This is a genomic window from Shewanella sp. SG44-2 (assembly GCF_014164215.1).
Lineage (GTDB): Bacteria > Pseudomonadota > Gammaproteobacteria > Enterobacterales > Shewanellaceae > Shewanella > Shewanella frigidimarina.
Genome location: NZ_JACJEU010000002.1, coordinates 230,686 through 288,356, shown reverse-complemented (window position 1 = coordinate 288,356; position 57,671 = coordinate 230,686). Strand labels below are relative to the sequence as shown.

Sequence of the window (57,671 nt, the reverse complement as noted above, 5' to 3'; positions counted from 1 at the left end):
ATTTTAGAGTCGCTAGACCCAGTAACACTAAAAACAACGAGATAATCCAAAAGCGCACAATAACGCGCGGCTCTGGCCACCCTTTTAACTCATAGTGATGATGAATAGGCGCCATACGGAAAATTCGCTGACCACGTAACTTATACGAGCCCACCTGCAAGATCACCGATACCGTTTCCATAACAAACACGCCGCCCATGATCACCAATAAAATTTCTTGGCGAACCAAGATAGCAATCACACCTAAAGCGGCACCCAACGCTAATGAGCCTACATCGCCCATAAACACTTGTGCTGGATAGGTGTTAAACCATAAAAAACCTAAACCTGCACCGACCATAGCCGTACACACAATCACTAATTCACCGGCTAACGGTAAATGAGGCAGGTGCAAATAACTGGCAAATTGAGCATGACCAGATAAGTAAGCGATGAGTGCAAACGCAGCCGCAACCATTACGGTTGGCATAATCGCTAAGCCATCTAAGCCGTCGGTTAAGTTCACTGCATTACTGGCACCTACAATGGTGAAGTAAGCTAATAAAATAAACATAAAGCCCAGTTGCGGCATGATATCTTTAAAAAACGGCACAACTAACTGTGTTTCGCCAACCATGGTTGATGAGCTATACAAATACACCGCAACAACTAAAGCGGCAATTGACTGCAACGCATATTTCCAGCGTGCAATTAGGCCTTTAGAATCTTTCTTTACCACTTTACGATAATCATCAATAAAACCAATGACACCAAAACTGGCGAGTACAAATAAAGTGACAAGCACATAACGATTAGATAAGTCGCCCCAAAGCAGAACACTAATAAAAATGCCCGCAAGGATAAGAATACCGCCCATTGTCGGTGTTCCACGCTTACTGAAATGCGATTCTGGACCGTCATCACGAACGACTTGACCAATTTGCAGCGTTTGCAGGTGCTTAATTAAAATCGGCCCCCACCACAAACTAAACACCAATGCAGTTAACAAGCCTAAAATAGCCCGGAACGTTACATATGAAAAAACGTTAAACCCGCTATAAAATTGGGTTAAATACTCGGCTAGATAAACCAGCATCTACACTAACTCCCCACGCCCATAGGCATCTAATAAACTGTCCACAACTCGCTCCATAGCGGCGCTGCGGGAACCTTTAACTAAAACTGTAATATTACCTGTGGTACTTACTAACTGTTTTTGCAATGCCACTATTAATGGCTCTTGAGCACAAAAGTGTTCGCTGCCAAATGCTTCACTGGTATTTGCCGACAATTGGCCGCAACAAAATAGCGACTCTATGGCTGCATTTTTAACCTGCAATCCAATGCTGGCGTGCAAAGGGGCAGCATTGTCGCCTAATTCGCCTAAATCTCCCAGCACTAAACAACGATATCCATCACGTTGTTGCAACCAATTAATCGCCGCACTGACTGACGTTGGATTAGCGTTATAACTATCATCAATTAATAACACTCGGCCAAGATCATGGGGCTGCATACGACCCTTTACAGGTTTGAGCAATGCAAAGCCTTGTGCGATGTCGTAAAGCGATATGTCCAAGGCAATACACATAGATGCCGCAGCCAGAGCATTGCTCACTTGATGCAGACCCGCTAATGGCAATTGCACCACTTCTTGCTGTCCATCAAAAGTTAATGTAAACCGATAACAACCATTGGCATCTGCCACTATGTCTGTTGCGGTCACATCTGCATCGACATTCATTTCACGGCTAAAACGCAGATGTTTGCGCCCCTGCGACTGTTGCAGCATAAAGTCTGCAAACTTATCGTCAGCATTAATAATTGCGGTGCCATCTGGTGTCAGATGATTAAAAATTTCAGATTTAGCCTGAGCAACACCTTCCAGTGAACCAAATCCTTCAAGATGAGCATTGCCAACATTATTAACTAACGCGACTTGAGGCTGCACTAATGATGAGGTGTAATCGATCTCTCCACGATGGTTTGCGCCAAGTTCAAACACCCCATATTCATCACCTTCACTTAACCGTAGCAAAGTTAACGGCACACCAATTTCGTTGTTAAAATTGCCTGCGGTAAATAACACTTGATGATGTTGAGATAAAATAGTGGCCAGCATTTCTTTAACGCTGGTTTTGCCGTTTGACCCGGTTAACGCGACACAAATAGGCGCAACAGTTTGGCGCACAAACGCGCCCATCTTGCCCATGGTTTTTTGGGTATTGGCCACTACAATTTGCGCAATATCGGCGGCAAAAGGATGGTCGACTAATAGATGATCGACCAACAGTGCTACGGCACCATTTTTAATCGCAGTATCGACAAAATCATGGCCATCAAAACGCTCGCCTTTTAACGCAATAAATAAACATTGAGCCGGAATGTTACGACTGTCAGTACTAACACTAGCAATTACGCCATCTTGGCCATGTAAGGTGCCATTAAGATGCTGAGCTAATACCGACATAGTGACGCTAATCATGATGCCTCCTGAGACAACTTAAATGCCAAAGCGCGTTCATCATAATCAATACGTTCACCTGCCACTTCTTGATAGGTTTCATGACCTTTACCAGCAAGCAGTACAATATCGTTAACTTGTGCTAATGAAACAACATGGGTAATGGCTTCAATCCGGTCTACCTGGGTAAGCACCTTTTGAGGTTGACTAATACCCTGTAAAATATCGTTGATAATTGTTTGTGGATCTTCACTACGCGCATTGTCACTTGTGATCATCACTTTATCTGCATATCGCTCAGCGGCTTGTGCCATCAAAGGACGTTTACCTTTGTCACGATCGCCACCGCAGCCAAATACGCACCATAGCGTTCCTTTGCAGTGCAACCTTAATGCTTTTAATGCTTGCTCAATTGCATCTGGAGTATGGGCATAATCAACAACCAAAGTAGCGTTGTTAACAGATGAAAAACGCTCCATACGACCCGCAACAGGAATCAACAATGGCAGCACAGCCAAAATAGATGCCATTGGCTTGCCCTGTAAATACAAAACAGCTATTGCTGCCACTAGGTTAGACAAGTTAAATGCACCTAATAGCGGCGAGTTAAGCTGCACACTTACTGACTTTTCACTATCAATTTCAACAAAATGCAATGTCGCGGTGACACCTGCATCATGATATTCAATGGCATCACAGTAAAAGTCGGCAGCAGAATTCCCTTTAATGCTGAAAGATTTATTCTTGTCGTTCGCCAATTCGGTCAACCATTTCGCACCCACAGCATCATCAATGTTAATCACACCATGCTTTATGCTAGGAAATTTAAATAAGCGTTTTTTAGCTGCGGCGTAGGAATCCATATCACCATGATAATCTAGATGATCGCGGCTTAAATTTGTAAACACAGCAATCTCAAATGGTGCAGCTTCAACACGCCCTTGTACTAAACCATGGCTAGACACTTCCATAGCACACAGTTCAGCACCTTGTGCAGCAAACTCACTAAGTTGGCGCATGACCGTTATCGCATCAGCAGTCGTATTGCCGCTATCTACAAGTTGGCCCCACAAACCATTTCCTAATGTGCCCATTACAGCAGCTTGATGTCCGAGTAAATAGACAATTTGAGCAATAATTTGGCTTACAGATGTTTTGCCATTGGTACCGGTGATTCCAATTAAAGATAACGATTGGCTATTGGATAAGTAAAACTGTGCGGCTACGGCCGATAATTGGCGGCCTAGTTGGCAAAAAAACACTAATGGCACAGTATATTGAAGACGATCGACTATGGCATGTTCATCTGGATTATCAGTATGGATCAGTATCGCCGTTGCTCCAGCATCAATCGCTTGAGGAATAAATGCTCGACCATCGACTTTATGACCTGGTAATGCCACAAATAAACCGCCACGTTCAACGTCACGGCTGTCTAGCGTTAATCCATTAACGGATTCGCGACCAGAGTAATGGAACCACGGCGCTAATAAATCATTTAATAACATTATTTTGCGCTCCTCGCGCAGTGGCCAAATTAACAGCCTCCTGCTCTGAAATTGGTTCTACATTAAGCATTTGCAAGGCACCAGACATAATTTTGGCAAAAGCAGGGCCGGAAACATCACCACCGTAATATTTGTCGCCTTTGGGTTCGTTAATCACAACTGAAATAGCCAAGCGAGGATTATGAACGGGAGCTACCCCAGCAAATAAAGCAACGTAATCATCGCCATAACCACCGGCAATGGCTTTACGACTTGTACCTGACTTACCAGCAACGGGGTAGCCATCAATGTGTGCTTTGGTTCCTGTGCCTCCCGTTTCAGTTACCCCAACGAGCATTTCCATTACGTCATAGGCAACTTTATTTGAAATGACTTGCTCGCCTTTAGGTGGCTGTCTCAGTTTTAAAATTGACACAGGATAGAGTATTCCACCACTGCCTAACGTGGCGTACATACGTGCTATTTGTAACGGTGTCGCCGTAAGGCCATAACCAAAAGACAAGGTGGCACGTTCAAAGTCAGACCAACGATTACGGTCATGGATCAAACCCGCACTTTCACCGGTTAAATTAATTCCCGTATAATTGCCTAATCCCATGGATTGGTATGTACCGAGTAATTGTTCAACGGGCATAGACAAGGACAACTTACTAATTCCCACGTTACTCGATTTAACCAAAATTTTGGCTAACGTCATATCACCATAGTTACTCGAATCGCGAACTTGACGCCCACCAATCCGCATCCACCCTGGTGATGTCGATATTAATTCATTCACTTTCACTGTGCCGGCATCAAGGGCTGCAGCAACAACAAAAGGCTTAATCGTAGACCCTGGTTCGAATGTGTCAGTTAAGGCGCGGTTGCGCATACGATGTGGCTGTAAATTATCTCGGGCATTGGGATTGTATGAAGGAGTATTCACCATTGCTAATACTTCGCCCGTAGTCACATCGATAACCACCACAGACCCAGACGTCGCTTGGTATACTTCTGTCGCACGTTTCAATTCACGATATGCCAACTGCTGAATACGTTGATCAATACTAAGCACTAAATCGTTAGAACTTTCGCCTTCTTGCACGATATCCAAACGTTCAACCACACTGCCATCGCGAGCTTTACGTACTTTTTGCTTTGAGGGCGTTCCTGTTAACCAGGTATTATAAGTATTTTCAATGCCTTCAATGCCCACATCATCGATATTAGTGATACCAATTAACTGTGCAGCCGTTTCACCAGCTGGATAGTAACGACGGGATTCTGATTTAAGGTAAATACCACCAATTTTAAGCTGCTCAATATAGTCAGCAACAGCAGAGGTCACTTGACGTTTAAGATATACAAAGCGTTTTTTAGGATTGTTTTTGACTTTTCTGACCAATTCGTCGACAGGTTCTTGCAGAACATCTGCAAGGGCTTGCCAACGTCGCATGTCTTTAAATGCATCTTGATCATGGGCATGTTTAGGATCAGCCCACACAGCACGCACAGGTACACTAACCGCGAGCATATCGCCATTACGATCGGTGATTAAGCCTCGCTGAACTTGATTACTAGTTGTGCGCAGTGTGCGCATATCACTTTCGTGACGCAGTTTATCGGGCTCAATAATTTGAATATAGGCCGCACGCGCAACTAGACTGCAAAATAACAACAAAACGAACCCCACCACAACGTATAAACGCCATGGAATAAGTTCGTGACCTAATTTTTGCTTTGCTTGTCTAGCCATATTCCCTATGCTCACTGGACTCGAATGATAACTTCCTCCTTAGGAAGCGGCCGAGACATATTTAATTCTTTGGTTGCCATCCGAGTCACACGACTGTGCTCTGATTGCGATTGTTCTTCTAATAATAAGTTTCGCCACTCAATATCTAAGCGATCTTGCTCTTGCAGAAGTTGATCCCATTGAGTAATCAACTTACGTGTTACATGGCTGGTATAAACGACGGCGACACCATTCAAAACAACCAGTACACTCAGCAGCAATACCCACTTATGGTGCCAAATGTCATGTAACACAATCCGAGGCAAATTTAATGGTGATTGGCTCACATTACCCTCAGTGGTTAATAATCCAGACGCTCGGCAACTCGTAATACTGAGCTACGCGCACGTGGATTAAGCTCTAATTCAGCATCAGAAGGCTTTAATGCCTTACTAACCGCCTTTAATTTACGCGATTTATTAAGCTCTGCTTCCATGATAGGCAATCCATGTGGCACGCTTTCACCTTGACTATGGCGGCGAATAAAACGCTTAACCATACGATCTTCCAACGAATGAAAACTGATCACCGATAAACGCCCTTGTGGTGCTAACACTGCTAGTGCGCCTTCAAGTGCTTGATCGATTTGTTCTAATTCACTGTTAATATAAATACGAATAGCCTGAAAAACCCGTGTTGCAGGGTGCTTATTGCGCTCTTTGTTTTTAGTAATACGCGCGATTAAATCAGCTAAATCTTTAGTGCGTAAAAAAGGTGTTTTTTCACGGTCTGCAGCAATGCAACGGGCAATGTGGCGCGAATTTTTTTCTTCGCCGTAGGTTTTAAATACCCATGCCATATCTTCAATTTCTGCACGTGCTATCCACTGCGCCGCTGTTTGACCTTGGCTATTGTCCATGCGCATATCGAGCGGGCCATCACGTAAAAAACTAAAGCCACGTTCAGCATCGTCTAATTGTGGTGACGACACGCCAAGATCAAGTAATACGCCATTGATCTTGCCGGTTAACCCTAGTTCCTCGACATACTCAGCTAATTGACCAAAGCCACCGTGTACGATTTGAAAACGTGGATCATCTGCAAACTGTTTTGCCGCTTCAATAGCTTGTGGATCACGATCAATTGCAATTAAACGACCATTTTCGCCTAAATGACTTAATACATGACGCGAATGCCCACCTCGGCCAAAAGTGCCATCAACGTAGATGCCATCACTTTGGATATTGAGACCATCAACGGTCTCATTCAATAATACTGATAAATGGGCAAACTCTTGGCTCATTGGGTTCTTCTAACCTTTTTGGTCATTACAGTGAAAAGTGTGCCAAGCGTTCATTGCTGGCTAAATCTTGGCTTTGAATGAGCGCATTGCCATCATCCATTTGTTGCTGCCAAGCACTCTCTTCCCATAATTCAAATTTATTCAGTAAGCCCACCAGCATGGTTTTCTTTTCTAAACTGGCGAAACTTCGTAATGCCGGCGGAATAACAATACGTCCGTGGCTGTCTAGTTCACAATCTTGTGCGTGACCTAGTAATTTTCGTTTAAAGGAACGCTCAAGTGGATCGGTATCAGAAAGCAATCTTAGCTTTGCTTCAATCTGCTCCCATTCATGTAACGGATAAATCAACAAACAAGCAGCGTCAATATCAACGGTCATAATCACAGTACCGGCATGTTCCACACGTAACGCATCACGGTATCTCGCTGGAATAGCGATCCGCCCTTTAGCATCCATGTTGATTGCACTGGCACCACGAAACACGTTATTTAGTCCTTAATGTTGTCATTTGATCCACAATGATCCACTTCTTCCCACAAATGCTAAGTTTAGGGACTCTATGCAAGTGTTGTCAAGCAATGGACAGATATATTAAATCCAGACCCCAAGCGGGTTAGCAGCAAATTAATATCAAGCGGGATGAATGACGGAGCTGTTGGAGGAAAACAGCTAAAAATCAGGGTAAATGAGTTAAACCAGAGACATAACGGTCACTTTATCGGCTAAAATAGACTCGCGATCTTTTTAATTAATGTTCTTTAATCGTTCGAATACTCCATCTTTACCGCGCAATATTGCTCAACAGCTCAATTTTAAGCACATTAAAAATCAACAAATAGTCGACTGAGTCGATTTTCTACGTTTAAAAACGCTCTTTATTTTATGTTTATGTCTGCCGAGCATCTTCAATATCAGCATTATTGAGGCAAAAACACCTCTCTATTCACCTTGCTGTATCGTATTGCTCAGGTAAATTGCTTAAGTAAATACACGCTAAAACAACTTTTGCTCATTAGATTACTGCTAAACATCAATTGCTATATATCAACGGTTATATATCAACGGTTAAATATCGACTACTAAGCATCAATATCTAAGGATCGACTACCAAAAATCGATTACTAAACATCACAGTGTATATCGTTAGCCTTCGATGTTGAGGGCAAGCATTTTATCAATTCATCTTGCAATCACAGTTAATTATTCTTAATGCCTCAAGGGCATACGGTGATGATGACTTAATCATAAACGGTATAAAGAGGTGCTATCACGCAAGAGGACTACACGACAGCGGTGTCGCTGTTTCAAGTGTTGTCCTGCTACCTGCTTAGCATTAATAGATAATCTATTGGCGTATATATGTGTTGTTGGAGGTCTTATATGGGTATACATCGCGACGTTACCATTATCCAATTGCCCTTGGGACATGGTTGAATAACCGATAGAAATAATGAAATGAGCATAGTTAATAATATCCATGCCAATTAGGAGCTGGTGTGACTTTATCAATCAAGAGTATGAAAGTGACCGCTAAACTATCTATCACTTAAAAAAGATTAAAATTTAATCAAACTGAGCCGATAAACAGTTATGATGAATAAACATTCAGCTTCATTTCACCACCACAGGAGAGCAACATGAGTATCGACAGCATTTATGCCATGCTAGCTAGACCTGTACAGGCTGTGAGTGAGCGTAAGAGAATTGTTGAACAAGTCAAACAGGTTAGTGCTATAAGTGCAGACAGTCACGAGGCGCCTCAGTCACAATTACCTCCCGGCATTACCCATAAAATGCCAATTCAACGGCAGGAAGCTCCGCGCCAAGAAAGACGAGCCAAACCAAGAACCGTTGATGAAAAAAAAACTCTCGGTAGCAGAACGAGGCGAATGAAAACGGATAAGCGATTCTCCACTCGTGGAGAAACCGCCAGTCAGCTTATTGATATTGAGGTGTAATACTGACTTGGTTTACCCAACGTCTCCATTAGGGCTTACTTGAGAAACGGCTTTCTGCCAGCCCTTGTACAGCGTCGCACGTGTCGTTATATCCATTGTTGAAGTAAACTCCCGTTCGGTAGACAGCATGGTTTTTAATTCATCCGTCGATTTCCATACGCCAACGGCCAAGCCAGCTAGAAATGCTGCTCCCATTGCTGTGGTTTCTGTTACTTGCGGACGAATAACCGTGACCCCAGTAATATCGGCTTGAAATTGCATTAAAAAGTCATTTGCTACCGCACCACCATCCACTCGAATTTGTGTTAACGGTACATTAGAATCTTTGCTCATAGCATCAAGCACATCACGAGACTGGTAAGCTATTGCTTCTAATGCCGCGCGAATAATATGATTCCGATTAGCTCCACGGGTTAAGCCAATAATGGCACCTCGAGCATCAGCATCCCAGTAAGGCGCACCTAAACCAACAAATGCAGGCACTAAGTAAACACCATTGGTGTCGTCCACTTTATCGGCAAAATATTGGGTGTCACAAGCATCGGTAATAAGACCTAACTCATCACGCAACCATTGAATAACCGCGCCGCCCATAAATACCGAGCCTTCAAGGGCATAATTCACCTTTGTGTCAGCACCAATAGCAATGGTTGTTAATAACCCATGGGTTGACTCTACCGCTTTATCACCCGTGTTCATTAATAAAAAACACCCGGTACCATAAGTATTTTTTGCCATCCCGGGCTCAATACACAACTGGCCAAACAACGCCGATTGTTGATCGCCAGCCATACCCGCTACTGGAATGTGATTACCAGCCAGTTCGGTATAACCGTATATTGCGCAAGACGGTTTCACTTCAGGTAACATTGCCCGCGGTATATTGAACAGATCAAGCAACTCTTCATCCCACTCTTGGGTGTGAATATTAAATAACATTGTCCGAGATGCGTTGGTTGGTTCGGTCACATGGACTTCACCTTGCGTGAGTTTCCACACTAACCAGGTATCAACTGTGCCAAACAATAAATCCCCAGCTTCGGCTTGTTCACGAGCCCCTTCCACATTGTCTAAAATCCATTTGATTTTTGACGCAGAAAAATACGGATCTAATACTAATCCGGTTTTTTGGCGTACTAAGTCTTCAACACCTTGAGCTTTTAGATCCAAACAAATAGCTTGGCTGCGACGACATTGCCAAACAATCGCATTACATACTGGCTTACCTGTATGCTTGTTCCAGACTATCGTGGTCTCGCGCTGATTTGTTATGCCAATTGCGGCGACATCATGACGGCTGATCCCAGCACGTGTCAGCACTTCCACAAGCGCTGAACTTTGCGAAGACCATATCTCCATCGGATCATGCTCAACCCAACCCGCTTGTGGATAATGTTGAGTAAATTCACGTTGCGCCACAGCGACAATATTCACTTGATGATCAAACACAATGGCACGAGAACTTGTAGTGCCTTGGTCTAACGCGACAATGTATTTTTTAACCACCATCTGATTTCCTATATCATTTTGACATGATTATTTTTATATGATTTATCTGTTTAACAAACCAATATAACAACGAAATTTAAAACACATACAAGTAATTGTCTTTTGTTTATCGAAAAATCGTTGTTTTATAATAGGCCAATTAATAAAAAGGCCTCGCAACTGCGAGGCCTTCAATATCTATACCAGCAGAGCTGATTACATCTTATAACTTAACTGTACGCCTGTTAACCATACGTCACCCGTTGCTTCACCAGTGAAGCTAACCGACGCAATATTTTGCAGGCTCTGAGTCTCTGTAATGGGTGCATCACCATGAGTGCGAATGTAAGTCACACCAACATCAACATTCAGATTTTTAGAGACTTGATAACCGGTACCCACACTGAACCATAAACGATCAGAATCTGGAATGGTGGTGGTGCGGTGTTGGTCATCAACCGCGGTTTTATCTAGCGCCATACCAGCACGTAATGTCCACTGGTCATTAAGTGTATAGGTGGTACCAAGCGCATAACGCCAGTTATTTTTAAAGTTCTCTTCTTTTACCACGTCTGACTCTAGGCCACCGATAGGCTTAACATCACCAGGGAAGTACGCCACTAGTTGTTCAAACACACTCCATTCTGTCCAATTAACACTTGCATGCATTGCCCAGTTTTCAGTTAACTGATGGTAAGAAGCCAGTTCCGCAAATGCAGGTAACTCAATAGGTAAGTAGCCCTCAATTTCAATATTTTGACCACCGTTATAAGCCACGCCAGACACATGACCGTCTAATTTAAGATCGACACTACTGTGATAAGCCAAACCGATGCGGTTTGCTGAGTTAATTTGCCAGCTCGCGCCCGCTTTCCAACCATAGCCAACATCATCACCTTCCATTGACTTTAGATTGGTACCACCTGAAGGTAAACGTGCATTAATGCTTGCAGGTAAGTTAGGATTAGCTTTAATCGCATCAATCCAACCTGGAGCGGTTGCACTAACTTCACCTTCACCGTACACAACACGTAAGCCTGCACCTACAGTGAATGAGTCATCAACACGGAAAGCAACATTGGGATTAAACTCGACAGTGGTAATTGAGGTTTTACTGCCAAAAATAGCCGCTGCATCCGCTACCGGAATATCAGTTGCTAAACCATAATTTGAATTAACCGCTAGACCCCAAGTCCATTGATCATTCAACTGGTTTGAATAATAAAAGTTTGGCACAAATGCATTGTCAGCAACATCGTATGCGTCAGCACCAATCACTAATGGCTCTGAGCCTAATAACGGTGAAGAAATACCGACATCACCAACCACATCAACATTTGGCATGACATAAATGCCACCCGCTGATACTTGGCGGCCTTCTAGATAAGCTAGCATGGCTGGATTACGCGCTTGAGTTGACGCATTGTCTGCAATAGCTGCTTCACCAGCAAATGCACGGCCCAAACCTGTCGCTGAATATTCTGCAAGTTGGAAACCTGCCGCGTTCACTTGAGTTGTTGCCCCAAATACAATGGCGCTAATCGCCAGTGTTAACACTGTTTTTTTCATTATGATTCTCGGTGTTTATATTCAAACTGCATAAATCGATTTTTATAGAGCAAAAACTCGATTTAAATGAAGCCGTCAGTGTACTGATCCAAAAAAGCTTTGCAACTGCGCAAAAGGACTGAACAAGAAGTGAGTGATTGAATTCTAAATTGTGATCATGATCAAACTTTTAGTTTTCTGCTATAAAAAAGAAACCAAAAGCGGTATAGCTGTAAACCGATTTAACCTAACGTGAGAAAAAGTTATTTTTTATTATTTAAAAACAAGACATTAAATAAATAAGCATGGCACAACAGTGAGCTTAAATGATTAACGACATTCATCTAAAACAGTACTGCCCAGTACTGATATACAAAATAGTTACATAAAAATTTTTACAATTAAAAACAAAAAAACCTCTTAATGACATCATCAAGAGGTTTTTAATTTATTGTTCACGCTAAATAAACGACACTTTCAAATATTTTGAGAGTGTCGTTTATGCGAACCAAGCTGGTATGTGTGTTTCATAATCGCTGATTTGCTGTTCAAATGACAACGTCAAACCAATAGCATCAAGACCATTCAATAACTTATGTCGAGCAGACTCCACTATTGTGAAATCAAACACGCTTCCTGAAGGTGACGTAACAGTGAGAGCTTGTAAATCGACTGTAATTTGCGCCCCCTCTTTTGCTGCCACTTCATCCATTAATTGTTGCACTTGTACCGATGTTAATTTAACGGGTAACAAACCGTTATTAATCGAATTACCGTAAAAAATATCGGCAAAGGTCGGCGCGATGATCACTCTAAAGCCAAAATCAGCTAGTGCCCATGGCGCATGCTCACGCGACGATCCACAACCAAAGTTTTCTTGGGCTAGTAAAATAGATGCGCCTTTATAACGTGGCTGATTAAGTACAAAATCAGGATTAGGTTTATCGCCTGCATCATCTAAGTAACGCCAGTCATGGAATAAGTGTACTCCAAAACCGTCACGGGTGACTTTAGACAAAAATTGCTTAGGAATAATCTGATCGGTATCGACATTAGCGCTATCAATAGCGACTGCTAAACCGGTATGGGCAGTAAATGCTTGCATGTTTATCTCCTATCTCGGTTTAGTAAGGTTTACGAATATCGACAAAGTGACCAGCTACAGCGGCGGCAGCAGCCATAGCAGGGCTGACCAAATGGGTTCGACTACCCCGACCTTGACGGCCTTCGAAGTTACGATTACTGGTTGATGCACAACGATCGCCAGCGTCTAAACGGTCATCATTCATCGCTAAACACATCGAGCAACCTGGTAAACGCCATTCAAATCCAGCTTCAATAAAGATTTTATCTAAACCTTCTGCCTCTGCCTGTAACTTCACTTGGCCAGAACCGGGTACTACAATCGCCACAACACCCTCTGCAACTTTACGGTTTTTAGCGTGCACAGCAGCGGATCGTAAATCTTCAATACGCGAGTTAGTACAAGAACCAATAAACACTTTATTAATGCTAATGTCAGTCATCTTAGTGCCCGGCGTCAGGCCGATATACTCTAATGCTTTAATCATACTGGTGCGATTGGTACTGTTGGTTTCAGTTTCTGGATTAGGTACTACACCATCAATCGCAACGACTTGACCAGGGTTAGTACCCCAGGTTAGCTGCGGTGCAATATCGTTGGCATCTAATACCACTTCGACATCAAACACTGCATCTGCGTCAGATTTAAGCTCAGACCATGCTGCAACAGCTTGTTCCCACATTGCATCTTTAGGCGCAAATTCACGACCTTTAAGATAGTTAAATGTGGTTTCATCAGGCGCAACCATGCCAGCTTTAGCGCCCATTTCAATGGCCATATTACATAAGGTCATACGGCCTTCCATGGTTAATGCTTCAATGGCTTCACCACAAAACTCAACCACGTATCCTGTACCACCATCCATGCCTAGCTTACCGATAATCGCTAACACAATATCTTTAGCCGTCACGCCATCGGTTACTTTGCCACGCACTTCAACTTTCATATTCTTGGCTTTTAACTGACGTAGTGTCTGGGTTGCCAATACATGCTCAACTTCAGATGTGCCAATACCAAATGCTAACGCACCAAACGCACCATGGGTCGCGGTATGAGAATCACCACACACAATCACAGTACCGGGTAAGGTAATACCCAGTTCAGGCCCCATTACGTGAACAATACCTTGATTAGGATGGTGAATATCGTATAAGCGCACGCCAAATTCTTTACAATTCTGTGCCAGTGTTTCAACTTGAGTACGTGCCATTGGGCTTAACGCATCTAAACTGGCGCTGCGCGTTGAGGTATTGTGATCCATGGTAGCAAAGGTTTTTTGCGGTGCGCGTAGCTTACGACCTGCCACTTTTAAACCACTAAATGCCTGCGGCGAGGTAACTTCATGGACTAAATGGCGATCAACATACACAACTGGCGCTTCGCCTTCTGGGCTGGCAACAATGTGTGAGTCCCACACTTTCTCGTATAAGGTTTTACCTGTCACTTGGGCCATTACACACCTTCCTTTATTGCCTGAGCGATAAAATCACCCATTTGCGCAGTAGACTTAGCTTCGCTGCGTTTGTCTGCAGCCAATAATTCACCGGTTAGATAACCACTTGCCAATGCTTTTGTCACTGCACGTTCAATAGCACTTGCCGCCTCTTCTTGCTTTAGGCTGTGGCGTAACATTAATGCAGCAGATAAAATTTGTGCCACCGGATTAGCGATACCTTGGCCAGCAATATCTGGTGCACTGCCACCGGCGGGTTCAAATAAACCAAAACCGGTGCTGTTCATACTTGCCGACGATAATAACCCCATAGAGCCGGTTAACATGGCAATTTCGTCTGATAAAATATCACCGAATAAGTTTGAACATAACATTACATCAAACTCATCAGGGCGGCGTAGTAACTGCATAGTCGCGTTATCAATATAGATGTGTTCTAAAGTGACATCCGGAAAGTCTTTTGCGACTTCTTCAACCACTTGGCGCCATAATACTGAACAGGCTAATACGTTGGCCTTGTCTACTGAGGTAACCTTATTTTTACGTCCACGCGCCGCTTCAAAAGCGAGACGAGCAATACGGCTAATCTCACGGCGACTATAGCGCATGGTATCAAAGGCTTCTTCATCGTCGCCTTCACCTTGACGTCCTTTCGGCTTACCAAAGTAAATACCACCTGTTAATTCACGCACACATAACACGTCAAAACCACGGGCTGATATATCACTACGAAGCGGTGACATGTGTTCTAAGCCGTCATGTAATTTGGCTGGGCGTAAATTACAAAATAGCTCAAAGTGTCCACGCAATGGCAATAATGCGCCGCGTTCAGGTTGATCGTTTGGTGGTAAATTTTCCCACTTAGGGCCACCCACACTACCAAATAAAATCGCATCAGCTGCTTCGCAGCCTTTTAAGGTCGCGTCAGGTAAAGGACAACCATGGTTATCAATGGCAATACCGCCGACATCAAATTCGGTGTATTGAATATCCAGTCCAAAACGTGTTTCTACAGCATTAAGCACTTTACGCGCTTCAGCCATCACTTCAGGACCAATACCATCACCCGACAAAACTGCTATTTGATAACTCATACGCCACCTAACTCCCTTTCTTTATGGATCTGTTGTTTAAAGTCAGCCACTTTATCTGCGCGGTACACTAAGTTCATCACATGCACTAACGCTTGAGCTGATGCTTCAACGACGTCTGTTGCTAAGCCTACGCCGTGGAACATTTGTTCATTATATTTTGCGGTAATATCAACTTGTCCAAGCGCATTTTGACCTTCGCCTTTTGCACTCAACTTGTAATTAGTAATATTGATTTTGCGATCTGTTGCTCGAGCAATGGCATTATATGCCGCATCCACAGGACCATTTCCTGTGGCAGCCTCAGTAATATCTTTACCATCTACAGCAATACGTACCGTGGCAGTCGCTACACCTTCAGTCGAATCTGAATGCACCATCATGTGCTGAAGCTGGTACTTATCGTCGTCTTGCGCTTGCGACTCCATAAATACCAATGCTTCTAAATCGTAATCGAACACTTGGCCTTTCTTATCCGCTAGGGTTAAAAACTGCTCGTAAAGGCTGTCCATGTCATAGTCAGTTGGTTTGTAGCCCATTTCTTCCATGCGGTGTTTAATCACATGGCGACCAGAGCGTGAAGTCATGTTCAAGTTATTACGGTTTAAGCCAATACTTTCCGGTGTCATAATCTCGTAAGTATTTTTTGCTTTAAGCATACCGTCTTGGTGAATGCCTGACGAATGAGAAAATGCATTGGTACCCACAATCGCCTTATTAGCTTGGATCGGCATGTTACATAACTGGCTGACTAGCGATGAGGTGCGGTGGATTTCTTTGGCGTTAATTCCACAATCCAAATCAAGCAAACCTTTACGGGTAGCAAGGATCATGGCGATTTCTTCTAACGAGCAGTTACCGGCACGTTCACCAATACCATTAATAGTACATTCAACTTGGCGAGCGCCCATTTCAACTGCTGCGATGGAATTAGCGACCGACAAACCTAAATCGTCATGACAATGAACCGAGATCACTGCTTGATCGATATTCGGAACTCGATTAAATAAGGTTTGAATAATCCCACCAAACTCACTTGGTACTGTATAACCAACGGTATCAGGAATATTAATGGTACGAGCACCAGCTTTAATGGCCTCTTCAACCATACGACACAAATTGTCTATTGGTGTACGACCAGCATCTTCACATGAAAACTCAACATCGTCCGTAAATCGTCTGGCGTATTTAACCGCATTAACGGCCATTTCTAATACATCATCAAAAGAGCGCTTTAATTTACTTTCAACGTGAATGGTCGAGGTAGAAATAAAGGTATGAATTCGAAACTGATCGGCTACCGACAAAGCTTGGGCTGCAGCATCAATGTCTTTTTCAAGTGCACGAGATAGCGCACACACACGGCTGTTTTTAATCGTTTTAGCAATCGTCTGCACCGATTTAAAATCGCCCGGAGAAGAAACAGGAAACCCAACTTCCATGACATCCACGCCTAAACGCTCAAGTGCTAGGGCAATTTGTAGCTTTTCTTTAACGGTTAAACTGGCTGCTAATGCTTGCTCACCATCACGTAAGGTAGTATCAAAAATTATGACTCTATTGGACATCGAATTTCTCCATCGATCATCATGTTTATTTGAATTAGCTGCGAGGTACACAGCTGGTTCATTTCAAAAGGGCTAAAAAAAACCCCGCGACTATTAGCGCGGGGTTTGTGTATGCTTAATGAATTATTTTGCATGTAACACAAAGGACTCCGCGCAGGATATGCGTGAGAGGAGAAGGAGTCCGAGTAAAACTGATTGTGTGTTCATGATGTTAATATTCACTTTTAATAACTAATTATGCTAAATGTTCGACATACAAAGTATGTCTGTACCTAATATGTAACGCGACCAGCCTTCTGTGTCAACCCTAATTTGGTCAACGTGAAAAAGATGATAGCGTACTAGTGCTTCATTACAGTTAACCAATGACAAACTCAACCAATATTGATTAATTTTCAATTAATGAACTTACCTCTCAAAGTGCAAATAAACATCAACCTAAGTTGCTGCATCGATTATATTTTTATGTATACGGATATAAATAATCGTATACTGCTATTACCCCATGTTAAGTAGATATATGACGATGATGTTGTCGAAAAAGAGTATTGAATATAACTTTAGTCGCATTTTTGCTTTAATCTTTGGCCTCACGCTATATTTAGTGACCACGGCGGCTTTCGCTCAACCATCGCAACGCTTATTACTCTCGGACGATATCATTACCGAAACTCAACAGCTGAGTATTCGAGAACAGCTCGATGTGATCAGTCATATTAATAGCCAACGGTCTGCAGACGCCAAAATACTCATTGACGAACTTGAGCAACTACACGCTAAACAACCACTAACCAATATAAATGTTCTGCGCTTAACACTGTTACATTGTTTTAACTTATTAGAGTTTAATGAGTTTAACCAAGCTATTGTCTTGGCAAAGCAAGGTGAGAGTATTGCCAGACAGTTTAAATATGACACAGCTCGCCCCTACTTTATACAATGCCAAGCAGCTGCACATCAGAGCCTTGGCAATATACTGCAAGAGCAGCTTCTCACAGAGGATGCACTACGTTTAGCCAAGCGTTATTCTGAAAAACAAGCTATTGTAAATAGTCTTTTTCTAAGCAGTAGTCAAAACACCAGCCTAGAAAACTATAACCAATCGATTGAGGATTTACGTTTAGCATTAGATATTTTTAGTGATGCTCAGGCACAATTTCAGGATTGGTATTTGGTCCCTAAATCATACTTGCTATCTGAAATTGCAAATGTATTTTTTTCAATGGGGGATCTTAAAGAGGCATTACACTTTGCAGAATTAACATATGAAGATTCATCGACCTTTGGCAAGCTAGAATTTGCATTTGCAATTAATTTAGCTCGTATCAGTATTACATTGAATGATAGAGAAAAAGTACTTTACTACCTCGAAAAAGCTGAAACTGCAAAGAGCAAAAATACCTCAGAAAGAGATTTAACAACTAGTAATTCCTTATTGGCAAGTGTTTACTTGTATGTTGGCGATTATGATATTGCTGAACAACTCTCTTTATCAAGCATCGAACTATTCAAAAAATACCAAGAGCCAATCAATGTCATGCGCATCAAGCGTACATTAGCCAAAGTGTATTTTGCACAAAACAAAGACAACCAGGCATTGTCACTGCTGAATGAAATTATTGAGCAAGCTACTGAACTTGAACAATTTTCGGATTTAGAAGAGTTTAACCAGGTAATCAGCCAATACTACGCCGAACAAAATCAATTTGAATCGGCCTATCAATTTCAGGTGCAGCGTTTTGATGCTGCCAAACAAGCCACAGCTAAGTTAAACAATGCCCACTTTATGCAGTATAAGGCCAGAATAACAGCACAAAGTGAAGCCAGTACACCACCAGAGAAACCTGTCAGTAACATCAATCAAAACTTAACCATTACCGCCTTAATTATTTTGTTATTGTCCGTTGGATTGGTCCTATTTTTGGCCCGCAAACCACAACGCCTCAATAGTGTAAATGCTCAAGAAGAAGACCAGCAGCAACGTATCGATAATATGCTAGATAATGCCAAACAAGGACACTATCAACTAAGCATGCTACTGATTAATATCAATCATAATAATATTGCGGATATACCCTTTATCATTCCGCGGCTCAAAAACACACTTAGAGAGCAAGACCAATTGTTTCGGCATAATACCAATGAGCTCATTATTATCTTGCCACACGCATCGTCAGTGGGGGCGGCAAGAGTCATAACCCAAATAGAGCAAGTACTTGGCGAATGGAAACCCGAGATCAAAGTAAATATTGGTATGGCGAGTTTACAACAACTTGATACTTTTGAAGTACTCGTAAAAAAAGCGGTTCTGAATCAATTGAATAAAATAAAATCTCAAGAGAAAAGTAATTCTCCTGATGAAAACTAAACCATCAACCTTTGGTCAGATAATCAGAAATTTCATCTAAAAATTCGCCACCAAATCGGTCAAGCTTAATCTGCCCGACACCATTTACTGCGAGCATCTCGCCAGGGCTTGTGGGCAACATCGCACACATCTCAGCGAGCGTTGCATCGTTAAAGACTAAATAGGGTGGAATGTCATTTTTTTCCGCCAGTTCGCGACGCAGTAATTTTAACCGAGCAAACAACTTACGATCATACTGTTGCGGCGCACGCCCATTGGGTTTGCGCTTCACATCAATCAATTGAATCCGAGGTTCCGCTAACATTAGCGACAATTCTGCTTTAAGGATTGGTCTTGCGGCAGGGTTAAGCTTAATTGCAGAGCCGCGGGTAATATCCTGACTCATCAAACCTAAATGAATTAATTGGCGGATAACACTGAGCCAAAACTCAGTTGATTTATCTTTACCAATGCCCCATGTCGATAACTTATCATGGCCTCTATCTACGATGTTGGCCGCTTTTGAACCACGTAATACTTCAATTACATGGTGGATACCAAAACGTTGCTGTAAACGATAAATACAAGACAGTACTTTTTGAGCATCTTCAGTACCATCATATCGCTTAGGTGGATCAAGACAGATATCACAGTTACCACAAGGTTTTGAAGCCACTTCATCAAAGTAGTTTAACAACACTTGTCGACGACAAGTTTGCGCTTCAGCGAATGCTGCCATGGTATGCAATTTATGAAATTCGACTTGTTGTTGGGGCCCTGGTTCAGATTGCTCAATCAAATGCCTAACCCGGCCTATATCGGCAGGGTCAAACAACATATAAGCTTCAGCATCTAAACCGTCGCGGCCTGCACGGCCTGTTTCTTGGTAATAAGCTTCAATGCTTTTAGGAATATCGTAATGCACCACAAAGCGTACATTAGATTTGTTAATCCCCATTCCAAAGGCCACCGTAGCCACCACAATATCAACTTGATCTTTTAGAAATTTATCTTGAACGTTACCACGATCTTCCTGGCTCAAACCGGCATGATATGCTTGAGCATTAAATCCTTGTAAACGTAAACGCTCAGCCACCTCATCCACTCGTCGACGACTGCTGCAATACACAATACCACTGGTGCCATTTTGGATAGTTAAAAACTGACGCAATTGATTAGCCGCATTAAGCTTTTCAGCCACGGTATACCGAATATTTGGTCGGTCAAAACTGGACAATAAAGTATAAGGGGTCACCCCTAAGCGTTCGCAAATGCTTAAACGCGTGGCGTGGTCTGCAGTCGCAGTTAAGGCCATTAAAGGTAAGTAAGGGAAATATTCTTTTAACTGACCCAAAGCCGCATATTCAGGTCTAAAATCATGACCCCATTGACTAATACAATGCGCTTCATCAACGGCAAACATCGAAACATCGACTGATTGCAGGCGCTCAATAAAATCAGGACGCAGAAGTCTTTCAGGAGAGACATACAACAATTTAATCTCACCAGAATGTAATTTGCGTAACACCTCTGCACTTTGCTCACGCGGTAAAGATGAATTGAGATAAGCAGCTGACACACCACTTTGCAGTAAACTGTCGACTTGGTCTTTCATTAACGAAATTAATGGCGACACCACCACGGTCACACCAGGCAACACAATAGCAGGCAATTGATAGCACATACTTTTGCCGCCACCGGTAGGCATAATCACTAAGGTATCTTGGCCCTGTAAACTTTGCTCAATGACTTCTCGCTGCCCTTCACGAAAGGCGCGATAACCAAAAACTTGCTGCAGGCTCGCGGCAAGTACATCTTGCTCTGTCGTCAACACATCTGAGGACGCAATATTGGTCGAAATCGGAGTATCCATTAACACTACATCATCATTCAAAGGGCATTCATTTTAAAGCACTGAGCCACAGATGTCTTGAACCAAAACGCCTTTGCTATGTTTTCATCCAAGATAGAAGATTGAGTCGAAGCCACTTTAGGGTTAGATTAAATACTCTATGCCAGTAAGCCCGACCTATATACAACAAAGATAATAATAATAAAACGACAAGGATTGCTCATGACCACATCTATTCAAACCCAAGCTTTACAGCAAGTTGCTAATATTTTTGATCAGCATGTTCCATTCCATAATCTGCTCGGTTTAGACATCAAACACTACGACATCAATGGCGTTGAAGTGGTAATAAAAATGAAACCCGAGCTTATCGGCAATATTCATCAAAACATTCTTCATGGTGGTGTTACTGCGACATTACTTGATGTTGTCGGCGGACTCACGGTATTTGCTGGCCTAGTTGCCAGTAGAGAAGATTGGACCCTTGAAGAACTACAACAACGTTTAACCACCTTAGGCACTATCGATATGCGGGTCGACTTTTTACGTCCAGGCCGTGGTGAAATCTTCACAGGCACTGGCACCGTTATCCGCTCCGGTAATCGTGTATCCGTTTGCCGGATGGAGTTACATAATGAGCAAGGAGTTCATATCGCATTTGGTACTGGCACTTATATGGTGGGCTAAGTTCCATTAGCGCAATATAAAGCTGACACTGAAGCGATAAAAGAAATCGCTTAAGCACTTGTGTCATGCAGGGGGGCGACCTACAATCGCCCTCTCTTTTAGATCTTCCCACTGTTGACTCACTATGCCTGATTTAGAATACCGTAAAGGGGTGCTTCTCGCCATTTGCGCCTACACCATCTGGGGTGTTGCCCCGCTTTATTTCAAATTATTACATCATGTGCCTGCCACCGAAATATTAATGCACCGTGTCATTTGGTCATTTATATTCATGGTTATTTTGATGCAATTCATTGGTGGATTTAGTCGTTTACGTCTTATTTTAAAACAGCCTAAGCAACTACTAATATTACTGATCACTTCTGTATTAATTGCCGCTAACTGGTTACTTTTTATCTGGGCTGTTAACAACGATCACATGCTCGATGCTAGCCTAGGCTATTTTATCAATCCGCTGTTTAACGTGTTACTGGGAATGGTATTTCTGGGTGAGCGCTTGCGAAAATTACAATGGGTTGCGGTGGCGTTGGCCAGTATAGGAGTACTAGTGCAGTTGATCTCTTTTGGCTCTATTCCGCTAGTATCATTAGCGCTGGCCGCCAGCTTTGGTTTTTATGGTTTACTGCGCAAAAAAGTCAATATTGATGCAAAATCAGGTTTATTAGTCGAAACAGCAATCTTGTTACCTATCGCTCTGGGTTATCTATTCATCACCTTAGACAGTTCGACAACGAGCATGCTGACCAACACTCTCGACCTCAATTTACTGTTAGTCGCTGCCGGTATTGTCACAACAATCCCGTTACTGTGTTTTGCAGGTTCTGCGGTCAGAATTCCCTTTTCGATTTTAGGTTTTTTCCAATACATTGGCCCTAGCATCATGTTCATCTTAGCGGTAAAACTGTTTAATGAGCCGTTTGATATCGAAAAAGGCATTACCTTTGGATTTATTTGGGGCGCGTTAGTTATCTTTGTTGGCGACATGACATTGCAACGCCAACGACGTAACGCCTTAGCCAAAGCGTCAGCATAATAAACTCTACAATGGGAAGATGAAGTCACTTAAAGCACTGATGCTTCACCCACAAAAAAAGCCGGATGATTTTATACTCACCCGGCTTTTTTTATGTATTAACTGTCTTGTTATTGCTACAAATCTAACGCAAGAATTTTTGAGCGGCGCTGGTAGTTATACAGCTGTTTTTTCTTATTCGGCAGCTCTTCAACATCAACAATATTAAACCCATGTTCTAAAAACCAATGGATACTACGGGTCGTTAACGCAAATAGACGTGAATAACCCCGCACGCGAGCTTGGCCAATAATGTTATTAAGCAAAATGCTGCCACGATCTGCATCGCGATAATCCGGATGAACCACTAAACACGCAAACTCACCCGCATTGTCTTCTTCAAACGGATACAAAGCTGCACAACCAATCACTAAGTTGTCGCGCTCAACCAGCATAAACTGTTCAATTTCCATCTCCAGTTGTTCGCGTGAGCGACGCACCAAAATGCCTTGTTCTTCCAATGGGCGAATAAGGTTTAAAATACCGCCTATATCGCTAATGGTTGCTCTACGTAAACGTTCGGCGCTTTGGGTAACAATTTGGGTACCAATCCCTTCGCGTGAGAATAACTCTTGCAGCAATGCACCGTCTTCTAAATAACTGACTAAGTGACAACGAGGTACACCTCGTCGGCACGCTTCAATACTGGCTTTTAAGAAAGCAACAGTCCCAACTGAAGTATGGTCGTCAACAGCCATTGTCTTAAGCATTTCTTCGATGTCGTCCGGCATCAACTCGGCAATGACTTCACCATTTTTACCGATAAGGCCGTTAGTATCGCTAAAACCAATAATCTTATCGGCCTTTAGCTTTATCGCTACTTGGGTCGCAACTTCTTCAGCGGTCAGGTTAAAGCTTTCACCTGTAACAGAAGCGGCAATGGGCCCCATTAATACAATACCGTTATTATCTAATTGACGACGTAAGCCTTGCGCATCAATACGGCGCACCTTGCCACTTAAACAAAAATCGACACCGTCATCTACACCTAATGGTTGTGCAATAACAAAATTACCACTCACCAAGTTTATTTGCGCGTTTTGCATCGGCGTATTGCCTAAGCTCATCGACAACCTAGCAGTAATATCAAATTGAGTAGCACCGGCAACCTGCTTGATAATTTTCAGGGTTTCATCATCGGTAATACGAATACCATTGTGATATGCCGGTTCAATTCCAGCCGCTTTTAGACCAGCATCAATCTGTGGTCTTGCTCCATAAACTAACACCACCTCAATCCCAAGTGAGTGCAACAAAGCCACATCATTTAAAATACCGCGGAATTGTGGGTGCGCTAATGCTTCTCCACCCAACATAACGACAAAAGTTTTACCTCTATGAGCATTAACATAGGGCGCAGAATGACGAAATCCATCAACTAATTCAGTGGTTCTCACGGGCAAATTCACCTCGGTATAAGTTTGATGTTCATTAATGACGATGACAATAAATGCCACATAACAGTTTGCTGTATCAAAAAAGAATGGTATTGCATTTTAATTCACTTTTAAAGCATTTTATTTCACTTTGAGTAAAACACAGTGTCTCAATATTTTATGAAAAAAGCATTACAGCCAAAAAGTTAGCTTGTTTTAGCTGTTAATAATACTTTACGCATTTAATTATGATATTTGCATCACATCTGTTTAGCAAAATTTCAACATAATTGCGCTATAACAATGTGGGGACCTCAATAAAATATCATCACACTAGCGATGTACTTCATGACGTAAACAGCTACTGCATAACCTAAATTCAGCAATTCAATACACGTCATAACTCATCCGTTAATCGTTCGATTCAGTATAGACTATTTTCAAATAGGCATAAAAAAAGCCCCAATTAAGGGGCTTTTTTAAGAATCAAAAATCAATTACTTGATTTTAGCTTCTTTGTACATAACGTGCTGACGAATGACTGGATCAAATTTCTTGATTTCCATTTTTTCAGGCATGTTACGCTTGTTCTTTTCAGTAGTGTAGAAGTGACCAGTTTTAGCACTAGATACTAATTTGATCTTCTCACGATTACCTTTAGATTTAGCCATTTTCTATTATACCTTCTCGCCACGGGCACGAAGTTCTTTAACAATCACTTCAATACCTTTCTTGTCGATAATACGGATACCTTTAGTAGATACACGTAATTGCACGAAACGCTTTTCTTCTTCTAACCAAAAACGGTGGTTTTGTAGGTTAGGTAAAAAACGACGACGAGTCGAATTTTTTGCGTGCGAACGGTTGTTACCAACCATTGGCTTCTTGCCAGTTACTTGGCATACTCTTGACATGTCAATCTTCTCCAAAACAAATTTTTAACGCTCGAGCATTAATGTGCCTCGTATGGCCGTCGCCCGAGGCACAAAGAGGGCGCATTTTATACACGATTGACCATAGAAGATCAAGCAGTGTTTATACAATCCACCCACGCTCGGCAAAGGAGACTATCTCCTGATCACCTACAACCATATGATCTAACAAAGAAACATCGATGGTTGCCAATGCATTTTTTATTCGCTCAGTTATTCGCCGATCAGCCTGACTTGGCTCTGCAATGCCAGACGGGTGATTGTGACACACAATTACCGCTGCCGCTTTTTTCTCCAAAATAAGGCTTACAACCTCGCGAGGATAAACAGAAGCAGAATCGATAGTGCCACGAAATAATTCTACAAATTGAATGACTCTATGTTGGGTATCCAACAATAGTAAGGCGAACACTTCATAGGATCGGTCTGCCAATTGTCTCATTAAATAGTCCCGAGTTAAATCAGGATTTGTCAAAATTTGCCCTCTTTGTAGATTTTCATGGGCAATTCGCTTAGAAATTTCCGCTGCAGCCTGTAATTGAGCATATTTTACCGGCCCAACACCGGCTAATTTACATACTTGGCTTTTAGAGGCACTCAGTAAACTGCGCAAACCACCAAACTGATTAATCATGTTTCGGGCTAAATCCACTGCATTTTGCCCTGCCAAACCATTACGTAATATCACCGCGAGCAATTCTGCATCCGAAAGATGTCCTGCACCTTTGAGCAATAACTTTTCTCGCGGCCCTTCTCCTTGTGGCCAATCTTTAATTCCCATGAATGTCCCTTATATTCAATGTGGCGATGTCATTAAACGCATTAAGTCGACTCTTAATAATAAGAACAGCACCGAATCAGCAAGCACAGCACCAATGACAAATTGTTGTCTTTTTCAAAAATAGAGTTCGAATTGCTTATACCAATCTCATTAAATATCTGATCAGTTCAGAGTCTCTCAGGTTTTTTAATTCAAGGCGCATTGATGTAGAAATGGTTGTTCCCTTTTAAATCGATGCAACACAGAAGTGGAATACCTGAGAGACTCCTTTCTGGCGGGTTTCAAAGTACTTTATGCTTCGTTAGATGTTTTCAAAATAGAATCACTATTCGCTTCAATCATCTGCCTTGCCTACAGCACTTTGAACTCCCGCTGAAAGATCGCATATTTAATAGGATTGGTATTACACAGTATGGTCGATATTTTTGAGATTGGATCTGCGCAAATTGTCATAGGTTTGTGATATTGTTAGCCGCAATTAGGTTTGAGTCGGATAATGTGCATCATGCTGACAAATAAAAAAGTATTACTCGGAATTGGTGGCGGTATTGCCGCATATAAAAGTGCGGACTTAATCCGTCGATTAAAAGAGCGTGGCGCAGACGTGCGTGTCATCATGACTCAGAGCGCAATGGAGTTTATCACTCCATTAACCATACAAGCGCTTTCAGGCCATCCTGTAGCCTCTGATTTGCTCGATCCCGCAGCAGAGGCTGCTATGGGTCATATCGAACTTGCTCGTTGGGCTGATGTTGTATTGCTTGCACCTGCTACGGCAAATTTAATTGCACGTATTAATGCCGGCATGGCAGATGACTTATTAACAACAACCTGTTTAGCGACCAGTGCTCCCGTCATTGTCTGCCCTGCAATGAACCAACAAATGTACCAAAATATCGCTACCCAAGAAAACATGGCTAATTTAGCCCGTAAAGGTTTTACCATTTGGCAACCCGCCTCAGGTAATCAAGCATGCGGTGAAGTCGGCCCTGGCAGAATGCAAGAACCCGTCGTTATGGCAGAACAACTGATACAATTTTTTGGCCCTAAAATATTACAAGGCCATCAGCTGCTCATTACTGCAGGGCCAACGCGTGAAGCAATTGACCCCGTTCGCTATATATCTAATCACAGCTCAGGAAAAATGGGTTTCTCTTTAGCCCAAGCAGCCGCAGAAATGGGCGCAACCGTCACATTAATCTCAGGTCCGGTTAATCTAGCCACACCAGCAGGTGTCACACGTATTGATGTGAGCTCAGCACAACAAATGCTTGATGCAGTGATGGGACAGGTTGAACAACATAATATTTTTATTGGCTGCGCCGCAGTAGCCGATTATCGAATAGCTGATGTCGCGGATCAAAAAATCAAAAAATCGGCTGAACAAATGCAACTTGCGCTAGTGCGGAATCCTGATATCTTAGCCACGGTAGCTCAGCACGCGACTCGTCCATTCACAGTAGGTTTTGCAGCAGAAACCAACGATGTAGAGCAATACGCCCGAGGCAAACTGCAACGCAAAAAGCTTGATATGATTGCCGCCAATGATGTCTCTATTCAAGGCTTAGGCTTTAATGCCGATAGCAATGCACTACAGGTATTTTGGCAAGACGGCAGCCAACAACTGCCCGCCACAGACAAACTGACACTGGCGCGCCAATTACTTACATTGATAGAACAACAATTAAAAAAATCATGAAAACACCCATTGAACTAAAAATTATCGACTCACGCATCGGCAATGAATTTCCTTTGCCAGCTTATGCGACACCCGGTAGCGCAGGCATGGATTTACGTGCAATGATCGACACCGCGATGGTCATTGAGCCAAGTCAAACCGTATTAATTCCAACAGGTATCGCCATTCATGTGGCAGACCCAAGCCTTGCAGCGGTGATTTTACCGCGCTCAGGCATGGGTCATAAACATGGCATTGTTTTGGGTAATTTAGTGGGCTTAATTGACTCCGATTACCAAGGACAGTTAATGGTGTCATGTTGGAACAGAAGTGATAAACCATTCACACTCGAAATAGGCGATCGATTAGCACAATTGATGTTTGTACCCGTTATACAGGCAACATTTGCCGTAGTGGATGAGTTTAATAGCTCAGATCGTGGAGAAGGCGGCTTTGGTCATTCAGGCACCAAATAACCTTTTCAAGTAGTCACTGAGCCAAGGAACAGATAATGGCTGAAAGCCCTAAAATAAATCGTCGTGAGCATATTTTACAATGCTTGGCGCAAATGCTCGAAACCAGCCCAGGTCAACGTATAACAACAGCAAAGCTCGCCGCCGAAGTTGGCGTGTCAGAAGCCGCACTGTATAGGCACTTCCCCAGTAAAGCGCGGATGTTTGAAGGCTTAATCGAATTTATTGAAGATGCGATTTTATCACGCTTAAACATCATCATGGACGAAGAAAAAGACACCATGACCCGCTGCCAGTTGGTACTACACCTGCTATTAGTATTTTCTGAACGTAATCCAGGTATTTCAAGGGTACTTAATGGTGATGCTCTGCTAGGTGAAAATGAACGTCTACGCAGTAGGATCGACGTGCTATTTGCCAAAATAGAAACACACATCAAACAAATTCTACGTGAAAAAACTTTGCGTGAAGGAGTAGGCTTTAATATCGATGAAGCCATTCTCGCCAACTTGCTGTTAGCCTTTGCAGAAGGACGTATTTCACAGTTTGTCCGCAGTGAGTTTAAACAAAAGCCAACACAACACTTTGATGAACAGTGGACGTTTATTCAACAGCAATTGCTAAGAAGTTAATATCGCATAAATAAAGGATGCTAGTTCGGTCCTTTTGCTGCCAATGCTACTTACTCTTCCTTTACCCTTAAACCGTATCAGATCTAATATTTATACCACATAAAAACGAAGTAAGAACGAACGATTAAACAAGGATGTCTCATGATTTTCATCAAATACCTAACCATTATGTTACTTGTCTGTGGTGGCCTATTCACCCATGCATTTGCAGCAGAAAGCCTTTCTACTGCACGACTATTTAGCCGAGGGGCTGAATTTAGCAATGTAAAAATATCTCCAACAGGCGATTATATTAGTGCAATAACCAAACATAATGGCAAAGACAAGCTACTAATATTAAATGCAAAAACAAAACAAATACATCATGCGATATTTTTCCCTAGCAATGCCCAAGTGGGTGATTACGCTTGGGTAAATAATGAACGAATCGTCTTGCAAAAAGAATACTTAAAAGGTTGGAGTGACGTACCGCTGTATTATGGTGAGCTAATGGCTGTTAATGCCGATGGGTCAAGAGCAACTTACCTTTTTGGTTTTAATAGCGGCGAGCAACAAACTGGTTCACATCTGAAGAAAAATACCCCCATAAGAGCAACGGCATTTATTTTAGATCCCCTTCCCGATGACGACCGCTATATGCTCGTCAATGCAATCCCATGGAATGAGTCTAATTCTTTAAACTATGAATTATCACAAACTGTATACCGTGTAGATTTATACAAAGGGTTCCGCAGAAAAGTCACCACTTCGCCTATAGGTTACTCTCGATTTCTAACCGATCACGATGGTGAAGTACGCTTTGTTGCAGGCGAAGACGAAAACAACATAACAAAAGTATTTTATCGTCAAGACCGCGAATGGCTTAACACCGATAACCTCAAACTCAATTTGGATGATTTCTACCCAATATCTTTTGCCGAAAATAAAAATAGTATTTATGCAGCGGCTCGGGTAAAAGGCGAAACCTTAGGGATTTATGAAATCAATCTAGAAACAGGTGAAAAAACGCAAATTATTAAAGATGACAAAAGTGATCCCAGTAATTACTGGATAAACCAAACGACCAAAAAACTCTATGCAGTTGAATTTGAAAATGGTTATCCGTCTTACGCTTTCGTCAATCCAGAAGACAGTCATTCAAAATTGCTAAAGCAGTTGCTCGCATCATTACCTGGCCATCAAGTTCGTATTGTTAGTGAAACTCGTCATTCAGAAAAACTCATCGTGGTGGCATTTAACGATCGAAATCCTGGTGATTATTATATATTTGACACCAAGGCGCTCACACTCCAACACTTAGCCTCTGCCAAGAAATGGCTCGACCCAGCGCAAATGTCAGAAGTGAAGCCAATTAGCTTTACCAGCCGAGACGGTAAAATAATTAGCGGTTATTTAACATTACCTTATGGTAAAGAAGCGAAAAACCTCCCTCTTGTAGTCAATCCCCATGGTGGTCCACATGGAATAAGAGATGAATGGGGGTTTAATACTCAAAACCAAATGCTAGCAAATCAAGGGATGGCAGTATTACAAGTCAATTTCCGTGGTTCAGGTGGTTTTGGACAAAATTTTGAACAAGCTGGATTCCAAAAATGGGGTTCAGAAGTACAATATGACATTCTCGACGCCACTCATCACGTCATTGATCAAGGTTACGTAGATAAAAACCGCATCTGTATTTCTGGTGGTAGTTTTGGTGGCTATAGTGCATTGCAAAGCGCAATACTTGAACCCGATCTGTTCAAATGCGCTATCGGTTTTGCAGGGATTTATAATTTAGAACTGATGTTCGATGAAGGAGATATTGCAAATAGTGCTTCGGGTACTAGTTACCTTAAAAATGTTTTAGGTCAAAATAGTGAAGTACTAAGGGCTATGTCTCCCTCAGAAAATGTAGATAAGCTTAAAGCAAATTTGCTTCTAGTACATGGCGGTGACGATGAACGAGCGCCCATTGAACAACTAGAATCATTAGAAAAAGCCCTTAAAGCACGTGATTATCCCTATGAAAAACTGGTGATGGATGATGAAGGCCATGGTTTCTACAATGATGACAATCGTGCCCAATATTATGAGAAAATGCTTCTATTCCTTAAAAAGAACCTAAACATTAAGTCGTAATGAGCTAATAAGCATTATATCAACAGGCCGATACCCGGCAAACGGGGTCGGCTTTTTTGTACCTGCGTTATGCTTCTAAGCAAATTCTACCGCGCAAATAGGCCAAGAAAACAGGTATGAACATCAATTAAAAGTCGTAATATATGTTCATATTCCACCTCATCTCAATGAATAAATAGTGAGTACGTATTGCTCCGACCACTTGAATTAAATACAATAACGTTACATTTTTAACATTAATTACACGGACTGTATTTATGCTGCGCATTTTATACCTCACATGTTGTTTGCTCGTTCTATTTACCACCCACACTTTTGCGGCTCCTCAAATTAAAGACTTCAGTGCCGATTCAGAGTTTTCTGAAGTCAAAATATCTCCCGATGGTGAGCACCTCGCGGTTATTCTCATTGAAGATGAAAAGCGCACCTTGCTCATCCTCAACCTTGAATCCATGAAGCCGACTTACGCGGTCAAATTCAATGGTGATGAAGAAGTGGGCCGTTATTATTGGGTCAATGACGAGCGGATTGTATTACAAAAACTCTATAAGCATGCCCAGCGTGAAGTGTCAGATTATTATGGTGAGTTACTCGCTGTAAATTATGATGGCAGCAAATCTAAATACCTGTTTGGTTATAATGGCGGCGGCTCGACAGGAACGAGTATTTCAAATAATGAAGCTATCCGCGCAAGTGCATTTGTTTTAGATACTTTAAAAGATGATGACAAATACATTTACGTTATGGCCTATCCTTGGAATGGGATGAACTACGCATATACCCTTGTATATCGCGTTAACGTCTACTCAGGTAAACGCAAACGCCTTACCACTTCACCTATCGCAAATGCAGGTTTCCTTGTTGATAATAAAGAAGACGTTCGCTTTAGCTTTGCAAGAGATAAGAAAAACGATGATCAACTGTTCTACTATGAGAATGGTGAATGGGTTGATGCAGAAAGAATTAAAGGCGGACTAACCGATTTCTACCCTATTTCGTTCACAGAAGACAACAAATCAATTTATGCTATCGCCAATGGTGAAGGCGCTACTCGCGCTATTTACGAAGTCGAACTCGCAACGGCTAAACATAAAAAAATCATCCAACATGATGTTGTCGATCCATTCATGACATGGGTGAGTGACCAAACAAATACCCTCTACGCAGTAGAGTTTGAAAATGGTTATCCTGAGTATCGCTTTGTCGATACTGAAAGTGCTAAAGCCAAAGCATTACAACAGCTAATGACTGCTATTCCAGACCATCGCATTCGTATTGTCAGTGAAACCATCGACGGCAATACACTTATCGTTGTTGCAATGAATGACAAAAACTCTGGTGACTACTATTTATTTGACCGTAAAAAGCTCAAATTAAAATTCTTGTTTGCTGAAAATGCTGCGCTAGATCCTAGTGAAATGTCAGAAGTGCGTCCAATCAGTTTTACTAACCGTGATGGCGTCACTATTCATGGCTATTTAACCCTACCTAGCGGCCTTAAAGAGCATAAAAATATGCCTCTCGTGGTTAATCCACATGGTGGACCACATGGCCCGCGCGACTTATGGGTATTTAACCCAGAAAACCAACTATTAGCGCAAAATGGCATCGCCGTGTTACAAGTTAACTTCCGTGGTTCTGGTGGATATGGTAAAGCGTTTGAAGAGTCTGGTTACCTCGCTTGGGGCAGCAAAATTCAATACGATATTATCGACGCAACTCAATATGTCATCGATCAAGGTTATGCCAACAAAGATAGAGTGTGTATTTCTGGTGGCAGCTTTGGCGGATACTCAGCATTGATGAGCCCGATGTTAGCGCCAGACATGTTTAAATGTGCCGTTGGTGTTGCCGGTGTTTATGATTTAGAGCAAATGTATAAAACGGGCGATGTACCAGACTCTTATGGTGGTGAGGCATACTTAAAAGACGTATTGGGTACAGATATCCACCAACTACGTGCGATGTCACCAACACATAACGTCAACAAACTTAAAGCTAAAGTGCTATTAATTCATGGCGAAGAAGACGAACGCGCGCCAATCGAACAGTTTGAAGCAATGGAAAAAGCCTTAGAACAAGCTAACTATCCATTTCAGAAAGAGATTTGGAGAAAAGAAGGCCATGGCTTCTTTAATGCCGAAAACCGTACAAAATATTATGAAATCATGCTTAAGTTCATCAAAGAGAACTTAAATGTAAAGTAGATATCGCTTAAGCGTATAACAACCAAAAGCCGATACCCGACTAACGGGGTCGGCTTTTTTGTTACCTACAGTATTAATTTACAGCAAATCGCGCTATTCTCCTTTTCCCCCTACGGGGCAGCAAAGTGGGTGTTAATCTACACTCATACAAACAGTGATATCGAGTCGTTGGAGGATATATGGCACTCAGTGAAGCCGCAATAAAAGTACAAGCAGCGCTAAAAGACCGTGGGTTAGAAACCCCAATGCTGCCAAAAACTTCCACGCCTGAAGAACGTAAAGTCAAAATTGAACACCATATGCGTGAAATCTTGACCTTAATGTCACTCGACCTAACCGACGACAGCTTAGTTGATACTCCTCGTCGTATCGCAAAAATGTATGTCGACGAAATATTCTCTGGGCTTGATTACGAAAACTTCCCTAAGATCACGGTTATCGAAAACAAAATGGGTGTTGATGAAATGGTGCGTGTACAAGACATCAGTCTTACCAGCACCTGTGAACACCATTTAGTGACCATAGATGGCTTCGCAACGGTGGCCTATTTGCCACGCACAAAAATTATTGGCTTGTCTAAAATCAATCGTATCGTGCGCTTCTTTTCCCAACGCCCACAAGTACAAGAGCGCCTAACCCAACAAGTGTTAGTGGCATTGCAAACCCTACTTGAAACCAAAGACGTTGCGGTAAAAATGGATGCGGTACATTACTGCGTAAAATCACGTGGTGTAATGGACTCAACCAGCTCAACTACCACTACAGCGCTTGGTGGTATTTTTAAATCAAACCCAGCTACCCGCGCCGAGTTTTTACACCAAGTAAAATAGTGTAATGCAGCATAGCGCCAATAAAAACGCAGCCACCTAATGTAATAATCTAGGGGCTGCGTTTTTGTTTAAAATTGGAATAAGATTAAATGCCGTATTGCTCACGATACGCGCTAACTGAAGCAAGTTCTGCTTCCATACCCGGCTTTTCAGACAAGTAATTGATTAAATCAGCAAGCTTAATAATCGACACAATCTGACAACCAAAATCGCGTTCAACTTCTTGAATCGCCGACAGCTCGCCCTTACCTTTTTCTTGACGATCAAGTGCAATCAACACACCCGCAAGTTGGGCATTGTGGGCATTAATAATTTCCATCGATTCACGAATAGCGGTACCTGCGGTGATCACATCGTCCACCAGCATGACTTTGCCTTTTAACTCGCTACCCACCAAACTGCCACCTTCGCCGTGGGTTTTGGCTTCTTTACGATTAAAGCAGTAAGGAATATCCACATCGTGATGATCGCATAACGCTACAGCTGTGGTTGTCGCTATCGGAATACCTTTATACGCTGGGCCAAATAACAAATCGAACTCAATACCCGAGTCCATTAACGCCGCAGCATAAAAGCGACCTAAACGCGCTAAGTCTTTACCCGTATTAAACAATCCTGCATTAAAAAAGTACGGACTCGTACGGCCAGATTTAAGGGTAAACTCACCAAAACGTAATACTTGGCGGGCTAAAGCAAACTCAATAAATTCGCGCTGATAGGCTTTCACGGTTATTCCTCTTTCATCAAATTTTAGATTAAAAAAAAGGACCGTAATCGGTCCTCATTTTTCAACAGCATATTAACTTAATGCGGCTTTTTGCACATCGACAATTTCGCGAATACTGTTTTTAGCTAACACTAACAACTCAAGTAACTCTTCATGGCTAAATGGCTCGCCTTCTGCAGTACCTTGAATTTCAATAATCTTACCGGTTTCTGTCATCACAACGTTCATGTCAGTTTCAGCAGCACTGTCTTCAATGTATTCTAAATCACTGATCGCTTCGCCTTTGTAAATACCAACACTAACAGCAGCAATTAAAAACTTAAGTGGGTTAGCTTTAATAATGCCTTTACCACGAGCCCAGTTAAGCGCATCAACTAACGCCACACAAGCACCAGTAATAGCCGCAGTACGCGTACCGCCATCAGCTTGAATAACATCACAATCGATAACGATAGTGTTTTCACCTAACAACTTCATGTCTACAGCTGCACGTAATGCACGACCAATTAAACGTTGAATTTCTTGAGTACGGCCAGACTGCTTACCACGAGCCGCTTCACGGTCCATGCGGCTGTGAGTTGAACGCGGTAACATACCGTATTCAGCGGTTACCCAACCTTGGCCTTGGCCTTTAAGAAAGCGCGGCACGCCTTCAGTGAAACTTGCTGTACATAATACTTTTGTGTCGCCAAACTCAACTAAAACAGAGCCTTCAGCATGTGCAGTAAAAGAACGCGTAATAGTGATAGGGCGAGTTTGAGCTGGTGTACGGTTACTTGGGCGCATGAAAAGTCCTGTAGTCGAATTCATATCATATTTGAGCCCATATTATAGAGCTTCACGCCGTTAGATGCCATGGTAAGCAGCGATAAGCCACAAATCTATCGACTAATCCTTTAATCCCATCCGCTAAAACGGCTATAATCAACTCACATTCGCGTAAATAACATAACAGGACACTTCATGATCCAAAGCATGACAGCCTACGCTCGTATCGAGCACAAAGCACAATGGGGCACTGCCTCATGGGAAATCCGTTCAGTCAACCAGCGCTACTTAGAAACCTACCTGCGCCTACCTGAGCAGTTTCGCAGCTTTGAACCTGTCTTACGCGACCGCTTACGTAAACGCCTTAATCGCGGCAAAATCGAAGTTAATTTACGTTATGAACTCGCCGACAACAGCAGTAATGAATTACAACTGAATCAAGATTTAGCCAAGCAGTTACTCAGTGCAGCAAACTGGTTAAAACAAGAAGCCGGACAAGGCGAACTCAGCCTAACAGATGTACTGCGTTGGCCTGGCGTGCTATCGGCAGCAGAGCAAGATATGGATAGCGTAGGTGCCGATTTAATGATCGCGTTCGACAGTGCTATCGATCAGTTTATCGAAGCTCGCGGCCGTGAAGGTGAGGCTATTAAAGACATGCTACTAACCCGTTTAGACGGCGTAATGGAGCAAGTGAACGTTGTGCGTGAACACATGCCAACTGTAATGCAGTATCAACGCGACAAATTAACTAACCGCTTAGCCGATATTGCTGGTGAATTAGACCCTGCCCGTATCGAACAAGAAATGGTGTTATTGGCGCAAAAGCAAGATGTCGCCGAAGAAATGGACCGCCTTGAAGCTCACGTAGCTGAAGCTCGCCGCATTCTAAAAAAAGGTGGCAGCGAAGGCCGCCGTCTAGACTTTATGATGCAAGAATTTAACCGCGAATCAAATACCCTAGCCTCAAAATCAATCAGCGCAGAAATCACTTCAGCTGCAGTTGAGCTAAAAGTATTGATTGAGCAAATGCGCGAGCAGATCCAAAACGTTGAATAATGTCCATTTAGGTCCGCTGACGTAACATAACCATTGTTTTAAAATGATTTATACTTAACCTCAATCCATAGAGGTCCAAAGATACCCACCACTTTCTAGAACTAACTGGTGGGTAATGTGGTGAGTATGCTAGTATCTAGCCAATGTGTAGTGGTGGGTAAAACACCCACCCTTATAATTGGCTGGAGAACTAGAGCTGATGGGAAAATTAACCGCAAAGGAAGTAGCAGCAAAATCTAAGGGAGAGCCTGGTCGGTTCGCCGATGGTGAAGGCCTGTATTTTGTTGTACCCAAATCTGGCAAATCTTTTTGGATGCTCCGCTACACGGCCAACAATAAACGCAAAGAAATGACACTAGCCAAATATAGTGATCTTTCTCTTGCTGATGCTCGCGCCGATGCCGCAGTAAAAATGAAGCAGTTTCGAGATGGCTTAGATCCACTTGTCGCCAAGAAACGCGCCGAACAAGCCGAAATTAAAACCGTCGATGACCTCTTCGCCGACTGGCATTTGGGTAACGTTAAAAGACTCAAACATCACGAAATCCCCGAACGCATCTACCGAAAAGACATTGCGCCACATATAGGCACCTTTAACGTCAATAGCGTCAACGCTAGAGACATAAGAGAAGTATTGAAGGCCATTGCCGCTACTGGCCGTCCAGCGATCGCTAACGACGCTCTGATGTACTGTAAACAACTTTTCAATCATGGCATAAAACTGGATCTGCTTGGTGCAAATCCAGCGAGTGCATTTTCGGTTACTGATGCTGGTGGCGTGGAAAAAAGCAAAGATAGAGCATTAACCATCGAAGAGCTCACTCAGTTCTTTCATACTGCACGAGACAACAAAGACAGCTTTAGCCGTGACAATTATCTCGCTTGTGCATTACTGGTTACATTGGGTATTAGGAAGACTGAATTGGCAGAAGCGCCATGGAAGGAATTTGATTTAGAGAAGCAAGTTTGGAACTTATCGAAAGAGCGCAGTAAATCAGGTGTTGGTATTGTTATTCCATTACCTGAAGTTGTCATGAACTGGATACAAGAATTAAAGGTAAGAGCTTGTGGATCTGAGTATGTGTTTCCTAGCAGACGTTCAAGCAAGAACCCACACATGGGTAGAGATACTCTAAACCGTGCAATAACCAAACTCTTTGGTCATGAAGCTGGTAAAAAGAAACAACCTCCCAACGTAATGGGTGATATGGCCCACTTTACCGTTCACGACTTACGCCGCACTTGCCGTACTCTACTAGCTAAGCAAGGTACGCTCGGACATGTAGCAGAGCGTTGCCTGAATCATAAGCTTAAAGGTGTAGAAGGGATCTATAATCAGCATGATTATTTTGAAGAAAGGAAAGAAGCTCTAAATACATTATCCAAATCATTGCAGACTATTATAAACAATTAACAGTAAAGATAATGAGAACTATTACGTATAATTAGTGGAGATACAGATGTTATACAAAAATGAATTTGGTGCAGATTTTGACTTAGGATTTAACTTAAGCGATTACCCTTATCTTAAAGATAAAAGTTGGCACAACGATGTAAGCCCAAGCTTTTACTTTAACATCGGCTCACAGTACTACGTCTTATGGGTTGATCATGCTGACCCAACTGAACGTGAAGACTCAAACAGCCGTTACTTAATCCAAGAAGCTACGAACGAAGGGGATGAAATAAATCCCGAGGTTTATAGCTCAAACGGGGACATCATTTTTGAAAGTGAACTAGTAATAAATCTTAACCAATTTTTAGCTAAATTAAACAATTCTCACGGTCATATTGTCAGTTAAACTGTACTAATTCATATCTGAACTTACACTTTTGGTAAATAGGTTGAGACATAGTCTAACAGGCAGGTTTGAGCGTAAAGCGGGCTGTAACTCTAGCTTGTTGTTAATGGACAGAAACCTAAAGATGATTCTTAGGATTAAGAAATATATGTTTCAAATAATGTTTACACTGACACCACATATCCATGCTAAGAGAACGATGTGACTAATAAAAAATGTAACTGGTCAGCACACACCTAAAAAGCGTAAGTTCTTACGCCGACATTTACACTATAAAGGTATCACTCGGGCTTGTTCAACACTTGGGATAAGGACGCGGCTGCGCGCGACCTATCCTTATTCGTTAGCTTATTTTTGACACTAGATCAGAGCTTGAATTATTTCGCCACGCATTGCTCGGTTAGTTCGATCATTGCTGCCTTGTAGTGCGGACTTGTAATATCTTTCCGCAATTGTATCGTCGATTGTACCGTTAGCAGCTTGATCCACACGACCATAGAAGTCATCAAGGTTGTTACGCAAGTCGGAAATATTTAATTTTTTTCCGAATCTATAGATAGCCTTATGTAGCTCTATGAATAGAGTGAAAAAATCTGCTTTCTTGAAACAGCGAGAGCTTGAAGGGAAATTCAATTGTGCAATTGTCATCAAAACTGCATCAATTTGATTGTCATAATCAGCTTTTTCATCAAAAGCTTCATTGTATCTTTCAAGATAGGTTTCAATTTCCTTATCACGATTAAAATACGTACTCATCATTGTCACAATTAACGTTAAGCAATACCGGGTGTCGTTCATGCGTTTGATGTCAGTCGTATTGAAAATTTTGTACTGCTCAAAAAATGTCTTTTGAGATACTTCCTCTGCAAAAGTTTTCAACTCGCCACCGTATCTAGCGTTATGAATTTCCATTGCATTCAAACCATAGCTAGTCGAATTTATTCTTTGGAATATTTCTTTTATGTCGTCGATAGGTTTATTCCCTAGATCTCTAACTACTACTTCATATTCAAGAAACTCTATTTGTTTGTCTTCTCCAAGATCTGCATAACTAGGTACATCTGAAGGTAGTTTCAAATCGGGAGAAGCTTTGAAGTACTGATAAAGAGTAGTGATCCTTTGTTGGCCATCAACAAGAAGTTCACATCCTTCACCAGTTTTAGGATCTACTTTTCCGGCAGCGATATATATTTCAGGGAACGGATACCCTTCAAGTACAGTTTTTATAAATTCAACTTTGTCTTTATTAGACCAAACAAGCCTGCGTTGAAAGTCCGGCTGAGGTACTAGTATTTCTCGACTGATAGCTGTTAACAGTACTCTAAGTCTTCGGTTTGATGCTGACGTGTTCATTTTTCAACCTCTTCCATACACTGTTCTACGCATATTTTCTGATATTCTTCTAAAAAAAACCATGATTGGTAGAGTCCTGCTCTAATTTTATATGGTCCATACTTTGCAGATTTAGTGAGTTCGTTAAAGAAATCCCACCAACGTCCAGTAAATTCAAAGTGCTCACTCGAAGGGAGCTTATCAGGACGAACCCACCCCGTTGATAAAAATTGGAAAAAAGAATCGGAACGTGGCCAGTATGCACCACCCTTTTTATATGCAAATGCTTCTTTCCAGACTTTTTGAAAGAGATATGGTGATACGATCGCTATATCCAAATCAGAATCATCATTGAAATCTCCATAACGACGAGTAGGTTTTATGCTAAACCCCATTTTTCCTGAGCCAACCAATTGCACATCATTGAAATCTACCTGTAGATAAGAACAAATTTCTTCTTTTAGTTCGTAGACCATCGCATCGCTGAGGATCTTACTTTGTCCATTAAAAACATGCTTTCGCACAATTTGAAGGCTGCCGAGCTTTGTTAAATCAGCTTTAAATTCTTTCATATGCTGTACTCTTCGCACTTGATAGGCAGCTTATTGAAGGGAAAAAAATTAAAGTCACCCTTTTAAGTTATTAATTAATACCATCCTACATTTACTATCTTATTGATGTAAAGAAGTTTTATTTAGCTCTACTGTCAAATAAAAGCGAGCTTGCGCGTTAAAAGTGGACTCAATATACACCAGAAAATAAAAACATACATTTCAATAGATTACAAAACAAACAAATTATTCAACGTACCACTTTAGTTTACTAACTCGCTGATTTCACTGAAAAACACTAAAGCCCATTACAATTTTCTTGCATATAGTGTTCTGGTCAAGTCCAACCGGACACTTTTCTAAAAGAAATTTCAAAATCAATCGGTGACTGATCAGCATTTGCCGAGTGCAGCCGTTCTACATTGTAATATTTCATATATTTCGCCACATCATCACGCATATGTTGACGAGTTGGCTGTGGTACTTTTAATAACCAATCGTGTTTCAAACTACCAAAAAATCGCTCCACAACAGCATTGTCCCAACATGCTCCCACGTCCCCCATACTTGCTCGGCAGTCAAATTTAGTTAATAAGCGCCGGTAGCCTTTACTGGTATATTGAGAACCTCTATCGCTATGAAACACTAAGCCCTTTGGTGGTTTTCGCAAGCTGTAAGCCTTCAAAAATGCTTTCTCAACTAAGCTTCTCGTCATGCGCTTAGAGATATGCCAGCCGACAATTCTGCGAGAATACAAATCCATTACAACTGCAAGATATAACCAACCTTCGCCAGTTTTAAGATAACTCACATCACCTGCCCAGACTTGGTTTGGCCCTACAGGATTAAAATTCATATTAAGCAAATTATCAGCCACGCTATCACTGTGCTTACGCTTTGTGGTGACTTTATAAGCCAGACGTTGCGTGACCACCAGTTTCAATCGCACCATTAACTTAATAGTGCGATAACGAGTAATGCTAAACCCTTCTTTGCGTAGCGCTTTAGCTAACTCTCTACTACCTAGACTGTTTCGACTGGCTTTGAATAATGCTTTAGCTCGACGAAATAGCTCTAGAGTGTCAGCAGTGATAAGTTCACCAGGTTTTTTAAGCCAAACGTAATACGCTGACGAACTAACCTGCATCACTTTACACGCCATCGAAATAGGATTTATCGGGCCCATTTTTACTTCACAGGAAAAGATTAAATAACTGATATATAACTGTAACCAATTTATTTAGAGCACATAGATCTCATTTCAGCCGAATAGGCACACTAGGCTATTCCCATCCCAAGTACATTAAGCTTGACCTAATAGGCCCATCACAACTCTACCAATCTGCTGTGCCAAATATGGTGGCACAGCATTTCCTACCTGCACATACTGCTGTGTCCTATTCCCTTCAAATAAATAGTTATCAGGAAATGTCTGTAATCTCGCAGCTTCTCGCACAGTTAGGCTCCTACACTGCTGTGGGTCGTAGTGTATAAAGTAATGACCGTCCTTAGATATGTGGCTAGTCACAGTCGTAGCGCACTTATTTGCAGCTTGAGTTCTGAAGCGATCGGCATGAACTCCAGAATCCCAGTTTTCATGATCAGGAGCTAACTCTAATGGGTAATCTCTTGCTTTAGGTGATGTACCACCACTTAACTTGGTAAATGCAGCGCTGAAAGCATAACGAAGTAAATCTGAAGTCATGTGCCCGCGAGTCGCATGATTTAACACACAACCAGGATGGCCATCCAAATACCAGTCTTCAAGATGCACAGGTATAATTCGCTCAAGTTCTGACAATAGAGAACTTTGACGATCTAACCCTAGTATCGGTTCAAGATTTAATTTATCAACAGCACCACTCTCGAATCGCATTTTCAATATACGTTTTAACTTCTTAGCATTTATTTGTACTTGGTTTTCCCAATCTTTTTGAATATCTTTCTGTTTAGACAAGCCACTTCTTAATGGAGGTAAGTCAGACAGCACTTGTTCAACAGTTACAGCTTGCTCCATCGGGTGAAGGGTACTAGGTACATGGGCTATATCTTGTCGTACTCCCAACAAAATTACACGATGCCGTGCTTGAGGGACGCCATAATTTTCAGAACGAATAAGAAAGTCTGAGGAGTCTAGGTATTGAGGATCGTTTGGATCGCTTGCCTCTACAACAAGTGAAAAAACTCTATATTTAGCAACACCACTAACTCCAGTTACCAGGCCCGGGTCTCTCAAGTCTTCCAATATTTGGGGAAACATAACGTTGCCATCGATTTTGGCAGATAGAATACCTCGTACATTTTCCATAACAAATACATCAGGTTGTGCTATAGATAATACTTTAAGGTATTCCTTGTATAAGAAGTTTCTGTGGTCATCTTCAGCCTTATAGTCTTTGATTCCCGCATTGCGAGAACGTCCAGCTAAAGAGTATGCCTGGCAGGGCGGCCCGCCAATGACTATTTTGGGGCCTTTATGAGCTGCAACTAGTTCACGAATGCGAGTATGAATTAGCTCGTTATCTTCACCAAGAGCCCTTGGTTCTTCTAACGTTTCGTATATTGCCTCTTGAGCTTGTTGAGGGTATAACTCGAAAATCTCATTCCGAGTTAACTTCCCACGAACATAATTGAAGTAGTCTTCTAATCCGCCATCTAGTTCTTTAATTTTTCTGTAGAAGGCTCGCGTTGTTAATGTTTTATGTGCCGAAGGCTCTTTCTCGACCGATACACCAATATTGAATGGTTTGTTACCATCTTCATCTGTTACAGAAGACACACCTTCCCCAAGCCCGCCAGGCCCAGCAAAAAGATCGATTACAAGAACTTCACCAGTTTTCATTTAACTACTACTATCAATAAAATTTCCAGGCAATCATACCAGGCTGAAACTATCGAGCAATAGATTAATTTAAATAAATATGTTTATTTATTTTCTGTAAAAAATTACGGAAGATGGGTATTGCGCTCTTATCTATGCCTTTCTACATTTCAGAATGAAGGGCATAATAAAGAACATGAAATAGGCAATTTTTTATTGCCTATTTCATGTTCTTGCTTCAAAACTAATCTTTGATGTTTTTAACTTCTGGTGCTGTAATCACAAAAAGAGCTGATGAATAGTTAACCTCTTGCATAATTTTCCAACATTCTTCTTTTTTTGCCCACTCAGAAACCATTCTTTCATTTGCTGATTTATGAAGTGCCGAATGAACTTCTTCAGATAAGCTTGTTATCAATTGCTGGAACGAATGAGATATACTTTGGTTTTCCCATATTGAGTTGAAATTCATTTTTGAACCTAACTTCAAGAATATAATAGCAAGCGTATAAACCGTTATGTTGGCTTGAAAAGCTTTATATTTTGTCCGTATGATTTTCTGCGTTGTATTAAAGAGTATTGCTTGTGCAACGAGACTTTTATAATCACTTAACGTAGGAAGTTCCTCCCCTGATGGCCATCTATACGCAGATACTGATTCCATGAACTTTTGAAAATTATTTTGAGCCCCCAGAGATACTAGATGTGGCTTTAAGGCATATATATTTAAATATTTTGCCATATCTGGTTTGGTTATTTTTCTTGCTGGTGGCATCGAAGCTTTAAGGTTTTTTTGCTTAGCAGGTGTTGTACCTTCGCGCTCAATCATGACCTTGTAACTTCCTGCTGCACGCTCATAGAACCAACGTCCTACGCCATCAGGGCAATAAGTTGATTGTGCATGATTCTCTAAAGTCACATGTAATGGGTGATTAGCAGCAAAATCAGACTGTTTAACAGCATTTTGGCTATTTGCATAACGGGAAATATCCGCGATCAATTTTTCTTCATTTTGTGATTTGCTAGCTCTCAAGACTATCAATTTGGCAGGAATTCTAACTCTAGACAAATCGACATCATTATATTTCTTTTGTGTAAAGTATAAAGAGGCTGATGTTTGGCCACCATTTACAATCTGCATACCTTTCAACCAAGTAATACCTGGACTCCCATCAGCAGCTCTACCTAAATGAACTTCATCTGCAACGATCACTAAACCGTTGTTATAAGCCATAAAACGTTCTGGTTCATTCCTAAGAGTATCCCTAATTCCTTTATTTACCTTTCCGGTAACACTCAGGAAAGAACGAACATTTGCTTCAAGAATTCTAGAGCCATACTTATCATAAATAAACCGGAGCGCCTCACCTGGGATTACTGTCATCGCGTAATCATACTCACTCATTTGACCAGGAACCCACACACATGGTAGAGGGCCACCAGCAACCTCTTCGAAATTAACGGTGAGCTCATCTCGGGGCTTCCCTTCAGAAAGATGCCTGTACAATCGCTCAACATCCATCACTTCAAGCTTGATTGTTTTACCTTGTATTTCTCTCGATTGAAACTGCTTTGATTTGGCATTCAGAACTCTGTCAGTTAAGACATAAACTCGAATTTGCTCTAGATTAGAATAGTTCTCTTCAATTGCTTGCGCTAATAGGAAAGCTTCACTGGAATCATCCATTTGCTTCGCTAGCTTTTTCTCAGCACATTTAGATACAAAACGAAGGCAATAGTCAGCCACCTTGGCAGCTTCAGATGTTGTCACTGTAACGATTTCATCTACATCAGAGTAAAGACTTACAAAAAGATCTAACTGGTCGAGTTCATCAGACATAGCATAGCCACTCATACGAACATTTGTATTACCCACTTTTGCATCAAAATGACAAACAACAGGCTCAAATGTCATACCGACATCATACATATGTTGCATTATTACTTCTGTAAAGACAGATTCAGGATATGGGTACGGCTCTCCTGGTATTGCAAGTCTTTCATTCAATAACTCTCGAACTTCCGCATTGGTTTGTCTAAGAAAATCAATTAATTCCATATTTGACTCACATCTAATTTATTTAAAACTATATTCAATGGCACATCAGCACATACCAAATCATCTATATCAATTTCATATTTGGCGAATTTAACCCCTGTAGGTACATTTGCTGGAATTAAACGAGGGAAATTAGAATCCACTAGCACAATCCGTATTTCTTTCACCACAAAACATCTTGTGTAGCTTTCCTGATGACTCTCATGATAGCCCGCAATCAACAAACGACTCAAAAGCTCCTCTTGGAGTGATGGTTGTGAGAATAAAATTTCACTTATTATTTCAACCAACTTAGGTAGGCTAACACCGCCTGTCTGAATCTTTAGTCGAACTGCACCGAAGTAAAGAGGATTTATAGTTGAATCATCCAGCTGTTCTAATGAAAGAATTTTTGCAGGGAAGCCCTTTTCTGCAAGAGTTGATTTAACTTCGATTGCCCCACAATCAAAGATAAAGTCTTGCAGTCCACCGCTTGGGCCAAACCATGCTTGTAAGGCGCTTAATGGCTCGACACCATTCAAGAGTAGATACTTTAAAAAAACTAGTTCACCATAAAGACCAATCTCAGCCTCAGAGCTTAATACTTTTTGAGATCGACTCATAAATTCTTGCCAAGCTCTTATCCTTCCAATAAAAAGACTAAAAATATTACTCTGAGATAGTCCGGACTTTTTTATGAGGATACTCATGATATCTCTAATCATTCCAAAAAATATCTCTAGACTTCCAGAAGATGTCCTAATGAGCCCAATCCATTTATAATTGGAATCTAAGCTAGTATCTGAGATACTTTCTACATGGAATCCTTTCCCTTGTGGTAACTGCTTTGAGTTTGGAGAAGACTCTAATTTAAAACCTATTATCAATGCTTCCTCATTTTCTGGATAATGTCGCCCAGCCATTATCTTGCAGCCACTAGAAGCTGTGACGAAAACAGCTTGCCAACCTGAAGATTGATTTACCCCGGCTAAAGCACTCCATGCAGCCTTTATTTCATCTTCAATATTCTGAGCCATATTCTAGTTCCCACAGTACATTATTCACTTCGTATTTAACTTTTGTTCCACTATCACTTCCCGGAAAACTAATCCCAAAAGAAACCACAGGAATAGAAATATCGGAGTGATCTTTAATTTCTGATGGATCTAGAAGATAGATTAACAATAACCCGCGCTGAGGATTTTTAGGAACACCAACTGCCCCAAAGCCTCTGATCTTTCTGATTGCTGGGCCACTCGGATTAGCTGGTTCTTTGCTTTCAGGCTCATTACTTGTTCGTCCCGGATCATTCCCCCAAACTGTGCGGGTTAGCTTTAGTGCTTCCAACCAAGCTTTATCATCTAAGTCAACACCCTCATCAATTGGAGATAGTAAACGGCCTATTGAATATCGATCGTCAGAGTTACCTTTATGTTTTCTTGTAACTAATGGAATCTCATATTTGTTTTCGAGAAGAAAACATGGGACTGACTTATCCTTATTTTGCTTCTTGGTCATAATAGCTACAGTCCAAGAAGTGAGTTCTCCTTGCATAGTCAAACTTTGTATGAAATCTGATAACACTTTACTATTAACTTTCATGGCTGCTGGATGAGTTTTATAATCAACAAGAAATTGAATAATCAAGTCTGCCGGAACATTTAACCACTGCCGGCCAGGCGATCCTTTTCGGTCTCGTTCGGGAACAGCTTCTGAATTGCCCATACCAAGAGCAAGTTGTTCAAATACATTCAAATTTGATCTTAATGAAGCTTGATCTTTAAGTAATGAAACTGTTTCGACCGATTGACCACTAAATGAAAGATAAAGGCTCTTGGAACTTCGCATTTTCAGCCTAGATGTAACCATCAATACTGGATGAGACATCACCTTGAGGCCATATTCGCGAGGAGTTGCTCCAGAGGCCTTCATTAAATCGAACTCTTCTCTAAGTTCTTCTGAAGCATCCGCGATGTGCTCGAACCACTCAACCAACTCATCTGTCGTATATAAACGACAAAGATCTAAATAATCGGGACGATAACCGAACCAGCGGCCCATCTGCATAAGTGTATCGTACATACGAGAAGCTCTGAGAAAATAACTTGTACAAAGACCTTCTAAGGTCAATCCCCTTGCAAGCTTATCTCCACCGATAGCTATAACTTTTAGCCCAACAGCACAATCGGCATAATCAAGCGCTTCTTTGGCAAAACCATTAATAGCTCTAACTTCAATTTCTGAAATTGCAGAAGATAAATCATCTTCTATTTGTGCCCAAGTAATTAGGTTTTTACCCGCTAATTCAGAATTGACGTTATATATTTTCTCAGAAGTAGGTACGAAGTCTTCTTCCCATAAAGATTTAAAATTTTCTATTACTGCTGAGTAGTCTATCTTACGGACTAATCGTTGCTTCAGCCATTCAACATAACCTTCAACCTGCTCTTTAACGACGCCTTGGACCGAAGTGAACCTTGTCACATGTACGAGCATGGAACAATGATCGTCTTTTTGTCCTCTTAAACGCCTTATGCAACACGTCAAAACAAAAGATTCAATAGCTTGTTTAAGGGAGGTTGGTATCCCATGTTCTTCTTCACAAGCAGGAATATAACCATTCTTATGCTTAGTTGGCATCCAACCAGTTTTCTCATCTAAAGAGCAATGATCTTTTACTTGCCGGGTTAAGGGTAATCCCCCCTCTCTTCCGTTTTCAGAGTTAATCCCAAAAATCTTTGCGGGTCCAACATAATTAGAAGATGCTGAAAGGTTTGAAATGAAGGCGGTAGGGAATAGATCTGGCCCCTCTTTAAGTGTTTCACCTCGTTCGTGAATAAAAATATTAGCAAATGGTGTTGCGGTGTACCCTACATAAGCACTTCTTGTAAAAGTATGTAATATTTGTCGGGTTAATCTATTTATTGCCTTCGGTTGATGCTCCAAATCAGGCAAACCACTCTCATCAAATTGCTGCTCACCGGTATCTACGGAAGCATTATCAGCTTCGTCATCTATAACTAGTAACGGTAGATGAGTGACAATTTTTCGATTAGTATCCTTATCTCTTGTATTTGCTACATGATTCTCAATCCATTTAAGTAGCCTTTCCAATACTGATTTATTTTTTTTGACCACAAATAACCACGGTCGCTGTTCCGGTGAAATACCAAGATGTTTAGCTGCTTTAGTATTAAAATCACCTTTTTCAGAGCGATTAGTTGCAAAATTGGGCCTGATAAAAGGATCCCTATCAATAAGCCCAACTCCGACAGCATGTATTTCATCTTCGATAAGGCTTGTTGTATAACCAAGAAAACCTTCATCTAAGCGAATTTGAGTCTGCGAGCGAAGGTTGTTATGCATACCCGCCAGAACAATAATAATTTTATAACCAGCGTCGGCAGCTTTACAAATTAGTCCAGTATAATTACCGGTTTTTCCAGACTGCACATGCCCAACAACTAACCCTCTCCTATCCCAAGGTCCATCCCTGTTGGGGTCCTCTAAATTAGACAATATTTGATCTGTTGATTTATTAAGGCCTTCTACGATGTTCCATGACAACTTCTTTTCCTGAAACTCCCTGTACCTCTGCCAATAACGCCAATTCTGTTTTCGATCCTGATTCAACCAAGGTATATGCCCTTCGTTGTTAACTAGAGTTGCATCATCACCGACCCAAGTACTAGCCCTTCTTATAAGCTCAGCGACCACAGCATCACGATTTAAACCTTCAGACCATTCTTTTTTTATTGAAATAGATAAGTTAATTTTATCCTCAATCATAGAAGGTGTGATGTCCACTTCATCTTCAAGTAGATTTTGTACAAAGGCCAAAACTTTGAGATCAACTGTATTCAATGTCATTAAATTTTCCTTGAGCAATCATAGCTCTTTTTTTAAAGATAAAATAAGTTCTGGGTAATCATGAAAAGGTTCTGTTGTAAGTAACTTCTCCTTGGCAGCTTCAGCGCTGTACCCTTTTTTCTGTGTTAAATTGCTGTACATTATTTGAAGTATACTAATAACTTCCTGTGAGGCTTCACCCTCAAATTTTGTTCTAGGGGTTTCTTTATTATCTGCCGTATCAAGCCATATACGCTGAACAGGAATAGTCTCTTCGAGCACCCTTAGCATAACCTTAACTTGAGGAAGCATTGCTCCAGAATCATCTAACACAGCTCTCACTGCCGGATGATTCTCATCAATACGATATCGAACACCGTCTGCTTTATGTTCAGTTTTCCATGCTTGAATTACAAGTTGAGCATGACCGATTAGATTAGGTTTCCCTCTGGCAGCAAAGGCTTTTCGTGCGCGCGAACGAGTATCTTCAGCTAAATGCATTAACCACTTTTTAACAGCGACGGGGGGAGTTGCTGAAGCCTTTCGAATATCAATTTCCCACTCTGAATCCTCAGTATTGGGAATATCAAGTTGTATTCTAGCCAGCCTATGGGCCTCTTCTTTTGTCCAAGCTCGACCTTTACCTAGTCCGAGCCAGCTTCCCGCCAATAATAATCGTTTATTTCTATAAACATAAAAACCTTGCTGTGCAGTCCAACCATCTGGTCCACCAGCTGATTCAAACTCCTTATCACTGAGCCTATCTTGATGCGGTAAAACATGACACTCTACGCTAACGTCTCGTTTGGTTGGGCTAAAATAAGCTAAAGGAGAATTCCATGCCTTAGCTGGATGCCCGAGAAGAAAAGGGTCCCAGGAACGCACTTTGATACCATTGATATAAAGTTCAAACTTGTTCGATTTATCATCTAAATATCGATGAAAAGTCATTGCTAGATGCCGCTCTACTTTATCAATTAAATCTAAAAAATGTTGTGAAGTGAATCCCTTAGAAACTATTCGATCCAATTTCTCCCATAAGACTAAAGTACCTTTTTTTTTATTTTCTTGCTCTTTAATAAACACTTCACTGCCTTTCGCTGGCCCCTCTAAAAGCTGCCATCTGTCACTACTTGCAAGTATGTCTAAGTCCCAGCGGAGTGAATTAAATTGTCCATTACAACTAGTTGCTACTGTGAGGCTCCTGCATTGAGAAAATGATGCTGTTTTTAGCCCTAATCCAAATCGTCCTAAATCATTACAATTACGGTCATCAAGAGGGTTTAAAACACCAAGCCGCATGGCCGTATCAAGGCCTTCAGCATCCATTCCTAATCCGTTATCAATGATTTCAATTCGACTTTGGTTAGCTGCCCAAATAAAGTTAATTTCGACTTTGCTCGCTTTGGCAGAAATACTATTATCAATAATATCAGCCAATGCTGATGCTGTTGTATAACCCAATCCTCTTAAAGCTTCTACCATTGCACCTGCTCTAGGTGGAGCATCTCTTGAACCTTTCATATATATTTGTCATCCATGCCAAGGTATTCATCAATAGCTTCCAGTCCTAAAAAGTCTCTGAGGTGGTTAGAACGAGAAATATGAGCTAACTTCTTCAATGTCTTTGCTTCAATTTGCCGGATTCGTTCTCGAGTAACACCATACTTAGTACCAACCTCCTCAAGAGTAAAACTATCTTCGTTATCAATACCAAACCTCAGTTTTAAGATGTCTTTTTCTTTATCTTTTAATTCTTCAAGTAGTTTCTGTATATGCATATCTCTATCCTGTGAAATCAATATTTCTTCAGGAGTCTCAGAATCATCAATTAAATATTTTTCAACTTGTTGATTACCGTCACTCTCAGGCTCTAAATATTGAGATTTCTGCAATCGCTCTAGCTGCTCACCGGAGATCTCAAGAGCACAAGCTAACTCATCAAAAGTAGGCTCGCGGCCATAAAGTGAAAATAATGATTGGGATGCTGAGTTGTACTTATTTATTCGCTCAATCATATGGACAGGTATTCGTATAGTCTTAGCTTGATCAGCAATATATCTAGTTATTGATTGCCTAATCCACCAAGTTGCATAAGTAGAAAACTTGTAACCGAGCTTATAGTTAAACTTATCTACGGCTTTCATTAGCCCTATGTTCCCCTCTTGAATTAAATCCAAAAGGTCGATCCCTCTTCCTTGGTATTTATTAGCAATATTTATAACCAATTTTAGATTGGCTAATATCATATCTTCCTTTGCTTCTGCTCTAACTTTTTGCCCACTATAAATGTCTGTCAGTACTTTATTTTTAAATGCCCTATCAAAAGGATCATCTAGCTCTGAATTCTCAATTCCGTTTAGGCATTTTGAGGTTAAATCGGCCAAGACACTTTCTGTCAGAATTAAATTTTCAAAAGAACTTATAAAATTGGTGCTTACGACATTAGCATCGAGGAGGTTGAATGTTGATGCCTCCATTTTAAGAGATTCTATATGCTGAGTAATCCTCTCTAATGGGTAAGAATGGTCTAATGGCTCGTCATCAAAATCATTTTCATTAAGAAACTCATCTTCATTAAAAAAAGTATCATTCAATCCTGTGATATATTTTTTTAGCAGAGCAGCGGGGTCATCTGCATTAACAACTTCATCATAAATGTAAAGAATATACTTATGAGTGGTTGGTGCATTAGCTAAAGCTTGCATGATTAGCTTCAAACCAGACTCTCTGAGTCGACCAATTTCAGCTTCTTGATCTCTCGTCAACACAGCTCTTTTCGGTAAACTAGCCAAATAATATGTTGTAGGGTCATCGCGACTAAAAAAAGTATGTTCTAATAATTCAACAGCTTCATTAGTAGAAAGCTCTTCATCAAATGAGAGGTGGTCACTTTTGGGGAGTATTTCAGTAAAGTCATCCAATATAGTAACACCGGATATCTGAAGGATTTTCTTACAATATAAGATCTTATGAGATAATTTTTCATCATATTGTTGGAGAATCGTATCATCCTGACAAATTTTAAAATTATCGCTGTTTTTTATTCCTTTTAGGTTAAGTATTTCTCGGAACAGTTTCGCCCCATAGATACTAGAAACATAGCTAATAAGTTGTCCTTCACAAATAAACCCAGCATCAATTGCTAAAGAAAATAATTCTCTGAAACTATCATGAATCGATTTGCTTCTGAAAAGCTCAGTATCAGAGCCCTCGATGTCAGGCAGTTCAATAATAATGTCTGACCAATCTTCTCTACTATCGACAAGAAAGTGATTGCTTATGTGGTTTTGAGCTACCTCAGCTGATGCCTTACTCTCAACATTCTCCTCTGGTTTATCAATATCTTCGAGAATAACCCATCCATCGATAGCCTCATGTTCATCGACTTCATCAAGACTAATGATCGTTGTTGAAGAGGAATCTCTTGGCTGAATAAAGTTATATTCAACTGAATTTATAGAAGAACTATCTAAATCATTAGAGGTAGTATTTTTAAGACTTTCTTCGCCGGAAGGAATTTCTAAAGTTTGGGATAAATCATCATATCCTTGGTATTCTGTTTCAGAATTTATCAGAGCCATTTCAGAAACGTTGTAAATTTCAGCTACTTTTTTTGGATATATTACATCTATATTCTTAACCGTTTCGACATGACCCACCAAGACATCATGGATATCATAATGCATACTTTCTTTGGCATAATCTTTAGCTTTCTTGCCTTTACTATCTTCAACTTCTGTATCTGCACCAGTCTGTAAAAGTAGCAGGCAAATATCATGATGTCCCTTACTTGCGGCAAGCATTAAGGGGGTTACACCATTTTTATCTTTGATATTAGCAGAACGAGCAACTTTCAAATGAGCTCTTACTGCTATTGCTGAACCAGATAAAATGGCCAACTTCATTAAGTGTCCAAACTTGCTCTTAACTTTCAAAGTGGACTCCATGCTAGACTTCACCGCTAATCCTTTTGCATCTAAATAGACAAGTTTACTCAATTCCCGAAGTATTAATTATTTCAAAAAACTTCATTCCATACTAATCTATTGATACTTCAATTACTTACACGTAGCAATATAATTTTAAAAAATAGCTGAGGTAATTACACTATTTTAAAGCCCACAATGCTATAAGTGATGTGATCTATGGCAAGGAATACTCCACCACATTGAAATTTTATCGCAGAACTCAACAAATGCTTCAATAGAATCTAATAGCTCAAAATGTGACTTATAGTCCGTAGACCTAAGAAATTGAACGTATGATAATCAGCACAAACAACATCACCGGAAGCGCTAATGAGCAAAATATCTGTAATAAATCTTCCACATGAAGAAACTTATCTTGGATTTGATATTTGTATTGAGCCTAATCAGGATCAGTATCGAGAAGGCTTTTACTGGTCGGTAAGTAGAGATGATGAAGAGCATGATTGTGGGTTAGACTTTGAAGCTCAGCAGGCCCTTGAAGCAGCTTATAAGGCTATCGAAAAGTTAATTAGCTAATCGACAGCCTTAACCATTTTTAGGTGATTATGGAGTGTTACAACAAATTCTGATTGACTGACACCTAAAGCCAAAACGATAGTCTCTAATGAGTCCAAAGTAATATTTCGAACACCACGCTCTACTCCGGAGATGTAAGTTCTATCTATCCCTGACTTTCTTGCCAATTGCTCTTGGCTCAAACCAGCTTCAAGACGTAAGCTTTTCAATGTTGATGCGGTTACCTGCCTTAAAATCATTCTCGTTCCATCAATGTATTCAATTACCCCTAGAATCAACTTCTCAAACTAAAAACTCAACAGACTATGAGTCACAAATCTTACTGATTACGATTAAACTTACGGTGATCTATTACAATATGTCACAGAAGACATTAACACTGGATCGCCTCTGAATTATCAGCAACAATTAGATAATCATGCACAAATCGAATTCACCAGCATAGTCACATCCTGCCAGTGGGGAGAAAAACGAAGATGGACGAAATAATGAATCACAATAATCAACTGATTCAATAGTAAAAAGTTTTGATATTTTCAATGTGTCAGGATAAAAAATAACGATGTGTTTTAGTTGAATGTACTAGGGCAGATCAAAAAAGCCGCTTTATGTAGCGGCTTTAGTCGTAAATAAAACTGTTAGCGGCAGGTTTTAGATTCTTCAATCATGGCACGCTGCACTTCGATAGTTTCTTTAATCACTTTATCAAAAAACTTACGTTTCTCTTTAGATGAACCATTACGAACAAAATCAGAAAAAGGCGTAGACTTAACTTTTTCGCGTGATTTAAACATGTCGTACTCCTATTTTTTTGCTATACCGGCAATGACTTCAAGTGAAGTGCGATTATACTTTTTGCCCAATAATGAGTCAATATCTACAATATTAAAATGAGGTTTTTCTCTTGTACCATCAAGATTTTTTTCCATAAAAATAATATCTATCTGATTAGTGAACATTTTTTTTAATCTACTTACCACTTGTTGCGATTCTAAGAATTGTTCAACAAAAACCTCTGGTGGCACTCGCCTTCCTTCAACTTTTTCTCTCGCCTTAACTAAGCACCAAGCCTGTTCAGGCTCTTGATATACAAAAATAATTAAAACATACCGGCCTTTTTTTAAAGACCGTTCAATGTTAGATTTTGCCTTCTCAAAATTAGATAGCGTAGAGTCTAACAAAAAGCTTACTTTCTGTTTGAGGGCCCTATCATGTATGGCCTCAACTAAAAGCGTAGCAGGTCGCTGAAAAAGAGGAGAGTTTGAACCTTTATAATCTGCAAACTGTTTCCTTAGCTCATCATTTTCAATATGAACAACCTCAACTTTATGCTCTTGCATAAATTGAGAAATGATAATCTTTGCAGTTTCTGTTTTACCTGCACCAGGAGAACCAGCCATAAAAACAGAAACGGCACTTTCTTCCTCAGGTAAATGATCAATCATAGCCTTAGCTAATGACTTTTTTACACTTTTCGCATATGCGATTGCTTTAGCTATTATTTCTTCATCTGTCATAGATACCAACAATACCTACCTCATCTTGGTGTTAATAAGGCATAGGGTTTATAACTGTACGACGGCCCTTTAGCTCGCCGTTATTATCCTGAATAAAATCATACTCTTCTGGAAAAAACTTAATGAGTAACTCAATTATTTTTTCATCCATAAACACTCCTTAGCGAGTCCAGTATTACAAAGCATCAATGTTAGCGTGTAAACACCTTTACCAAACTTTCTTAAACAACTCATACTACTTGCTCAGAATTAAGTTAACAGCAAGAGTAAGCGACTGGTAGCTTTATGCAACTGCTGCATCAGAATCTATGGATATTCATTTATGCTAAGCTTGGTCTATCGCAAGATCCGTGGTTTCAACTAACTTTTTAAAAAATGTCAGGCACTTTTTCATGTCCGGACGGCTGACTAGATGAGTGGCTTGCGTGTCATTGATTGAGCGGTGTACAGCTTCGCCTCTTTTCTTAATCCATTGGTTCAATTTAGATCTAGCTTGATCAGCATCACCATCAATCCAAGTCCATTTTTCTGTCACATCTTGATGTAGAAAACGCTCAAACATTCCCTTAGTATTTTTCGAATTTGGAGTATTAAACCACTTCAACTCATTTTCTAAAGTAGATTTAATAAAATTTGCGACTTTCGAGCCTTCCAGAGTCCGTAAATCAGCGGTTAACCTTTCTTCAATGACATCTTCTACATAGGTTTCCCATGCGGTTAACGTCATGATTAATGCGGCTCGTTTAAGCTCTTCAGGCTCTCTTTCTCTGCCCTCAATCTGGTTTAAGTGATCGTAGGCCTGCAAAATTCTTTCGGCGTCTTGAATTGCATTCTCAAAATGTTCTCTCGCTTTAGACATAAGTACTCCTTTACCTTTAATGTTTATTATTCTGAAGATCTAACCAGCTTGAAAACTGATGCAATGGGTCACAGATTTTGTCCATCGGCGACAAACTATCTCCTATGACTACACCATGCACGGCCAAGGCTTGGCTGTCCTTACGATTGTTTATTTTACGGGATAGACTTGACGACACAGAAAACTCACCATCACTAACCAATAGAATGTCAGCCTGTTGCCATTGCAGCTCATCACTTCGCTCAAGAGCTAAATTGAGTGGTCCTTCTGCATCTGTACCACCACCAAACGACATAGATAAAAAGAGAATCATCCGCTCCAATCCTGCCATATTGGGTGTCAGCTCAATTTCTTTAACTTCCCCTTTACTGCCGAACAAATAGACAAAGCATGCTCGTTTCTCTTTTTGGGCGACACTAATGCACTGTAGAACAAGCGCCTTAGCAATATTCTCTGGGGTTCCAGTCATAGAACCTGAAGTATCTAAACACACAATCATAGGACCACGATTGCGATTTAGCTTATTTCCAGAATGGCTTTCTTTGACATCTTGTTCTTGCTCCGTTAGCTGGGTCACCATCTCAGTACCTTCAACGGCATAACTCAACAGAGCATGTTCAGCTCTGCGAGCATGCCATAATTTTTTAAGTACTGGGTGGCCGAAAAAAGCAGCTTCTTGTGGCAGCATTCGACTAATAGAGTCTGAACGAGTAATACCTTTGGTTTCCATCGGCACTAAGGGAGTGGTAATTTCGACATCATGGCGAAAAGTCATGCTCATACGTGAAATAATTTCTTCAATGATTGGCTCTCCCTCTGAATCTTTCATTCTTCCCAAGGTTTCAATTACTTCACGCAGTTGTGGGATCTGCTTTACAATCTTTTGCAGCCTAACTAGATTCATCCAGCCATGACTTTGAAACACTCCTTGAGATAGATCCCAACCAAGACCGGTCACTAATCCCAAATCAGTAAAAACCCCCTCTAACTCTTGCCATATTTCTAGCCTTTCAGACCAGATACTAGGAAGCTTAAATAATTGTCCACCAGCACTGTTTACTAGCTGAATCCAAGCATTGAGCTCAGCTTGTATTTTAATATCTAAGCGTTGAGCATCATTAAGTGCTAAATGCTTTTGTTTTTTTGAAGAACGGCGTTGCTGTTGAATTGCTTCCAATTCTAGTCGTAATTGCTCCAGAGCTTCCTTTTCTGCAATGATCGCCAACTGTCGTGATAATGTTGATGTCTGTCGCTGTAAGCTCTCTAGCTTAACTAATAGGTCACGAAGCAAAGCATCGGTTACCTCTGGGTTATCTTTACAATAGCGCGCCACACCAGATGCCTTTATTGAAGTCGCGATTTCTTGTTGTATAACCTCAGGGAGCCATGGGCAAGGTAAAGATATCTCTTCTGCAGCCAACAGTTGTGAACGTAACAGTGCTATTGACTGGCAGCGAGTTGTTAAGTCGCCACCCGATAAAGTAACCACCGCAGGTAACAACTCATTCGGTAATAACTCAATGACAGCAAACTGATGGTCTAACTGCGCCAACAATCCGACCGAATGCTTCGTCATCGTTGGATTAGATTCACTCACACAGTTCACCTTCTAAAGCCTCATCTTCAGATACATCCGAAACCATGTATTTAGACTCATCTTCTATCGGTAACTTGGCAAATCCAGCCTCTAACT

48 protein-coding genes and 1 pseudogene (2 of these 49 only partly in view) are annotated in these 57,671 nt (G+C 41.1%); 14 read left to right on the top strand and 35 right to left on the bottom strand.

Features of this window, described 5'->3' with window-relative positions; all coding sequences use genetic code 11:
- The 7 genes in view from mraY to mraZ are tightly spaced (at most 25 nt apart) and all read right to left on the bottom strand, a layout consistent with a single transcriptional unit that may run on beyond the window.
- On the bottom strand, nucleotides 1-1,075 hold the 5' portion of the coding sequence (gene mraY / locus H5181_RS02770) for a phospho-N-acetylmuramoyl-pentapeptide-transferase (RefSeq protein WP_011639217.1). It extends 8 nt beyond the left edge of the window; only the first 1,075 of its 1,083 coding nucleotides appear in the window; the start codon lies at nucleotides 1,073-1,075; its stop codon lies beyond the left edge, outside the window.
- Nucleotides 1,076-2,464, bottom strand: a complete 1,389-nt coding sequence (murF, locus tag H5181_RS02765; protein ID WP_182750155.1) for a UDP-N-acetylmuramoyl-tripeptide--D-alanyl-D-alanine ligase — start codon at nucleotides 2,462-2,464, stop codon at nucleotides 1,076-1,078.
- Complete coding sequence (gene murE, locus H5181_RS02760; RefSeq protein ID WP_182750169.1) at nucleotides 2,461-3,954, bottom strand: UDP-N-acetylmuramoyl-L-alanyl-D-glutamate--2,6-diaminopimelate ligase; 1,494 nt, start codon at nucleotides 3,952-3,954, stop codon at nucleotides 2,461-2,463. Before murE ends, murF begins: the two co-directional genes overlap by 4 nt.
- On the bottom strand, nucleotides 3,938-5,686 hold the full coding sequence (locus H5181_RS02755; RefSeq protein WP_011639220.1) for a peptidoglycan glycosyltransferase FtsI: 1,749 nt from the start codon (nucleotides 5,684-5,686) through the stop codon (nucleotides 3,938-3,940). Before H5181_RS02755 ends, murE begins: the two co-directional genes overlap by 17 nt.
- An 11-nt stretch (nucleotides 5,687-5,697) precedes the next feature.
- Nucleotides 5,698-6,012, bottom strand: a complete 315-nt coding sequence (ftsL, locus tag H5181_RS02750) for a cell division protein FtsL (protein ID WP_059746824.1) — start codon at nucleotides 6,010-6,012, stop codon at nucleotides 5,698-5,700.
- A 14-nt stretch (nucleotides 6,013-6,026) separates the two neighbouring features.
- Nucleotides 6,027-6,968, bottom strand: a complete 942-nt coding sequence (rsmH, locus tag H5181_RS02745) for a 16S rRNA (cytosine(1402)-N(4))-methyltransferase RsmH (protein ID WP_182750154.1) — start codon at nucleotides 6,966-6,968, stop codon at nucleotides 6,027-6,029.
- Between the two features lie 25 nt (nucleotides 6,969-6,993).
- A complete protein-coding gene (gene mraZ, locus H5181_RS02740; RefSeq protein WP_059746825.1) occupies nucleotides 6,994-7,452 on the bottom strand; it encodes a division/cell wall cluster transcriptional repressor MraZ in 459 nt (152 codons plus the stop codon).
- 1,154 nt (nucleotides 7,453-8,606) lie between these two features.
- Between mraZ and H5181_RS02735 the strand changes: the two genes are divergently transcribed.
- On the top strand, nucleotides 8,607-8,927 hold the full coding sequence (locus tag H5181_RS02735) for a hypothetical protein (RefSeq protein WP_123882636.1): 321 nt from the start codon (nucleotides 8,607-8,609) through the stop codon (nucleotides 8,925-8,927).
- Between the two features lie 12 nt (nucleotides 8,928-8,939).
- On the opposite strand, the gene glpK is transcribed toward H5181_RS02735, so the two are convergent.
- From glpK to leuA, 6 genes are all read right to left on the bottom strand, one after another.
- Nucleotides 8,940-10,433 (bottom strand): glycerol kinase GlpK, encoded by a 1,494-nt coding sequence (glpK, locus tag H5181_RS02730; RefSeq protein WP_182750168.1) that lies wholly within the window; start codon nucleotides 10,431-10,433, stop codon nucleotides 8,940-8,942.
- A gap of 198 nt (nucleotides 10,434-10,631) precedes the next feature.
- The gene (locus H5181_RS02725; protein ID WP_182750153.1) at nucleotides 10,632-11,984 is read right to left on the bottom strand and encodes an outer membrane protein transport protein; all 1,353 of its coding nucleotides are present in this window, start codon (nucleotides 11,982-11,984) and stop codon (nucleotides 10,632-10,634) included.
- A 478-nt stretch (nucleotides 11,985-12,462) separates the two neighbouring features.
- Entirely contained in the window at nucleotides 12,463-13,068 is a 606-nt protein-coding gene (gene leuD / locus H5181_RS02720) for a 3-isopropylmalate dehydratase small subunit (RefSeq protein WP_182750152.1), read from the bottom strand.
- A gap of 19 nt (nucleotides 13,069-13,087) precedes the next feature.
- Complete coding sequence (gene leuC, locus H5181_RS02715; RefSeq protein WP_102037537.1) at nucleotides 13,088-14,500, bottom strand: 3-isopropylmalate dehydratase large subunit; 1,413 nt, start codon at nucleotides 14,498-14,500, stop codon at nucleotides 13,088-13,090.
- Nucleotides 14,500-15,594, bottom strand: coding sequence for a 3-isopropylmalate dehydrogenase (leuB, locus tag H5181_RS02710; protein ID WP_182750151.1), 1,095 nt, complete (start codon nucleotides 15,592-15,594; stop codon nucleotides 14,500-14,502). The genes leuC and leuB overlap by 1 nt, the downstream gene beginning before the upstream one ends.
- On the bottom strand, nucleotides 15,591-17,159 hold the full coding sequence (gene leuA / locus H5181_RS02705) for a 2-isopropylmalate synthase (RefSeq protein WP_011639230.1): 1,569 nt from the start codon (nucleotides 17,157-17,159) through the stop codon (nucleotides 15,591-15,593). Before leuA ends, leuB begins: the two co-directional genes overlap by 4 nt.
- Before the next feature lie 520 nt (nucleotides 17,160-17,679).
- Here leuA and H5181_RS02700 point away from each other — a divergent pair.
- Complete coding sequence (locus tag H5181_RS02700; protein WP_182750150.1) at nucleotides 17,680-19,527, top strand: tetratricopeptide repeat protein; 1,848 nt, start codon at nucleotides 17,680-17,682, stop codon at nucleotides 19,525-19,527.
- 4 nt (nucleotides 19,528-19,531) lie between these two features.
- Here H5181_RS02700 and recQ read toward each other — a convergent pair whose 3' ends face one another.
- The gene (recQ, locus tag H5181_RS02695; RefSeq protein WP_011639232.1) at nucleotides 19,532-21,379 is read right to left on the bottom strand and encodes a DNA helicase RecQ; all 1,848 of its coding nucleotides are present in this window, start codon (nucleotides 21,377-21,379) and stop codon (nucleotides 19,532-19,534) included.
- 201 nt (nucleotides 21,380-21,580) lie between these two features.
- Here recQ and H5181_RS02690 point away from each other — a divergent pair, with 201 nt between their 5' ends.
- Complete coding sequence (locus H5181_RS02690) at nucleotides 21,581-22,045, top strand: thioesterase family protein (RefSeq protein WP_011639233.1); 465 nt, start codon at nucleotides 21,581-21,583, stop codon at nucleotides 22,043-22,045.
- A 124-nt stretch (nucleotides 22,046-22,169) separates the two neighbouring features.
- The gene (gene rarD / locus H5181_RS02685; protein ID WP_123778099.1) at nucleotides 22,170-23,078 is read left to right on the top strand and encodes an EamA family transporter RarD; all 909 of its coding nucleotides are present in this window, start codon (nucleotides 22,170-22,172) and stop codon (nucleotides 23,076-23,078) included.
- A 116-nt stretch (nucleotides 23,079-23,194) separates the two neighbouring features.
- Here rarD and argA read toward each other — a convergent pair whose 3' ends face one another.
- From argA to radC, 4 genes are all read right to left on the bottom strand, one after another.
- Nucleotides 23,195-24,514, bottom strand: a complete 1,320-nt coding sequence (gene argA, locus H5181_RS02680) for an amino-acid N-acetyltransferase (RefSeq protein WP_011639235.1) — start codon at nucleotides 24,512-24,514, stop codon at nucleotides 23,195-23,197.
- A 476-nt stretch (nucleotides 24,515-24,990) separates the two neighbouring features.
- Entirely contained in the window at nucleotides 24,991-25,164 is a 174-nt protein-coding gene (gene rpmG / locus H5181_RS02675; RefSeq protein ID WP_011494790.1) for a 50S ribosomal protein L33, read from the bottom strand.
- 6 nt (nucleotides 25,165-25,170) lie between these two features.
- Entirely contained in the window at nucleotides 25,171-25,407 is a 237-nt protein-coding gene (gene rpmB, locus H5181_RS02670; RefSeq protein ID WP_011639236.1) for a 50S ribosomal protein L28, read from the bottom strand.
- 121 nt (nucleotides 25,408-25,528) lie between these two features.
- The gene (gene radC, locus H5181_RS02665; RefSeq protein WP_182750149.1) at nucleotides 25,529-26,206 is read right to left on the bottom strand and encodes a DNA repair protein RadC; all 678 of its coding nucleotides are present in this window, start codon (nucleotides 26,204-26,206) and stop codon (nucleotides 25,529-25,531) included.
- A gap of 496 nt (nucleotides 26,207-26,702) precedes the next feature.
- On the opposite strand from radC, the gene coaBC reads away from it, so the two are divergent.
- The 6 genes from coaBC (at nucleotide 26,703) to folE (ending at nucleotide 34,147) form a co-directional block, all read left to right on the top strand.
- Nucleotides 26,703-27,905, top strand: a complete 1,203-nt coding sequence (gene coaBC / locus H5181_RS02660) for a bifunctional phosphopantothenoylcysteine decarboxylase/phosphopantothenate--cysteine ligase CoaBC (RefSeq protein WP_180957061.1) — start codon at nucleotides 26,703-26,705, stop codon at nucleotides 27,903-27,905.
- Nucleotides 27,902-28,360, top strand: a complete 459-nt coding sequence (gene dut / locus H5181_RS02655; RefSeq protein WP_011639239.1) for a dUTP diphosphatase — start codon at nucleotides 27,902-27,904, stop codon at nucleotides 28,358-28,360. Before coaBC ends, dut begins: the two co-directional genes overlap by 4 nt.
- A gap of 35 nt (nucleotides 28,361-28,395) precedes the next feature.
- The gene (gene slmA, locus H5181_RS02650; RefSeq protein WP_011639240.1) at nucleotides 28,396-28,989 is read left to right on the top strand and encodes a nucleoid occlusion factor SlmA; all 594 of its coding nucleotides are present in this window, start codon (nucleotides 28,396-28,398) and stop codon (nucleotides 28,987-28,989) included.
- A 168-nt stretch (nucleotides 28,990-29,157) separates the two neighbouring features.
- Nucleotides 29,158-31,110: a S9 family peptidase gene (locus H5181_RS02645; protein ID WP_259396924.1), complete on the top strand. Its 1,953-nt coding sequence runs from the start codon at nucleotides 29,158-29,160 to the stop codon at nucleotides 31,108-31,110.
- Nucleotides 31,111-31,367: 257 nt separating this feature from the next.
- Nucleotides 31,368-33,317 (top strand): S9 family peptidase, encoded by a 1,950-nt coding sequence (locus tag H5181_RS02640; protein ID WP_182750147.1) that lies wholly within the window; start codon nucleotides 31,368-31,370, stop codon nucleotides 33,315-33,317.
- 179 nt (nucleotides 33,318-33,496) lie between these two features.
- On the top strand, nucleotides 33,497-34,147 hold the full coding sequence (gene folE, locus H5181_RS02635) for a GTP cyclohydrolase I FolE (protein ID WP_011639243.1): 651 nt from the start codon (nucleotides 33,497-33,499) through the stop codon (nucleotides 34,145-34,147).
- Nucleotides 34,148-34,232: 85 nt separating this feature from the next.
- Here folE and pyrE read toward each other — a convergent pair whose 3' ends face one another.
- Together pyrE and rph are read right to left on the bottom strand one after the other, a co-directional pair.
- Complete coding sequence (pyrE, locus tag H5181_RS02630; RefSeq protein ID WP_137223942.1) at nucleotides 34,233-34,874, bottom strand: orotate phosphoribosyltransferase; 642 nt, start codon at nucleotides 34,872-34,874, stop codon at nucleotides 34,233-34,235.
- A gap of 72 nt (nucleotides 34,875-34,946) precedes the next feature.
- Complete coding sequence (rph, locus tag H5181_RS02625; RefSeq protein ID WP_011639245.1) at nucleotides 34,947-35,660, bottom strand: ribonuclease PH; 714 nt, start codon at nucleotides 35,658-35,660, stop codon at nucleotides 34,947-34,949.
- 177 nt (nucleotides 35,661-35,837) lie between these two features.
- On the opposite strand from rph, the gene H5181_RS02620 reads away from it, so the two are divergent.
- The 3 genes from H5181_RS02620 (at nucleotide 35,838) to H5181_RS02610 (ending at nucleotide 38,503) form a co-directional block, all read left to right on the top strand.
- Nucleotides 35,838-36,701 carry a YicC/YloC family endoribonuclease gene (locus tag H5181_RS02620; protein WP_182750146.1) on the top strand — a complete coding sequence of 288 codons (864 nt, stop codon included), beginning with the start codon at nucleotides 35,838-35,840 and terminating at the stop codon, nucleotides 36,699-36,701.
- Nucleotides 36,702-36,900: 199 nt separating this feature from the next.
- Nucleotides 36,901-38,115 carry a site-specific integrase gene (locus tag H5181_RS02615; RefSeq protein WP_182750145.1) on the top strand — a complete coding sequence of 405 codons (1,215 nt, stop codon included), beginning with the start codon at nucleotides 36,901-36,903 and terminating at the stop codon, nucleotides 38,113-38,115.
- 46 nt (nucleotides 38,116-38,161) lie between these two features.
- Nucleotides 38,162-38,503, top strand: a complete 342-nt coding sequence (locus H5181_RS02610) for a hypothetical protein (RefSeq protein ID WP_182750144.1) — start codon at nucleotides 38,162-38,164, stop codon at nucleotides 38,501-38,503.
- A gap of 360 nt (nucleotides 38,504-38,863) precedes the next feature.
- Here the strand turns inward: H5181_RS02610 and H5181_RS02605 are convergent, their stop codons facing one another.
- The 9 genes and pseudogenes from H5181_RS02605 to H5181_RS02565 all read right to left on the bottom strand — a co-directional run bounded on the left by H5181_RS02605 (nucleotide 38,864) and on the right by H5181_RS02565 (nucleotide 53,032).
- A complete protein-coding gene (locus H5181_RS02605) occupies nucleotides 38,864-39,856 on the bottom strand; it encodes a DUF262 domain-containing protein (protein WP_182750143.1) in 993 nt (330 codons plus the stop codon).
- Nucleotides 39,853-40,407, bottom strand: coding sequence for a hypothetical protein (locus tag H5181_RS02600; RefSeq protein ID WP_182750142.1), 555 nt, complete (start codon nucleotides 40,405-40,407; stop codon nucleotides 39,853-39,855). The genes H5181_RS02605 and H5181_RS02600 overlap by 4 nt, the downstream gene beginning before the upstream one ends.
- 316 nt (nucleotides 40,408-40,723) lie before the next feature.
- Nucleotides 40,724-41,557, bottom strand: a pseudogene (locus tag H5181_RS02595) (IS3 family transposase); the annotation flags it as partial.
- Between the two features lie 132 nt (nucleotides 41,558-41,689).
- Nucleotides 41,690-43,228, bottom strand: coding sequence for a DNA cytosine methyltransferase (locus tag H5181_RS02590; protein ID WP_182750140.1), 1,539 nt, complete (start codon nucleotides 43,226-43,228; stop codon nucleotides 41,690-41,692).
- A 223-nt stretch (nucleotides 43,229-43,451) separates the two neighbouring features.
- On the bottom strand, nucleotides 43,452-45,266 hold the full coding sequence (locus H5181_RS02585) for an AIPR family protein (protein ID WP_182750139.1): 1,815 nt from the start codon (nucleotides 45,264-45,266) through the stop codon (nucleotides 43,452-43,454).
- A complete protein-coding gene (locus tag H5181_RS02580; protein ID WP_182750138.1) occupies nucleotides 45,257-46,282 on the bottom strand; it encodes a PD-(D/E)XK motif protein in 1,026 nt (341 codons plus the stop codon). The genes H5181_RS02585 and H5181_RS02580 overlap by 10 nt, the downstream gene beginning before the upstream one ends.
- A complete protein-coding gene (locus H5181_RS02575) occupies nucleotides 46,266-49,115 on the bottom strand; it encodes a Z1 domain-containing protein (protein ID WP_182750137.1) in 2,850 nt (949 codons plus the stop codon). The genes H5181_RS02580 and H5181_RS02575 overlap by 17 nt, the downstream gene beginning before the upstream one ends.
- Before the next feature lie 18 nt (nucleotides 49,116-49,133).
- The gene (locus tag H5181_RS02570; protein ID WP_259396920.1) at nucleotides 49,134-50,618 is read right to left on the bottom strand and encodes an ATP-binding protein; all 1,485 of its coding nucleotides are present in this window, start codon (nucleotides 50,616-50,618) and stop codon (nucleotides 49,134-49,136) included.
- Entirely contained in the window at nucleotides 50,615-53,032 is a 2,418-nt protein-coding gene (locus H5181_RS02565) for a sigma-70 family RNA polymerase sigma factor (RefSeq protein ID WP_220491631.1), read from the bottom strand. Before H5181_RS02565 ends, H5181_RS02570 begins: the two co-directional genes overlap by 4 nt.
- A 363-nt stretch (nucleotides 53,033-53,395) precedes the next feature.
- Between H5181_RS02565 and H5181_RS02560 the strand changes: the two genes are divergently transcribed.
- Nucleotides 53,396-53,602 carry a hypothetical protein gene (locus tag H5181_RS02560; protein ID WP_182750135.1) on the top strand — a complete coding sequence of 69 codons (207 nt, stop codon included), beginning with the start codon at nucleotides 53,396-53,398 and terminating at the stop codon, nucleotides 53,600-53,602.
- On the opposite strand, the gene H5181_RS02555 is transcribed toward H5181_RS02560, so the two are convergent.
- The 6 genes from H5181_RS02555 to H5181_RS02530 form a co-directional block, all read right to left on the bottom strand.
- A complete protein-coding gene (locus tag H5181_RS02555) occupies nucleotides 53,599-53,841 on the bottom strand; it encodes a helix-turn-helix domain-containing protein (RefSeq protein ID WP_182750134.1) in 243 nt (80 codons plus the stop codon). The two genes, H5181_RS02560 and H5181_RS02555, sit on opposite strands and share 4 nt — an antisense overlap.
- A gap of 399 nt (nucleotides 53,842-54,240) precedes the next feature.
- On the bottom strand, nucleotides 54,241-54,396 hold the full coding sequence (locus H5181_RS02550; RefSeq protein ID WP_182750133.1) for a hypothetical protein: 156 nt from the start codon (nucleotides 54,394-54,396) through the stop codon (nucleotides 54,241-54,243).
- Nucleotides 54,397-54,405: 9 nt separating this feature from the next.
- Nucleotides 54,406-55,119 carry a zeta toxin family protein gene (locus H5181_RS02545; RefSeq protein ID WP_182750132.1) on the bottom strand — a complete coding sequence of 238 codons (714 nt, stop codon included), beginning with the start codon at nucleotides 55,117-55,119 and terminating at the stop codon, nucleotides 54,406-54,408.
- Nucleotides 55,120-55,444: 325 nt separating this feature from the next.
- The gene (locus H5181_RS02540) at nucleotides 55,445-55,978 is read right to left on the bottom strand and encodes a HEPN domain-containing protein (RefSeq protein WP_182750131.1); all 534 of its coding nucleotides are present in this window, start codon (nucleotides 55,976-55,978) and stop codon (nucleotides 55,445-55,447) included.
- A gap of 16 nt (nucleotides 55,979-55,994) precedes the next feature.
- A complete protein-coding gene (locus H5181_RS02535; RefSeq protein ID WP_310734262.1) occupies nucleotides 55,995-57,575 on the bottom strand; it encodes a VWA domain-containing protein in 1,581 nt (526 codons plus the stop codon).
- Nucleotides 57,568-57,671 carry the final stretch of an AAA family ATPase gene (locus H5181_RS02530; RefSeq protein ID WP_259396919.1) on the bottom strand. 1,432 nt of this gene lie beyond the right edge of the window, so the window shows 104 of its 1,536 coding nt (coding positions 1,433-1,536); the start codon falls outside the window, past its right edge — the gene reads right to left on this strand; it ends in the stop codon at nucleotides 57,568-57,570. The genes H5181_RS02535 and H5181_RS02530 overlap by 8 nt, the downstream gene beginning before the upstream one ends.

Coding starts and splice junctions, on each gene's coding strand:
- H5181_RS02600 (WP_182750142.1), bottom strand. CDS start 40,407: ATGAAAGAATTTAAAGCTGATTTAACAAAGCTCGGCAGCCTTCAAATT.
- H5181_RS02590 (WP_182750140.1), bottom strand. CDS start 43,228: ATGAAAACTGGTGAAGTTCTTGTAATCGATCTTTTTGCTGGGCCTGGC.
- leuB (WP_182750151.1), bottom strand. CDS start 15,594: ATGAGTTATCAAATAGCAGTTTTGTCGGGTGATGGTATTGGTCCTGAA.
- H5181_RS02690 (WP_011639233.1), top strand. CDS start 21,581: ATGACCACATCTATTCAAACCCAAGCTTTACAGCAAGTTGCTAATATT.
- recQ (WP_011639232.1), bottom strand. CDS start 21,379: ATGGATACTCCGATTTCGACCAATATTGCGTCCTCAGATGTGTTGACG.
- dut (WP_011639239.1), top strand. CDS start 27,902: ATGAAAACACCCATTGAACTAAAAATTATCGACTCACGCATCGGCAAT.
- rpmB (WP_011639236.1), bottom strand. CDS start 25,407: ATGTCAAGAGTATGCCAAGTAACTGGCAAGAAGCCAATGGTTGGTAAC.
- H5181_RS02610 (WP_182750144.1), top strand. CDS start 38,162: ATGTTATACAAAAATGAATTTGGTGCAGATTTTGACTTAGGATTTAAC.
- rpmG (WP_011494790.1), bottom strand. CDS start 25,164: ATGGCTAAATCTAAAGGTAATCGTGAGAAGATCAAATTAGTATCTAGT.
- H5181_RS02620 (WP_182750146.1), top strand. CDS start 35,838: ATGATCCAAAGCATGACAGCCTACGCTCGTATCGAGCACAAAGCACAA.
- folE (WP_011639243.1), top strand. CDS start 33,497: ATGGCACTCAGTGAAGCCGCAATAAAAGTACAAGCAGCGCTAAAAGAC.
- murF (WP_182750155.1), bottom strand. CDS start 2,464: ATGATTAGCGTCACTATGTCGGTATTAGCTCAGCATCTTAATGGCACC.
- H5181_RS02640 (WP_182750147.1), top strand. CDS start 31,368: ATGCTGCGCATTTTATACCTCACATGTTGTTTGCTCGTTCTATTTACC.
- H5181_RS02645 (WP_259396924.1), top strand. CDS start 29,158: ATGTTACTTGTCTGTGGTGGCCTATTCACCCATGCATTTGCAGCAGAA.
- H5181_RS02560 (WP_182750135.1), top strand. CDS start 53,396: ATGAGCAAAATATCTGTAATAAATCTTCCACATGAAGAAACTTATCTT.
- H5181_RS02585 (WP_182750139.1), bottom strand. CDS start 45,266: ATGGAATTAATTGATTTTCTTAGACAAACCAATGCGGAAGTTCGAGAG.
- H5181_RS02580 (WP_182750138.1), bottom strand. CDS start 46,282: ATGGCTCAGAATATTGAAGATGAAATAAAGGCTGCATGGAGTGCTTTA.
- H5181_RS02735 (WP_123882636.1), top strand. CDS start 8,607: ATGAGTATCGACAGCATTTATGCCATGCTAGCTAGACCTGTACAGGCT.
- rph (WP_011639245.1), bottom strand. CDS start 35,660: ATGCGCCCAAGTAACCGTACACCAGCTCAAACTCGCCCTATCACTATT.
- radC (WP_182750149.1), bottom strand. CDS start 26,206: ATGGGAATTAAAGATTGGCCACAAGGAGAAGGGCCGCGAGAAAAGTTA.
- rsmH (WP_182750154.1), bottom strand. CDS start 6,968: ATGAGCCAAGAGTTTGCCCATTTATCAGTATTATTGAATGAGACCGTT.
- slmA (WP_011639240.1), top strand. CDS start 28,396: ATGGCTGAAAGCCCTAAAATAAATCGTCGTGAGCATATTTTACAATGC.
- H5181_RS02555 (WP_182750134.1), bottom strand. CDS start 53,841: ATGATTTTAAGGCAGGTAACCGCATCAACATTGAAAAGCTTACGTCTT.
- leuC (WP_102037537.1), bottom strand. CDS start 14,500: ATGGCCCAAGTGACAGGTAAAACCTTATACGAGAAAGTGTGGGACTCA.
- H5181_RS02540 (WP_182750131.1), bottom strand. CDS start 55,978: ATGTCTAAAGCGAGAGAACATTTTGAGAATGCAATTCAAGACGCCGAA.
- rarD (WP_123778099.1), top strand. CDS start 22,170: ATGCCTGATTTAGAATACCGTAAAGGGGTGCTTCTCGCCATTTGCGCC.
- H5181_RS02725 (WP_182750153.1), bottom strand. CDS start 11,984: ATGAAAAAAACAGTGTTAACACTGGCGATTAGCGCCATTGTATTTGGG.
- H5181_RS02570 (WP_259396920.1), bottom strand. CDS start 50,618: ATGAAAGGTTCAAGAGATGCTCCACCTAGAGCAGGTGCAATGGTAGAA.
- H5181_RS02605 (WP_182750143.1), bottom strand. CDS start 39,856: ATGAACACGTCAGCATCAAACCGAAGACTTAGAGTACTGTTAACAGCT.
- leuD (WP_182750152.1), bottom strand. CDS start 13,068: ATGCAAGCATTTACTGCCCATACCGGTTTAGCAGTCGCTATTGATAGC.
- H5181_RS02615 (WP_182750145.1), top strand. CDS start 36,901: ATGGGAAAATTAACCGCAAAGGAAGTAGCAGCAAAATCTAAGGGAGAG.
- H5181_RS02545 (WP_182750132.1), bottom strand. CDS start 55,119: ATGACAGATGAAGAAATAATAGCTAAAGCAATCGCATATGCGAAAAGT.
- H5181_RS02575 (WP_182750137.1), bottom strand. CDS start 49,115: ATGACATTGAATACAGTTGATCTCAAAGTTTTGGCCTTTGTACAAAAT.
- leuA (WP_011639230.1), bottom strand. CDS start 17,159: ATGTCCAATAGAGTCATAATTTTTGATACTACCTTACGTGATGGTGAG.
- coaBC (WP_180957061.1), top strand. CDS start 26,703: ATGTGCATCATGCTGACAAATAAAAAAGTATTACTCGGAATTGGTGGC.
- H5181_RS02755 (WP_011639220.1), bottom strand. CDS start 5,686: ATGGCTAGACAAGCAAAGCAAAAATTAGGTCACGAACTTATTCCATGG.
- H5181_RS02550 (WP_182750133.1), bottom strand. CDS start 54,396: ATGTTTAAATCACGCGAAAAAGTTAAGTCTACGCCTTTTTCTGATTTT.
- H5181_RS02700 (WP_182750150.1), top strand. CDS start 17,680: ATGACGATGATGTTGTCGAAAAAGAGTATTGAATATAACTTTAGTCGC.